50 protein-coding genes, 1 pseudogene and 2 riboswitches (2 of these 53 only partly in view) are annotated in these 55833 nt (G+C 74.3%); of the genes and pseudogenes, 27 read left to right on the top strand and 24 right to left on the bottom strand.

Annotated features, from left to right (window positions below):
• Positions 1–1545 carry the 3' portion of an NAD-binding protein gene (locus tag O7622_RS02325; RefSeq protein WP_282311650.1) on the top strand. It extends 240 nt beyond the left edge of the window, so 1545 of the gene's 1785 nt are visible here — the last part of the coding sequence; its start codon lies beyond the left edge, outside the window; the stop codon is at positions 1543–1545.
• Between the two features lie 168 nt (positions 1546–1713).
• On the opposite strand, the gene O7622_RS02320 is transcribed toward O7622_RS02325, so the two are convergent.
• Positions 1714–2496, bottom strand: a complete 783-nt coding sequence (locus O7622_RS02320; protein ID WP_282311649.1) for a phosphatase PAP2 family protein — start codon at positions 2494–2496, stop codon at positions 1714–1716.
• Between the two features lie 111 nt (positions 2497–2607).
• Here O7622_RS02320 and O7622_RS02315 point away from each other — a divergent pair, with 111 nt between their 5' ends.
• A complete protein-coding gene (locus tag O7622_RS02315) occupies positions 2608–3816 on the top strand; it encodes a DUF4032 domain-containing protein (protein ID WP_282311648.1) in 1209 nt (402 codons plus the stop codon).
• A gap of 13 nt (positions 3817–3829) precedes the next feature.
• Here the strand turns inward: O7622_RS02315 and nagA are convergent, their stop codons facing one another.
• From nagA to O7622_RS02295, 4 genes are read right to left on the bottom strand one after another with little or no spacing between them, the layout of a single operon-like run.
• Positions 3830–4939 (bottom strand): N-acetylglucosamine-6-phosphate deacetylase, encoded by a 1110-nt coding sequence (gene nagA, locus O7622_RS02310; protein ID WP_282311647.1) that lies wholly within the window; start codon positions 4937–4939, stop codon positions 3830–3832.
• Positions 4936–5868, bottom strand: a complete 933-nt coding sequence (locus O7622_RS02305) for an ROK family protein (protein ID WP_282311646.1) — start codon at positions 5866–5868, stop codon at positions 4936–4938. Before O7622_RS02305 ends, nagA begins: the two co-directional genes overlap by 4 nt.
• Positions 5865–6065 (bottom strand): hypothetical protein, encoded by a 201-nt coding sequence (locus O7622_RS02300; protein WP_282311645.1) that lies wholly within the window; start codon positions 6063–6065, stop codon positions 5865–5867. The genes O7622_RS02305 and O7622_RS02300 overlap by 4 nt, the downstream gene beginning before the upstream one ends.
• Positions 6062–6991 (bottom strand): sugar isomerase, encoded by a 930-nt coding sequence (locus O7622_RS02295; protein WP_282311644.1) that lies wholly within the window; start codon positions 6989–6991, stop codon positions 6062–6064. The genes O7622_RS02300 and O7622_RS02295 overlap by 4 nt, the downstream gene beginning before the upstream one ends.
• 199 nt (positions 6992–7190) lie before the next feature.
• Here O7622_RS02295 and O7622_RS02290 point away from each other — a divergent pair, with 199 nt between their 5' ends.
• From O7622_RS02290 to O7622_RS02275, 4 genes are all read left to right on the top strand, one after another.
• Positions 7191–7976, top strand: coding sequence for a DeoR/GlpR family DNA-binding transcription regulator (locus O7622_RS02290; protein ID WP_282311643.1), 786 nt, complete (start codon positions 7191–7193; stop codon positions 7974–7976).
• 99 nt (positions 7977–8075) lie between these two features.
• The gene (locus O7622_RS02285; RefSeq protein WP_282311642.1) at positions 8076–9074 is read left to right on the top strand and encodes an ATP-binding cassette domain-containing protein; all 999 of its coding nucleotides are present in this window, start codon (positions 8076–8078) and stop codon (positions 9072–9074) included.
• A complete protein-coding gene (locus O7622_RS02280) occupies positions 9071–10084 on the top strand; it encodes an ABC transporter permease subunit (RefSeq protein WP_282311641.1) in 1014 nt (337 codons plus the stop codon). Before O7622_RS02285 ends, O7622_RS02280 begins: the two co-directional genes overlap by 4 nt.
• Positions 10085–10220: 136 nt before the next feature.
• Positions 10221–10706, top strand: a complete 486-nt coding sequence (locus O7622_RS02275) for a DUF3263 domain-containing protein (protein ID WP_282311640.1) — start codon at positions 10221–10223, stop codon at positions 10704–10706.
• Between the two features lie 6 nt (positions 10707–10712).
• Here the strand turns inward: O7622_RS02275 and O7622_RS02270 are convergent, their stop codons facing one another.
• Positions 10713–10925, bottom strand: a complete 213-nt coding sequence (locus O7622_RS02270; protein ID WP_013288875.1) for a hypothetical protein — start codon at positions 10923–10925, stop codon at positions 10713–10715.
• 152 nt (positions 10926–11077) lie between these two features.
• Here O7622_RS02270 and O7622_RS02265 point away from each other — a divergent pair, with 152 nt between their 5' ends.
• From O7622_RS02265 to O7622_RS02250, 4 genes are all read left to right on the top strand, one after another.
• A complete protein-coding gene (locus O7622_RS02265) occupies positions 11078–11980 on the top strand; it encodes a hypothetical protein (protein WP_282311639.1) in 903 nt (300 codons plus the stop codon).
• Between the two features lie 150 nt (positions 11981–12130).
• Positions 12131–12640, top strand: coding sequence for a GNAT family N-acetyltransferase (locus O7622_RS02260; protein ID WP_282311637.1), 510 nt, complete (start codon positions 12131–12133; stop codon positions 12638–12640).
• 150 nt (positions 12641–12790) lie between these two features.
• A complete protein-coding gene (locus O7622_RS02255) occupies positions 12791–13246 on the top strand; it encodes a hypothetical protein (protein WP_282311635.1) in 456 nt (151 codons plus the stop codon).
• 3 nt (positions 13247–13249) lie between these two features.
• The gene (locus O7622_RS02250; RefSeq protein ID WP_282311634.1) at positions 13250–14218 is read left to right on the top strand and encodes an SRPBCC family protein; all 969 of its coding nucleotides are present in this window, start codon (positions 13250–13252) and stop codon (positions 14216–14218) included.
• 19 nt (positions 14219–14237) lie between these two features.
• Here the strand turns inward: O7622_RS02250 and O7622_RS02245 are convergent, their stop codons facing one another.
• From O7622_RS02245 to O7622_RS02215, 7 genes are read right to left on the bottom strand one after another with little or no spacing between them, the layout of a single operon-like run.
• Positions 14238–16478 carry an AAA family ATPase gene (locus O7622_RS02245; protein WP_282311633.1) on the bottom strand — a complete coding sequence of 747 codons (2241 nt, stop codon included), beginning with the start codon at positions 16476–16478 and terminating at the stop codon, positions 14238–14240.
• Between the two features lie 37 nt (positions 16479–16515).
• Complete coding sequence (locus tag O7622_RS02240) at positions 16516–17010, bottom strand: hypothetical protein (protein WP_282311632.1); 495 nt, start codon at positions 17008–17010, stop codon at positions 16516–16518.
• A gap of 45 nt (positions 17011–17055) precedes the next feature.
• The gene (locus O7622_RS02235; protein WP_013288868.1) at positions 17056–17817 is read right to left on the bottom strand and encodes an ATP/GTP-binding protein; all 762 of its coding nucleotides are present in this window, start codon (positions 17815–17817) and stop codon (positions 17056–17058) included.
• Complete coding sequence (locus O7622_RS02230; protein WP_282311631.1) at positions 17795–18244, bottom strand: DUF742 domain-containing protein; 450 nt, start codon at positions 18242–18244, stop codon at positions 17795–17797. Before O7622_RS02230 ends, O7622_RS02235 begins: the two co-directional genes overlap by 23 nt.
• The gene (locus tag O7622_RS02225) at positions 18241–18705 is read right to left on the bottom strand and encodes a roadblock/LC7 domain-containing protein (RefSeq protein ID WP_013288866.1); all 465 of its coding nucleotides are present in this window, start codon (positions 18703–18705) and stop codon (positions 18241–18243) included. Before O7622_RS02225 ends, O7622_RS02230 begins: the two co-directional genes overlap by 4 nt.
• Positions 18702–21545 carry a nitrate- and nitrite sensing domain-containing protein gene (locus O7622_RS02220; RefSeq protein WP_282311630.1) on the bottom strand — a complete coding sequence of 948 codons (2844 nt, stop codon included), beginning with the start codon at positions 21543–21545 and terminating at the stop codon, positions 18702–18704. Before O7622_RS02220 ends, O7622_RS02225 begins: the two co-directional genes overlap by 4 nt.
• On the bottom strand, positions 21532–22710 hold the full coding sequence (locus tag O7622_RS02215; protein WP_282311629.1) for a hypothetical protein: 1179 nt from the start codon (positions 22708–22710) through the stop codon (positions 21532–21534). The genes O7622_RS02220 and O7622_RS02215 overlap by 14 nt, the downstream gene beginning before the upstream one ends.
• A 374-nt stretch (positions 22711–23084) precedes the next feature.
• On the opposite strand from O7622_RS02215, the gene O7622_RS02210 reads away from it, so the two are divergent.
• The 6 genes and pseudogenes from O7622_RS02210 to paaN all read left to right on the top strand — a co-directional run bounded on the left by O7622_RS02210 (position 23085) and on the right by paaN (position 31902).
• Positions 23085–25949: an alpha/beta fold hydrolase gene (locus O7622_RS02210; RefSeq protein ID WP_282311628.1), complete on the top strand. Its 2865-nt coding sequence runs from the start codon at positions 23085–23087 to the stop codon at positions 25947–25949.
• Positions 25949–26863 carry an ABC transporter permease subunit gene (locus O7622_RS02205; RefSeq protein WP_282311627.1) on the top strand — a complete coding sequence of 305 codons (915 nt, stop codon included), beginning with the start codon at positions 25949–25951 and terminating at the stop codon, positions 26861–26863. The genes O7622_RS02210 and O7622_RS02205 overlap by 1 nt, the downstream gene beginning before the upstream one ends.
• Before the next feature lie 151 nt (positions 26864–27014).
• Positions 27015–27461, top strand: a complete 447-nt coding sequence (locus tag O7622_RS02200; RefSeq protein WP_282311626.1) for a DoxX family protein — start codon at positions 27015–27017, stop codon at positions 27459–27461.
• Positions 27462–27643: 182 nt separating this feature from the next.
• A riboswitch (SAM riboswitch) is annotated at positions 27644–27776 on the top strand.
• A 12-nt stretch (positions 27777–27788) separates the two neighbouring features.
• Positions 27789–29078 (top strand): threonine synthase, encoded by a 1290-nt coding sequence (gene thrC, locus O7622_RS02195; protein ID WP_282311625.1) that lies wholly within the window; start codon positions 27789–27791, stop codon positions 29076–29078.
• Positions 29079–29601: 523 nt separating this feature from the next.
• Positions 29602–30176 (top strand): annotated as a pseudogene (locus O7622_RS29170) (GNAT family N-acetyltransferase); the annotation flags it as partial.
• Between the two features lie 52 nt (positions 30177–30228).
• Complete coding sequence (gene paaN, locus O7622_RS02185; protein ID WP_282311623.1) at positions 30229–31902, top strand: phenylacetic acid degradation protein PaaN; 1674 nt, start codon at positions 30229–30231, stop codon at positions 31900–31902.
• 63 nt (positions 31903–31965) lie between these two features.
• Here the strand turns inward: paaN and O7622_RS02180 are convergent, their stop codons facing one another.
• Positions 31966–32481, bottom strand: a complete 516-nt coding sequence (locus O7622_RS02180) for a GNAT family N-acetyltransferase (RefSeq protein ID WP_282311622.1) — start codon at positions 32479–32481, stop codon at positions 31966–31968.
• 218 nt (positions 32482–32699) lie between these two features.
• On the opposite strand from O7622_RS02180, the gene O7622_RS02175 reads away from it, so the two are divergent.
• The 3 genes from O7622_RS02175 to groL all read left to right on the top strand — a co-directional run bounded on the left by O7622_RS02175 (position 32700) and on the right by groL (position 36353).
• Positions 32700–32903, top strand: a complete 204-nt coding sequence (locus O7622_RS02175; protein WP_013288855.1) for a cold-shock protein — start codon at positions 32700–32702, stop codon at positions 32901–32903.
• Positions 32904–33013: 110 nt separating this feature from the next.
• Positions 33014–34456 carry a hypothetical protein gene (locus O7622_RS02170; protein ID WP_282311621.1) on the top strand — a complete coding sequence of 481 codons (1443 nt, stop codon included), beginning with the start codon at positions 33014–33016 and terminating at the stop codon, positions 34454–34456.
• Between the two features lie 274 nt (positions 34457–34730).
• Positions 34731–36353 carry a chaperonin GroEL gene (gene groL / locus O7622_RS02165; RefSeq protein ID WP_013288853.1) on the top strand — a complete coding sequence of 541 codons (1623 nt, stop codon included), beginning with the start codon at positions 34731–34733 and terminating at the stop codon, positions 36351–36353.
• Between the two features lie 69 nt (positions 36354–36422).
• Here groL and O7622_RS02160 read toward each other — a convergent pair whose 3' ends face one another.
• The 3 genes from O7622_RS02160 to O7622_RS02150 form a co-directional block, all read right to left on the bottom strand.
• Positions 36423–36665, bottom strand: coding sequence for a hypothetical protein (locus tag O7622_RS02160; RefSeq protein WP_262013250.1), 243 nt, complete (start codon positions 36663–36665; stop codon positions 36423–36425).
• Between the two features lie 70 nt (positions 36666–36735).
• Complete coding sequence (locus O7622_RS02155) at positions 36736–37662, bottom strand: GNAT family N-acetyltransferase (protein ID WP_282311619.1); 927 nt, start codon at positions 37660–37662, stop codon at positions 36736–36738.
• Positions 37663–37705: 43 nt separating this feature from the next.
• Positions 37706–40111 carry a S8 family serine peptidase gene (locus O7622_RS02150; RefSeq protein WP_282311618.1) on the bottom strand — a complete coding sequence of 802 codons (2406 nt, stop codon included), beginning with the start codon at positions 40109–40111 and terminating at the stop codon, positions 37706–37708.
• Positions 40112–40179: 68 nt separating this feature from the next.
• On the opposite strand from O7622_RS02150, the gene O7622_RS02145 reads away from it, so the two are divergent.
• Entirely contained in the window at positions 40180–41997 is a 1818-nt protein-coding gene (locus O7622_RS02145; RefSeq protein WP_282314006.1) for a glycerol-3-phosphate dehydrogenase/oxidase, read from the top strand.
• A gap of 66 nt (positions 41998–42063) precedes the next feature.
• Positions 42064–42561: a hypothetical protein gene (locus tag O7622_RS02140; protein ID WP_184974480.1), complete on the top strand. Its 498-nt coding sequence runs from the start codon at positions 42064–42066 to the stop codon at positions 42559–42561.
• Here O7622_RS02140 and O7622_RS02135 read toward each other — a convergent pair.
• Positions 42558–43958 (bottom strand): FAD-linked oxidase C-terminal domain-containing protein, encoded by a 1401-nt coding sequence (locus tag O7622_RS02135; RefSeq protein WP_282311617.1) that lies wholly within the window; start codon positions 43956–43958, stop codon positions 42558–42560. The two genes, O7622_RS02140 and O7622_RS02135, sit on opposite strands and share 4 nt — an antisense overlap.
• A gap of 33 nt (positions 43959–43991) precedes the next feature.
• On the opposite strand from O7622_RS02135, the gene O7622_RS02130 reads away from it, so the two are divergent.
• A complete protein-coding gene (locus tag O7622_RS02130) occupies positions 43992–44324 on the top strand; it encodes a DUF4031 domain-containing protein (RefSeq protein WP_282311616.1) in 333 nt (110 codons plus the stop codon).
• Here O7622_RS02130 and O7622_RS02125 read toward each other — a convergent pair.
• Positions 44250–44885: a metal-dependent phosphohydrolase gene (locus O7622_RS02125; RefSeq protein ID WP_151013905.1), complete on the bottom strand. Its 636-nt coding sequence runs from the start codon at positions 44883–44885 to the stop codon at positions 44250–44252. The genes O7622_RS02130 and O7622_RS02125 overlap by 75 nt on opposite strands.
• Before the next feature lie 69 nt (positions 44886–44954).
• On the opposite strand from O7622_RS02125, the gene O7622_RS02120 reads away from it, so the two are divergent.
• Positions 44955–46208, top strand: coding sequence for an FUSC family protein (locus tag O7622_RS02120; protein WP_282311615.1), 1254 nt, complete (start codon positions 44955–44957; stop codon positions 46206–46208).
• Between the two features lie 41 nt (positions 46209–46249).
• Here O7622_RS02120 and O7622_RS02115 read toward each other — a convergent pair whose 3' ends face one another.
• A complete protein-coding gene (locus O7622_RS02115; protein WP_282311614.1) occupies positions 46250–47512 on the bottom strand; it encodes an aminotransferase class V-fold PLP-dependent enzyme in 1263 nt (420 codons plus the stop codon).
• Positions 47513–47557: 45 nt separating this feature from the next.
• Positions 47558–47680, bottom strand: a riboswitch (SAM riboswitch).
• A 23-nt stretch (positions 47681–47703) separates the two neighbouring features.
• Between O7622_RS02115 and O7622_RS02110 the strand changes: the two genes are divergently transcribed.
• Positions 47704–49179: a PrsW family intramembrane metalloprotease gene (locus O7622_RS02110; RefSeq protein ID WP_282311613.1), complete on the top strand. Its 1476-nt coding sequence runs from the start codon at positions 47704–47706 to the stop codon at positions 49177–49179.
• Positions 49180–49203: 24 nt separating this feature from the next.
• Here the strand turns inward: O7622_RS02110 and O7622_RS02105 are convergent, their stop codons facing one another.
• Positions 49204–49362, bottom strand: a complete 159-nt coding sequence (locus O7622_RS02105) for a hypothetical protein (protein WP_162881441.1) — start codon at positions 49360–49362, stop codon at positions 49204–49206.
• A gap of 118 nt (positions 49363–49480) precedes the next feature.
• Positions 49481–49828 (bottom strand): co-chaperone GroES, encoded by a 348-nt coding sequence (locus O7622_RS02100; protein WP_013288840.1) that lies wholly within the window; start codon positions 49826–49828, stop codon positions 49481–49483.
• A 172-nt stretch (positions 49829–50000) separates the two neighbouring features.
• On the opposite strand from O7622_RS02100, the gene O7622_RS02095 reads away from it, so the two are divergent.
• Complete coding sequence (locus O7622_RS02095) at positions 50001–51278, top strand: AI-2E family transporter (protein WP_348774066.1); 1278 nt, start codon at positions 50001–50003, stop codon at positions 51276–51278.
• Positions 51279–51328: 50 nt separating this feature from the next.
• On the opposite strand, the gene O7622_RS02090 is transcribed toward O7622_RS02095, so the two are convergent.
• Positions 51329–53470, bottom strand: a complete 2142-nt coding sequence (locus O7622_RS02090) for an ATP-dependent DNA helicase (protein ID WP_282311611.1) — start codon at positions 53468–53470, stop codon at positions 51329–51331.
• 124 nt (positions 53471–53594) lie between these two features.
• On the opposite strand from O7622_RS02090, the gene O7622_RS02085 reads away from it, so the two are divergent.
• Positions 53595–54101, top strand: a complete 507-nt coding sequence (locus O7622_RS02085) for a DUF402 domain-containing protein (RefSeq protein WP_013288837.1) — start codon at positions 53595–53597, stop codon at positions 54099–54101.
• Between the two features lie 6 nt (positions 54102–54107).
• On the opposite strand, the gene sigJ is transcribed toward O7622_RS02085, so the two are convergent.
• Complete coding sequence (gene sigJ / locus O7622_RS02080) at positions 54108–55061, bottom strand: RNA polymerase sigma factor SigJ (protein ID WP_282311610.1); 954 nt, start codon at positions 55059–55061, stop codon at positions 54108–54110.
• Between the two features lie 167 nt (positions 55062–55228).
• On the opposite strand from sigJ, the gene O7622_RS02075 reads away from it, so the two are divergent.
• Positions 55229–55833: the 5' portion of a PPK2 family polyphosphate kinase gene (locus O7622_RS02075; RefSeq protein WP_282311609.1), read on the top strand. It continues 346 nt past the right edge of the window; only the first 605 of its 951 coding nucleotides appear in the window; its start codon is at positions 55229–55231; its stop codon lies off the right edge, out of view.

The raw sequence follows: 55833 nt of genomic DNA, 5'->3' as shown, positions 1-55833 counted from the left end.
GCGGAGCGCCTCGACGAGGCCGCGTTCCGCCGGGCCGGGCTGGCCGGCGCGGCCGGGCTGGCCCTGCTGCACCAGGACGACGTGGGCAACATGCACGCCGCGCTCTGCGCGCAGGAGGTCGAGTCGCGGCTGCGCCTGGTGGTGCGGATGTTCAACACCAACCTGGCGGACGGGCTGCGGCAGCTCTTCCCCGACTCGGCTGTGCTGTCCGACGCCTCGATCGCCGCCCCCGCCTTCGTCGCCGCCGCGCTGGGTGAGGTGGCGCCGACCCACTTCCGGCACGCCGGGCGCACGCTCTACGTGGCCCGCCGCGACGACGTACGCCAGCAGGACGTGGTCTGCGGCCTTGCCGTCACCACCGATCCGGACCTGGTCCGGGTGCTGCCCGCGGACGAGGCGGCGGCCGACGTGGTGCTGGCCGAGGCGACCGGGCGGCCGGCGGGCACCGAGGTCGCCGCGCGGCGGCTGGTGCGGGCGCGGCGGCGCCGGCAGCCGGTCGCCGTCCTGTTGCGCGCGGTCCGCCACTTCGCCACCCGCAAGATCGGCATCGCGGTGCTGGTGCTGCTCGGGGTGATCGCGGCGCTGGGCTGGCTCAACGCGCGGGCCGCCGACGTGAGCTGGAGCGAGGCGGTCTACCTGACGCTGGTCACCACGCTCACCGGCCAGGATCCGGACGTCAACAAGCCGGTCGCGGCCCAGGTGATGCAGGTGGTCCTCAACCTGGCCGGGCTGGCGCTGATCCCGCTGATCACGGCCGCGGTGGTCGACGGCATCGTCAACGCCCGGCTGGCGTTGCACGCGGGCCGGGTCCAGCCGGACCGTTCGGGGCACGTGGTGATGGTCGGGCTGGGCAACATCGGCACCCGGGTGATGGCGCAGTTGCACGACTTCGGCGTCGAGGTGGTGGCGATCGACAAGAACCCGGACGCGCGCGGCGCCGCGCTGGCGCGACGCCTGGGGGTGCCGCTGATCGTGGGCGACGCCGGCCGGGAGGAGACGCTCCGGTCCGCCTCGGTGGACACCTGCCAGGCGCTCGTGGTGGTGTCCACCGACGACGGGACGAACCTGCGGGCCGCGCTGATCGCCCGGTCCCTCGACCCGGACCTGCGCGTGGTGCTGCGGCTGTTCGACGGCGACTTCGCCGAGCGGATCCAGCAGGCGTTCGGCATCGGCATCTCGCGCAGCGTGTCCTATCTGGCCGCGCCGGCGTTCGCGGCGGCCCTGCTGGATCGCGCTGTGGTCGCCACCATCCCGGTCGACCGGCACGCGCTGCTGGTCACCGAGGTGCCGGTGGTGGCCGGTTCGCCGCTGGACGGGAGTCCGCTGAGCGCGGTGGCCCGGCCCGGCGAGGTACGCCTGCTCGCGCACACCCGGCCGAACCAGAAGGCCGACTGGTCGGCCGACCCCCGCATGGTGATCCAGGCCGGTGACCGGCTCACCGTGGTGGCCCGGCGGGCCGGGCTCACCGCGCTGCTCCGGGAGACTACGCCCGCGCCGCCGCCGGCACCGACCGGCCCGCCCGCCGCGCGCCGCCCGCAGGAGTGACGCCCCGTCGCTGCGGCAGGGGCGGGTGCCGATCGGCCCGGAGAGCACCGGCGGCGTGTTCGTGGCGGCCGGCGGACGACGACCACCGCCGGAGGCTGACCTGCGGCACCCGTACCCGGATCGGCATCGTGGAGATCCGGACGGTGGGCTGAGAGTCGGGCCCGCCCGTCACCGCGTCGCGGAGGTGGCGGACCAGGCGACCGGGCGCCCCCGGTCGCCGAGGCGGCGCGGCAGCGGCAGGTCGTCCCAGGGCACCCGGTGCAGCAGGCGGTCCAGCAGCAGGCCGAGCAGCAGCCCGGCGACCGAGTCGGTCAGCCAGTGCCAGCCCAGGTAGACGGTGGTGCAGAAGACCACCGCCGGGGGCACCGCCCGGACCACCGTGACCAGCCGGGGCGGCACGGTACGGCCGAGCGTGCGCACGAGCGGGGCCAGCAGCAGGGCCAGGACGCCGTACCAGACGATCGAGTTGGCGACGTGCCCGGACGGATACGACTGCGCGAAACGCACCGGCAGGTCGTGCTGGAACAGCGGCAGCGTCTGCTCGGGCGACAGGAACGGCTCCTTGACCGAGGCGCTCGGAGCCGGGCGGGCCGTCCACACCTTCAGCGGGCCGATCGTGAAGAACGTGAGCACGAACCCGGCCACCGGCGGCAGCAGCGGCCGCACCGAGCGCAGCCGCCACGCCAGCAGCACGCCCAGCCCGGCCGCGAGCAGTGTCAGCGGCGTGCCCTGACCGAGCAGGTTCAGCGTCGTCGCCACCCAGCGGGCGGCGGCCGGGCGGTTCTCGTCGGACCAGTCGGCGACCGCCCGGTCGAGGCCGAACAGGTGACCCGAGGCGAGCGCGACGGTCAGTGCCACCACTGCCGCGAGCAGCAGCCCGTCGAACCACCACCCGGCCGGCCGGACCGGCCGCAGCCGCAGGTCACCGCGTACCCCCGAGGTCTGACGCACGCGACCACGCTACCGGCCGCCGGCGGCGGCCGGGCGGCGCGGGCATCGGCGGCTGTGTGCCCAACCACGAAGGGAAGCGCGGCGCGGGGGTCAGCGGTCACACTGGTTGCCGTGCGGATCACCTCGGCTCTCGTCGACCCGGCGCTGCTCGACCTCCCCTGGTCGACACCGCTGGAGCAGTGGCCTGCCGAGCATCTGGTCGCACTGCCGCAGGGCATCTCCCGGCACATCGTGCGGTTCGTCCGGCTCGGCGGGTACGTCTACGCGGTGAAGGAGACCGGCGAGCGGGTCGCCGAGCGCGAGTACGACCTGCTGCGGGCGCTGGAGCGGATCGACTTCCCGTCGGTCGAGGCCATCGCGATCGTGGCCGACCGGCAGACCGACGACGGCGAGCCGCTGGATCCGGTGCTGATCACCCGCCACCTCCAGTTCTCGCTGCCCTACCGGGCGCTGTTCTCCCGCACGCTGCGGCCGGAGACCATGAACCGGCTGCTCGACGCGCTGGCGGTGCTGCTGGTCCGGATGCACCTGACCGGCTTCTTCTGGGGCGACTGCTCGCTGTCGAACACGCTGTTCCGGCGGGACGCGGGCGCGTTCGCCGCGTACCTGGTCGACGCCGAGACCGGTGCCCTGCACCCGTCGCTGTCGAACGGCCAGCGCGGCGAGGACCTGGAGATCGCCCGGGTGAACATCTTCGGCGAGGCGCTCGACCTGCAGGCCGCCGGGCTGCTCCACGAGTCGATCGACCCGGAGGTGGTCTGCGAGGAGGTCGTGCAGCGCTACGAGCGGCTCTGGTACGAGATCACCTACGAGCAGCAGGTCGAGCGCGCCGCCCGGCACGACATCGAGGGGCGCATCCGCCGCCTCAACGAGCTGGGCTTCGACGTGGCCGAGGTGGCCATGTCGACTGTCGACAACGGGCGCTACCTGGTCCGGCCGAAGGTGGTCGACGCCGGCTACCACACTCGGCGGCTGCTGCGCCTGACCGGCCTGGACGCGGAGGAGAACCAGGCCCGCAGGCTCCTCAACGACCTGGACGCCTACCGGCTGGAGAGCGACCTGACCGACGAGCAGCAGGCGGCGCACCGCTGGCTGACCGAGGTCTTCGAGCCGGTGGTCCGGGCCGTCCCCGGGCACCTGCGGAACAAGCTGGAGCCGCAGGAACTGTTCGCCCAGATCATCGAGCACAAGTGGCTGCTCTCCGAGCAGGCCGGCCGGGACGTCGGGATGCGTCGGGCGGTGCAGTCGTACCTGGCCGACGTGCTGGTGCACCGGCCGGACGAGCAGGCGGTGCTCGGCGTCGAGGTGCCGACCACCTGACGCCGGGGGCGGATCACTCCACCCAGTCGCCGCCGCGCATCACCCGCACGACGTTCAGGTCGTCGTCCAGCATCACCAGGTCGGCGCGCAGCCCAGCGACCAGCGCGCCCACCCGGTCGCCCAGGCCGATCGCACGGGCCGGGGTGGTGGCGACCATCCGGCAGGCGTCCGGCAGGGCCACACCCGCGCCGACCGCGTGCCGCAGCGCCGCGTCCATGGTGAGCGTGCTGCCGGCGATCGCGCCGTCGCGGCTGAGCCGGGCCACCCCGCCGGACACGGTGACCGCCTGGCCGCCCAGCTCGTACTCGCCGTCCGGCATCCCGGCGGCGGCCATCGCGTCGGTGATCAGCGCGGCCCGCTCCGGGCCGGCCACCGAGGTGGCGAAGCCGAGCATGCCGTCGTGCAGGTGCACCCCGTCGGCGACCAGCTCGCACACCACGTTCGGGGCCTCCAGCAGCGCCACCACCGGGCCCGGCTCGCGGTGGTGCACCGGGCGCATCCCGTTGAACAGGTGGGTGCCGACGCTCGCGCCCGCAGCCACCGCCGCCCGCGTCTGCTCCCAGGTGGCGTCGGTGTGCCCGACCGCCGCGACCACGCCGTGCGACACCAGCAGCTCGACCGCCTTGGTGGCGCCGTCCCGCTCGGGAGCGATAGTGACCATGCGTACGGCGCCGCCGCCCAGCTCGATCAGCTCGGTCAGCTCCGCGGTGGACGGGTCGCGCAGGAACTCCGGGTTCTGCGCGCCGCAGCGGTCCGCGGACAGGTACGGGCCCTCGAAGTGGACGCCCGCGAGCACGCCCTCCTCGACCAGCGGCCGGTAGGCGGCGGTGGCGTCGCGCATCAGCTCGAACGGGGAACTGACCAGGCTCGCCAGCAGCGTGGTGGTGCCGTGCCCGAGGTGGAACGCGGCTGCGTGCCGGGCCGACTCCGGGTCGCCGGTGGTGAACGTGTGCCCGCCGCCGCCGTGGGTGTGCATGTCCACGAAGCCCGGCACGATCCAGTGGCCGTCGCGCACCGACGGATACTCGGCGACAGCGGTGATCCGCCCGCCGGCGATCTCCACGCAACCCTGCCGGATGACGCCGGTCGGGGTCACCACCTTGCCGGTCACGCGCCGGGTCATCGACTCTCCTTCGCCATGGTGTCCAGGGCCAGCAGGGCGGCGCCCAGGCAGCCGGCCTCGTCACCGAGGCCGGCCGCCACCAGGCGCGGCTCGCGGTGGAACGTCAGCCGCGCGCGCAACGCCGTCCGCAGCGGGTCGAACAGCCGGGGACCGGCCTGGGCCAGCCCGCCGCCGAGCACCACTGTCGAGACATCGTAGAGCGCCTGCCCGGTGGCGAGTCCGTCGGCGAGCGCCTCGACCGCCTCCTGCCACACCTCGACGGCGAGCGGTTCACCGGCCGCCGCCCGGTCGGCCACCTGGGCGGCGGTGGCGGGCGCGCCGGACAGCTCGGCGTACCGGCGTCCGATCGCCGAGGCCGACGACACCGCCTCCAGACAGCCGATCCGCCCGCATCCGCAGCGCGGTCCGCCGGGGCGTACCAGGATGTGGCCGATCTCCCCGGCGGCACCGTGCGCGCCGGTGGCGGCCGACCCGTCGACCACGTGGGCGGCGGCGATGCCGGTGCCGATCGCGACGAACAGCACGTGGCCGGCGTCCCGTCCGGCGCCGAGCCGGGCCTCGGCCAGGCCGCCGACACGTACGTCGTGGCCGAGCGCCGCCGGCAGTCCCAGCCGCGTGCGCGCCAGCTCCCGCAGGGGTACGTCCCGGAAGCCCACGTTCGCCGACCAGACGGCCGTGCCGCGCGCCTCGTCGACCACACCGGGTACGGCGATGCCGCAGGCCACCGGCGTACGGCCGTCGGCGCGGGCCTTGCCGGCGAGCCCTTCGGCCACGTCGAGGATCGTGCCGACCACGGCCTCCGGGCCGCGCTGCGCGCCGGTGGCGTGCCGTTCGGTGTGCACAGTCGTGCCGTCCGGCCGGACCAGGGCGCACTTCATCCCGGTGCCGCCCACGTCCAGCGCGACGACGACCTCGTCGCCTGCGCTCACGCCGTCGGCCCGCTTCGCTCGCCGCCGCCGATCCGGCCGGTTCGGTAGCTGAGCCGGCCGATCCGCTCGGTGCGTTCGCTCATGCTGTGCCGGCTGGGCATGCGCTCACGGCCCTCGCTGCGCTCGGTGCGTTCGCTCATGCTGTGTCGGCTGGGCATGCGCTCACGGCCCTCGCTGCGCTCGGTGCGTTCGCTCATGCCAGGACCACGGAGCGGGTGAGGTGCCGGGGCGCGTCCGGGTCGAGGCCGCGGCTGGTGGCGAGCGCGACAGCGAACCGCTGGGCCAGGATCAGGTCGGCCATCGGGTCGACCGGGTTGCGGCCGGCCGACCAGCTCGTCAGCACCGTGCGCCAGCCGTGCGTGCGGCTGTGCACGAACGCGGCGCCGGTCGCGGCCACGTCCTCGGGCAGGCCGTCCGGGATCTCGCCGAGCGCCCAGACCAGCCGGCCGGGCGCGGCGACCGAGATCGGGCCGTGCCGGTAGTCCATGGCCGGGTACGCCTCGGCCCAGAACGTGGCCGCCTCGCGGCACTTCAGCGCGGCCTCCTGCGCCAGCCCGACGGTCCAGCCGCGACCGAGGAAGGTGACCTGCTCGATGCCGGCCGGGTCGATCGGCAGCGGGGCGCGTACGGCCACCTCGGCGTCGGCGGCCAGGCGGCCGAGGTCCTCGCCGAGGTGGGCACGCAGCAACGCGAGCGCGGTGGTGGCGAAGCGGGTCTGCACCACCGACCGCTCGTCGGCGAAGGGCAGCGCGACTGTGGCGCCGGCGAGCGTGACGGCGGCCGAGCCCGGATCGCCGACCAGGACCGTGGCGGGGATCCGCCCGCGCAGCGCGGTGAGCAGGTCGAGCACCTCGGTGGTGGTGCCGGAGCGGGTGATCGCGATGAGCCGGTCGTAGTGGCGGCCGGCCGGGAACTCGCTGGCCTGGAAGGCGTCGGTCTCGCCCTGGCCGGCGGCCTCGCGCAGCCCGGCGTACGCCATCGCCATGAACCACGACGTGCCGCAACCGACCACGGCGACCCGCTCGCCGGGGCGCGGCAGGTGTGTGGCGACGGTCGGGGCGAGTCGCGCCGCCTCCCGCCAGCAGTCGGGCTGGCTCGCGATCTCCGCGTGCACGTACGCCATGACAACTCCTCGCCGAGGGAGACCTTGCGCAATACGGCGCGATACGGCCGCCTTTCGCGCGTCATTCTGCGTGAAACGGGGCGGCCGTGGCAACCGTCTCCCTGTTCGCGCAGCGCAGGGTTTTGCGCGGACCGCGTTTCGCGCACTAGTGTGCACGCAACCGATCACCGTTCACGCACAGTCTGGGGAGGGCCCCGCGGTGGACCGCTACGCGCGCTGGAACGCGCTGCTGGAGATGCTGACCGACAGCGGCCGGGTCAGCGTCGAGGAGGCGGCCGGGCGGCTCGACGTCTCCCAGGCCACCATCCGGCGCGACTTCGACCAGCTCGCCCAGCAGCAGATGATCACCCGTACCCGGGGTGGCGCGGTCGCCAACGGTGTCTCCTACGACCTGCCGCTGCGCTACAAGACCGCGAAGCACTCGGCCGAGAAGCAGCGGATCGGCGCGGCGGCCGCCGCGCTCGTGTCGCCGGGCACGGTCGTCGGTCTCAACGGCGGCACCACGAGCACCGAGGTGGCGCGGGCGCTCGCCGTCCGCCCGGATCTCAACACCAGTGCCGAGGGTGCCCAGCTCACAGTGGTCACGAACGCGCTGAACATCGCCAACGAGCTGCTGGTGCGCTCGCGGATGAAGGTGGTGGTGGCCGGCGGCGTGGTCCGGCCGAAGTCGTTCGAGCTGGTCGGCCCGCTCGGCGGGGCGCTGCTGCGCGAGGTCACGCTCGACGTGGCGCTGCTCGGCGTGGACGCGATCGACCCGCAGCTCGGCGCCGCCGCGCACCACGAGGGCGAGGCGGCCATGAACAGCCTCATGGTGGCCCGGGCCAAGCGGGTCGTCGTGATAGCCGACTCGTCGAAGCTCGGCGGGCACGCGTTCGCCCGGATCTGCCCGGTGGACCGGGTCGAGACGCTGGTGACCGACTCCGGCGCGTCCCCCGACGTGGTGGCGGCGTTCCGCGACGCGGGCGTGCACGTCGTCTGCGCCTGACCTCCGCGCGCGACACGCCGACACTGCATACCGGGTATCGCCTTCGCGTGCATACCGCGTATGGTGTCGCTGACGCCTACTTATCGGGGGAGGTCAGCTGTGTCGGCTGTCCTGGAGATCGAAGGTCTCCGCAAGACGTACCGGAGCCGGAAACGCGGGGTCCGCCACGCGCTCGACGGCTTCGACATGCGAGTCGAGGCCGGCCAGGTGCACGGCTTCCTCGGCCCGAACGGCTCGGGCAAGACCACCACGCTGCGCACGCTGCTGGGCCTGATCCGGCCCAACGGCGGCCGGATGGCCATTCTCGGCCAGGAACTGCCGCACGCGCTGCCGGCCGTCGCCGGGCAGGTCGGCGCCATCGTGGAGAGTCCGCAGTTCTTCCCGCACTTCTCCGCCCGCGACACGCTGGGCCTGCTCGCCCAGGCCGGTGAGCTGCCCAAGCAGCGCGTGGACGAGGTGCTGGAGCTGGTCGGGCTGCGCGACCGGGCCGGCGAGCGGGTGAAGACCTACTCGCTCGGCATGAAGCAGCGCCTCGCGGTCGCCTCCGCGCTGCTCAAGAATCCCGAGCTGCTGATCCTCGACGAGCCCGCGAACGGCCTCGACCCGGGCGGCATCCGGGAGATTCGCGGGCTGATGCGCGAGCTGTCCGAGAGCGGCATGACAGTGGTGCTCTCCAGCCACATCCTGGGCGAGATCCAACTCATCTGCGACTCGGTCACCATCATCTCGCTCGGCCGCCGGGTCGCTTTCGGACCGGTCGAGCAGGTGCTCGCGGCCCACTCCCAGGGCTCCGTGCGGGTACGCCTGGAGGCGGTCAGCGACCTGCCCCAGGCCGCCGACGCGCTCACCCGCGCCGGGGTCCGCGTCGCCGCCGAGCCGGACCACCTGATGCTGTCCGGCGTGGACAAGCCGGCCACTGTCAGCCGGCTCCTCGCCGAGCAGGGCCTGTACGTCAGCGAGCTCACACCGGTCGCTGTCGACCTGGAGAGCGTCTTCCTCGAACTGACCGCCACCGCGCCGGTCCCCGGCCAGCACCGTCAGGTCGATCAGTCCGCCAAGGTCGACCAGACCGGCACCGCAGGAGGTTGGGGCGCATGAGCCTGTTCGTCACCGAGCTGCGCCGGCTCGGCAAGCGCCGGGTGACCCGGCTGATGCTCGTGCTGCTGGTGCTCGGCCTGGCCACCGTCGCCACCGCGTTCAGCTTCTCCAGCGAGAAGCTGTCGCCCGCCGCCGTGGCCGCGGCCGAGGCCAAGGCGAACGGCGAATACCAGATCGCGATGACGGAGTGGAAGCGCTCCATCGGGGAGTGCGAGGCCGCCGCGGCCCGGGGCGAGAACACCGAGGAACGGTACGGCCCCAACTGCGGCAAGGACTACCAGCCGCAGCCCGACATGTTCGAGGCGAAGTGGTACCTGCCGTACCAGTTCGACTTCCGGGCCGAGTTCCCCCTGTTCATCGCCGTGTTCGCCGCCTCCGTGGCGCTGTTCGGCTTCATCGTCGGCGCCTCCTTCGTGGGTGCCGAGTGGAACACCGGCGGGATGATGAACCTGCTGCTCTGGCGACCGAAACGGCTCACCGTGCTGGGCACGAAGCTGGCCGCCCTGCTCACCACCGTGTTCGGCCTGACCGTGGTGCTCGGCGCCCTCTGGACGGCGGCGTTCTGGCTGATCGCCAGTCAGCGCGGCAGCACCGCGAAGATGACCTCGGGAGTGTGGCAGTCGATCGGGCTGGACGGGCTGCGCGCGCTGGCGATGACGCTGCTCGTGGCGGCGATCGGGTTCGCGCTGGCCTCGCTGGGCCGGCACACGGCGATGGCGCTCGGCGCGGCGGTGGGCATCTTCGCGGTGAGCGAGATCGGCATCCGGATCGCGGTCGCCGTGCTCGGGGTCCAGTTCGGTGACCGGTACGTGCTGTCCACGTACGCCCAGTCGTGGTTCCTGAAGCAGGCGGAACTGTTCGACTACGACACCTGCCAGTTCTCCCAGGGCGCCTGCGAGCCCGCCACGTACATGGTCACCTGGCAGCAGTCGGCCGTGGTGTTCGGCGTGGCCCTGGTGGGCGCGGTCGTGGCCGCGTTCTGGACGATGCGGCGGCGGGACATCTCCTGACCTCGTCCGCGCCGCCGGCACCGGCCGGCGGCGCGGACCCCGCGTCCGATGCGGCCGGGGGCGGCCCTGGTTACGCTGGGGCTCCCCCGGCCGGCGCGTTCCGCGTGCCGGTCACCTGCCGTCGGAGAGGAGCGCCATGTCCGCCGACGCCTCGCAGCGGGCCGCCGTCGACCGGTCCGGCCCGACAGCGGATACGCGCCACGCGGGTGGGACCGTTCCGCCACCGCGCACCGCTCCGCCCGTCGAGTCCACTCCGTCGGAGCCGTCGGAGTCCGCTCGACCCGCCGAGCACGCCACGGCCGGGCCAGGGTCGCCGCCCGCCGAGTCCGTCGAGCCGGTCGAGCAGGCCGGTCCGGATGCGGGAGATGCGGCCGGTGCAGGCACGACGCCCGCCGGCCTCACCGAGCGGGAACGGCGGATCCTCGCGTTCGAGGCGCAGTGGTGGAAGCACGCCGGCGCCAAGGAGCAAGCCATCCGGGACACGTTCGGGCTCTCCGCGACCCGCTACTACCAGCTGCTCAACGCTCTGCTCGACCAGCCGGCCGCGCTCGCCGCCGAGCCGGTGCTGATCGGCCGGCTGCGTCGGCTGCGCTCGTCGCGTGCCCGTAACCGGCGCCGCTGACCGGCGTCACTTCTCGTACGTGCGCAACCCGTTGCCGATGGCGAAGAACGTCGGGGCCCACTCGCCGATGAAGATGCCCCAGCGGTCCGCCCGCGCCACCCCGGCGCGCTCCATGTGCTTGGAGAGGAACCAGCTGGTCACCGAGAGGCCGATGCTGACGAACCCGGCGAGGTAGGCGTGCTCCGCCCGGATGCCGCCCTCGTGCAACCGCTCCAACATCTCGAACCCCCTGTCGCCGGGACCGACCCGGTCGCGTCCGACGCTACCGAAAGTCCGGAGAAGATGACGCACGGTTACTTCGATCGGGGTGGCTGGCGGATGACCGGCCGCGGTCCGGGTAGGCGGCCCGCGACAACGGACGGAGGCCGACGATGGGGGCACCAGACCGCCGGTACGCGATCGGCAGCAGGCCGGCCCGCCCGGTCGCGGAGGCGCCGGTGATGCGGGTCCGTTCCGCCTCCGACCCGGCGCCCGGCCGACCGGAGAACGAGGACGTGGTCTTCCGGTTCGGCCCGCTCGTCGGCGTCCTCGACGGCGCGACGGTGCCCGAGGGCTTCGACACCGGCTGCGCGCACGGTCCCGCCTGGTACGTCCGGCACCTGGCCGCCCGGATCGGCCTGGCCATCGCGGCCCGCCCCGCCGCCACGCTGATGAGCAGCCTCGCGGCGGCGATCCTCGCGGTGCGGGCCGATCACGGCGGAACGTGTGACCTCGACCATCCCGGCACCCCGTCCTCAACCGTCTGCCTGCTCCGGCACAGCGGCGACCGGGTCGACTACCTGGTGCTCTGCGACAGCCCGCTGGTGCTCGACACCGACCAGGGGATCGAGGTAATCACCGACGACCGGCTCGCCGACGCGGTGGCGGACCTGCGCCGCAGCGTCGCCGCACTGCCGGACGGCGAGACCGACCCGGTGACCCGGTTCCGGCGCGCGACGACCGTGCAGCGGACCCGGATGAACCGCACCCACGGCTACTGGGCGGCGGCGAGCGACCCGGACGCCGCGTACCACGCGCTCGCCGGGACGCTTCCGCTGCGCGGTCCGGGGGCGCTGCGCCGGGCCGCGCTGCTCAGTGACGGCGCTTCCTGCGCTGTCGACCAGTTCGGCCTGTTCGACTGGGCCGGGCTGCTGGAGGTGCTGACCGTGGAGGGCCCGGAAGGGCTGATCGACCGGGTGCGCGCTGCCGAGCGGGACCACCCGGACCGGCTGCGGCGGCACAAGCGCACCGACGACGCCTCGGCTGTCCTCTGCGAGTTCGGTCCTTCGGCGTGAGCACGCTCACGTCGGAACGACCGGTCGGATGACAACGCAGCGTGAGGCGGGAACACCCCGGGGGTACGACCGGACGAGGCGGTCGACCATAGCGGCAATCCCTCCCCAAAGGGGTGGACGACCCGGGCCACGCGCGGCAGACTGCGCGACGTGACGGGTGCTGTACGGCTGGAGCCGGTGGACGAACGGAACCTGGAACCGTTGCTCTCCGTAGCGGCGGCCGAGGCGGAACCGGAGGACGTCATGCCTCCGGTGGACGCCCCCGCGGGCTGGTCGCTGGCCCGCCGCGACGCGTTCCGCGAGTTCCACCGCGCCAGCCTCGGCGGGCTGAACGGCCCGACCGGCACCGCCATGTACGCGATCGTCTCCGGCGGTGAGGTCGTCGGCATGGTGCGGATGACCCGCCGGGACGAGCCGGGAACAGTGGAGACCGGCATGTGGCTCGGCCGGTCGGCGCGGGGCCGGGGCCTGGGTGCCGCGGCGCTGCGGCAGTTGCTGCACGTCGCCGCCGGGGCCGGAATGCACACGGTGGTCGCGAACACCACGCCGGACAACGCGGGCGCGATCTCGGTGCTGCGTAAGTGCGGCGCGGAACTGCGTGCGCAAGACGGAGTGCTGCACGCCCGGATGTCCCTGGATTCGGCCCTGCCGATCCGCTGACCCGTTTCGTTCCCCGATCACGTTTCTCCTGCTCAGGGCTGCCTCGGTGGGTGGTTTCGTGCTTGCACGGAAGTGTTTTCCCGAGGGGGTGACGGGTAACTGCCCGCGTCTCCGGGACCCGACGTTCCCGGAAAGCGCGGAGGAGAGCGGATGAGGAGCGGAACACGGGTGGCGTTCGCCGTCGGCTTCGGCTACCTGCTGGGTCGCCGGAAGAAGATGCGTACCGCGCTGACGCTCGCCGCGGCGGTCGCCGCCGGGCGGGCCAGCCGGCGCCCGGGCGGCCTGAAGCAGCTCGGCGCGGACCTGATGGCCGCGAACCCGCAGCTGCGCAACCTCGGCGGGCTGGCACCGCCGCTGGTGGCCGCGGGCCGGGCGGCCGCGACCGCCGCCGCCGGCAACGGCATCGACGCCATCGGCGGACGGCTGCGTGAGGGCACCGGCGCGTTGCGCCGCAAGGCGGGTACGGGCCGGCCGGACGCCGGGCGTTCCGCGCCGGACGAGGACCGTTCCGGACCGGGCGCCGGGCGTTCCGCGCCGGACGAGGAGCAGGAACTGGACGACCAGCCCGGCGCGCCGGTGCCGGCCCGAGCCGATCGGGGACGGTGAGCCGTGGCGGCGGGCAGCCTGGCCGACCGGGCCCGCGACCAGATCGGCGGCGAGCTGCACGACCTCGCCTCCGCGCTCGGTGAGCGGGCCGTGCAGGTGGTCACCGAACGGGTCACCGGCGCCACCGGGCGGCTGAGCGAGTACGCGAAGCGGGGCGGCGACCCTGGCCTGGTCGCCGCCGCCACCGGCGCGCAACGGCTCGCCACCGGTACCTCCCCGGTGAAGGCGATGTTCCATGCCGGCCTGGCCGGCGGTAAGGAGAAGCTGATGGCGGCGTTCGGCCGCAGGGGTGGCCGGGACGGCGGCCGGAAGCTCAAGGTCACCAACATCGTCGAGACCATCGAGGTCGGCGTGCCGGTCCGGGTCGCCTACAACCAGTGGACGACGTTCGGCGACTTCCCGAGCTTCACGAAGAAGGTCGAGCAGGCCGACTGCGACGCCGACGAGAAGATGACCTGGAAGGCGCAGGTGCTCTGGTCGCACCGGAGCTGGGATTCGACGATCGTCCGGCAGATCCCGGACCGGCTCGTCCACTGGCGGTCGAAGGGTGAGAAGGGCTCGGTCGACGGCACCGTCAGCTTCCACGGGGTCGCCCCGGAGCTGACCCGGATCCTGGTCGTGCTGGAGTACCACCCGCAGGGCTTCTTCGAGCACACCGGCAACCTGTGGCGAGCGCAGGGCCGCCGGGTCCGGCTGGAGCTGAAGCACTTCGTCCGGCACGTGATGACCCGGACCGTGCTCGACCCGGACGCGGTCGAGGGCTGGCGCGGCGAGATCGAGGACTCCCAGGTCGTCAAGGACCACGAGACCGCGCTCCGGGAGGAGCGGGGAGACAGCGGGCCTGCCGACGACGAGTACGCCGCCTACGACGAGGGCAACGACTTCGACGACACCGAGTACGCCGACGAGCCGGTCCTCACCGTCCCGGAGCGTTCCCGCCGCCCGGCCGCCCGCCGCCGCGAGGAGAGCTGACCGGAGGCGGGCCGGTTCGTCAGGACCGGTCGGTGGCGTACGACTCCAGGTGCGCGAGCTGCACCGGGTCCAGGGAGGGGCGGACGCGGGTCCGGGCCGCCTCGACGTGCGCGGCGGTCACGGTGCTCGCCTCCAGCGACTCCCGCATGGCGGCGAGCGCCGCCTCCCGGATCAGCGCGGCGCAGTCGGCGGCGGAGAAGCCGCCCAGCTCGGCGCCGAGCGCGTCGAGGTCCACATCCGGGGCGAGCGGGACGTCCCGGGCCGAGGCGCGGAGGATCTCCGTACGCGCCGGGCCGTCCGGCGGCGGCACGTAGACCAGCCGTTCCAGCCGGCCGGGACGCAGCAGCGCCGGGTCGACCAGCTCGGGGCGGTTGGTCGCGCCGATCACCACCACGTTGCGCAGCGCCTCCACCCCGTCCAGTTCGGTCAGCAGCGCCGCCACCACCCGGTCGGTCGTACCGCCGTCGGTGGCCTGCCCGCGTACCGGGGCCAGCGCGTCCACCTCGTCCAGGAACACCAGCGTGGGCGCGGCCTGGCGGGCGCGGCGGAACAGCTCCCGGACCGCCCGCTCGCTCTCACCCACCCACTTCGAGAGCAGTTCCGCGCCCTTCACCGACAGCACGTTCGCCCGCCCGGACCCGGCCAGCGCGGTCACCAGGTACGTCTTGCCGCAGCCGGGCGGGCCGTAGAGCAGCACCCCGCGCGGCGGCGTCACGCCCAGCCGGGCGAACGTGTCCGGATAGGTGAGCGGCCAGAGCACCGACTCGGTGAGCGTCTGCTTGACCTCGTGCAGCCCGCCCACGTCGTCCAGCGTCACCGACGCCAGCTCCAGCGTGGACGCGGACATCGTGGTCGGCCGGACCACCTCCAGCGCGGCTGTGAAGTCGGCCATCGCCACAGTCGGCGTCTCCGCCGTCTTCTGCCGCAGCGCCGCGCGTACCCCTGCCTCGCGTACCAGCGCCGCCAGGTCCGCCGCGACGAACCCGGGGGTACGGGCGGCCACCTCGTCCAGCCGCACGTCACCTGCGAGCGGCACCTCACGGGTCAGCACCGTTAACTGCTCCCGGCGCAGCGCCGCGTCGGGCAGCGGCACGGTGATCCGCAGCGCGAGCAGGTCCGGGCCGCGCAGCGCCGGATCGACCGCCTCGGGGCGTCCGCTGGTGCACACCACTGCGGCACCGGCCCGCAGCGTCTCGGCCACCACCTGGCGGAACACGGTGGCCAGCGGGCCCGGCTCGTCGGCCGGGGCGATCGACTCCACGTCGGTGACCAGCAGCACGGCGGGGCCACCGGCGCGTACCGCCGAGGCCGCCTCGCGCAGCCGGCGGGCCGCCGCGTCGTTGCCGAGCGCGGCCAGCTCCGGCGCCCAGAGCGGCCGGACACCCGCGCCGACCCGGGCGGCGACGGCACGCACCAGCGCGGACTTGCCCGAGCCCGCCGGGCCCTCCACCAGCACACCGAGCGAGACGGTGGTGCCGAGCCGGCCCAGCACCTCACGGTGGTGGAAGCCCAGATCCAGCAGCTCGGTCAGCTCCTCGGCCTGGGCGCGCAGGCCGGGCAGCTCGTCCACGTCGGGCGCGTCCTCCGGACCGAGCAGGTCCCCGTCGGGTTCCGTCCCGGGCGGCGTGGCGGGGGTGGGGAACCGTGCGGGGGAGGCCGAGGACGCCGGGCCGGAGCCGCGGGTGGCGGCGCCGTGCTCCCAGCCCACCACCGTGTCCATGGTGACGAGCGCGCCGACCGCAGGTTCGGCCGAGACGACCGTGAGCAGCGTGCTCGTCCAGGCGTACCCGACGGAACTCGCGAGACTGCGCCGCGCGGCCTCGATCAGGCCGCGCACGGCGGCGTCCGGCAGCACGTCCTGCGGCAGCAGCGAGACGTCGTCCCCGGCGGTGACCACCTTGCCCAGCAGCGCGAGCCGCAGCATCTCCGGCGGGACCGCGGCGACCACAGCGGCCGGGCCGGAGAGCGTGAGCCGGCGTGCCGGGGTCGCCGGCAGCGGGCTCACCGTGACCTGGCCGCCGGCCCGCAGGCCGAGGTTGCCCAGCAGCAGGTCGTCGGCGTGCAGCAGGGCGCCGCTGGTGCTCGGCTCGGCGGCGGCCGCGATGCCGGCGGTGACCCGGCGGCCGGTCAGGCGGACCGGGTCGCCGGGGCGCAGCGCCAGCGCGGTGAGCACCTCGGGATGCAGGCGCACCACGCCGCGGCGGGCGTCGAGCGCGGCCGGCCGCAGCGTCGCGGTCAGGGTCAGGTCGGGTTCGGCCACCCGCCGACAGTAGCCGCCCCGATCATCGGGTGCCGGGTCAGCGCGGGCCCGGGTCGTCCAGGAGCGACGGGTCGCGCCGGATCATCTCGGCCAGCCGGGCCGCCGGGTCGGACTCCAGCGGGTCGTGGCCGGGCGCGGGCACGGTCTTCACCGACATGGGCCACGCCGGCGGCGGCGCGGGCGGCGCCGCCGGGCCCACCGTCACCGCCGCGCCGGACCAGGAGATCCGCAGCGGGTACGCCTGCCCGCCCAGTTCCACGCGCAGCGTCACGGCCAGCCCGGGGTGCTCCGCCACCACCCGCCGGACCGCCTCGGCGACCTCCTCGACCGGGTCACGCCGAACCGGCGCCTCGCCACCGCGCAGCCGGTACGCGCCCCGCCCCGCCCGGTCGTCGCCCGGCTCGTCCGCCGCCTCCAGGGGTACGTCCCGCTCGGGCGTTCCGGCCGGCTCGCCGGGCATCGGCGCCCGGCGACGCAGCGCCTCCTCGCGCCGTGCCATCCGGGCCAGTGTCTCGTCCAGATCACCTCTCATGGCGTCCACCCCTTCGCCAGACAACGGATCGAAACGACTGCGAGTTCAGCCTGCCCGGGATCGGGTGGCCCGGTCCAGCGCCCGGTCCAGGACGACGAGCAGGGCGTCCCGCACCGAGAGGCGGTCCCGAGCGTCGAACTGCACCAGCGGCACGTGCTCCCCGATCGCCAGCGCCCAGCGGATCGACGGCAGATCCAGGGCCAGCCGGCCGTCGAAGGCGTTGACGCCCACCGCGAACGGCAGACCGGACCGCTCGAAGAAGTCGATCGCCGGGTAGCAGTCGTCGAGCCGGGCGCTGTCCACCACGACGAGCGCGCCGAGCGCGCCCCGGGCCAGGTCGTCCCACATGAACCCGAAGCGCGCCTGACCGGGCGTACCGAAGAGGTAGAGCTTCAGGCTGCGGTCGATTGTCACGCAGCCGAAGTCCATGGCGACGGTGGTGGTGGTCTTGCCGGCGACCCCGCCCGGGTCGTCGATGCCGATGCCGGCGGTGGTCATCTCCGCCTCGGTGGTCAGCGGCGCGATCTCGGAGATCGCGCCGACGGTGGTGGTCTTGCCGACCCCGAACCCGCCGGCTATGAGGATCTTGACCGGGATCGGCGGCCGGGGCGCCGGTACCCGGCTGACGATCGGGGCCGGTTCGGCCGGCGGCACACCCGGCGGCAGGTACGGCAGCGGCGGCGTGGGCGGGGGTGGCGTGGCCCGGCCGATCAGCGGCGCCGGGCCGCCGTAGCGGCTCGGGGCGCTGTTGGCGGCCGGTCCACCCGTGGCGGCCGCCGGCCATTCAGGAGATCGCACGAAGTCCATCAATCACTCGCAGGATGATGTCGGGATCGAGGGCGTCGTCGACGTCCGCGACGTGCACGTCGAGATGGCCGGCGGCGCAGAGGTCGCCGACCAGCACCCGGGTCACCCCGAAGTGCATCCGGGTCCGGGCGGAGATCTCGGCCACCGAGACGGGCTCGGCGCAGATCGCGACGATCGCCGCCAGCTCCGGGGCCAACCGGGCGGTCACCGCCCACGAGGTGCTGCCCGGACGAGCGGTGACCTGGGTCTCCAGGCCGATCGCCGGGTCGCCGTCCACCCGTCCGGAGGTCAGCACGAAGGGGCGTGGGCCGGTCGGCTCCCCGTCGCCCGCGTCCGGCCCCGGCACCGGAGCGGACGCGTGCAGGAAGGGGCGGATCCGGACGCCGGGTTCCGGCTCCGGGTCCGCGCCGGCGGCCCCTGGGATCATTGCTGTACGGCGTTCTTCAGCTCGGCGATCAGACGCGGACTCAGGGCGCCGCCGGCGCGGCCGGCGAACAGCGTCATCTCGTACGCCACGGTGCCCAGGTTCGCCGTGCGGTCGGCGACGACGCCGAGCACCGAGCCGCTGCTGATCGCGCTGATCAGCAGGTACCCCTCGGCCATGTCGACGATCACCCGGTTGAGCGCGCCGAGCGCGTACCAGCTCGCCGCGCCCCCGGCGAGACTGGTCATGCCGGAGACCACGGCGGCGAGCCGTTCCGCGTTGGACCGGTCCTTGATCGCGGACATGGCCATCAGCAGCCCGTCCGAGGAGACCGCGATCGCCTCCATCACCCCGGCGGTGCTGGAGGTGAACGAGTCGAGCAGCCAGTTGAAGGTGCGCGCCTCGGGACTGAGGTCGCCGGTGGTGCTCTGTTCGACGTTCTCGTGGAGGAAGGGGCTGGTCACCGTGATGGGTCCTCTTCGTAGCGGCGGTCGGTACTGACTTCGCGCAGAGCACGGGCGACGCCCGCCTCGAACTCGCTGATCCGGTTGCGTACCTCGACGGGGTCGCCGGGGTCGGAGCTGGTGGGGGGCACGGACTGCGCCGGGGAGACGGACAGGTTCGCGCCGGGCACCCGGCGGCTGAGCCGGGGCCGTTCCGCAGCCCGGGGCGCGTGGTCGGCGTCGCCCTCGGCCCGCCGTACCCCGTCCTGGAACGCCTCGACCAGGGCCCGGACGCTCGACGGGTCCGCCGGTACGCCGATCAGCGGTCCGTCGGTGGCCGGTCCGGCGGGGCCGGCCGGGTCGGCGGGCGGGGCGGCCGGCAGGTTCGCGCCGGGCACCCGCTGCCGGATCGGCGAGCGGGTACCGGGCCGCCCGGCGGGCGGCCCGACCGGGTTCGGCCCGGTCGGCGCCGGCATGACCGGGGGTGACCCGGCGGGCGCCACCGGCCGGGCGCCGCCGGGCGGCGGCGCGAGCCCCGGACCGTGCGGCCAGTGCTGCGGCGCGACGGCCGGGCGGTGCGGCGGCGCGACGGCCGGACCGGCGGGTGGTGGTGCCACCGTCGGGCCGATGGACGGCGCCGGGCGGGTGGCCGGCGGCGTCAGGGTCGGGCCGGTCGCCGGCCCGGCGGCCGGGGGAGCGGCCGGGGCCGGGCCGACGACCGGTGTCGGCGGGGAGACGTGCCCGGGACGCGCCACCGGTCCGGCCGGCCGGGTGCCCGGCGGTACGGCCGACGGCGGCCACGCCGACGGCGGACCGCCGGTGGCCTGACCCTGGTCCTCGATCGGCTCCGTGGTGTCGGCCTGGTGGCCGAACGCGTTCCACGGGTCGCCGCTGGACATGCTGCGCGTGGCCCGGGTCAGCAGCTCGGCGTCGAAGCCGGACGGCGCCTCGACGGCCGGTGGCTCCGGCTCGCGGGTGCCTGGTACGGCGGCCCGGCCGGCGCCGACCGGCTCGGGGCGGCGGATCACGAGCGAGGCGCCCGGGATCTCCAGGGCGGCGGTGACGCCGCTGCCGGGGGTGTGGCCCAGCCGGACGCTCCAGCCGTGCCGGCGGGCCAGCCGGCCGACCACGAACAGGCCGAGCACCTCGGTCGGGGCGAGGTCGAGGCGTTCCCGCCGGGTGAACCGGGCGTTCTCCTCGGCCATCCGGTCGCCGGTCAGGCCGATGCCGTGGTCGACCACCGCCAGCCGGGCTCCGCCGTCGGTCAGCTCGCCGGTCACCACCACGCGGGTGTGCGGCGGCGAGAACGAGGTGGCGTTCTCCATCAGCTCGGCGAGCGTCAGCACCAGGTCGCCGGCGATGGCGGGGGCCGCCGCCACGCCGGGCGGTACCTCCACGTCGACGCGGGTGTAGTCCTCGATCTCACCGAGCGCGAGCCGGACCACGTCGGCCAGCGGGACCGGCGCCACGTGGCCGTCCGAGCCGGTGGCGCCGGAGAGCACCACCAGGCTGCCCGCGTTGCGGCGCAACCGGCTGGAGATGTGGTCGAGCCGGTACAGGTGCTCCAGACGGCCCGGGTCGGTCTCCTGCCGTTCCAGCCAGTCGATGAGCGCGATCTGGCGGCCGACGAGGTTCTGCGTACGGCGGCCGACGTGGCCGAACATCTGCGCCACGTTGCGCCGGCCGGCGACCTGCCGCTCGACCAGCCGGGCGGCGGTGTGCTGCACCCGGTCGAACGCGCGGGCCAGGTCGCCGATCTCGTCCCGGGCGCTGACCTCCACCGGGTCGAGGCGTACCGGGGGGACCGACTCGGACTCGTCGTCGGCGACCCGGGTCAGTTCGGCCTCGGTGACCCGGGCGACCCGTTCGGCGGAGCGGGTGAGCCGGCTCAGCGGCCGGGCCACCGTACGCGCCACGGTCATGCTCAGCAGCACCACGACGAGCAGGATCGCCGCCGCCGCGAGGCTGACCAGCCAGGCCGCGGTCAGCGCCTCCCGTTCCCGGGCGCGGGTCTCCGCGATGACGTCCGCGACGACCTTCTTCTCCACGAACTGGCCGAGCGTGATCATCGACCGGGCCGAGGGGAACAGCACGTCCAGCGGCACCGGCGCGATCGCGCCGTCCGGGTCGCGGAGACTGTCCACCAGGAACGTCGGGCTGGTCCGGGCCGCCACCGCGGCGTCGTCCAGCCGGGCCACCTTGAGCTGCTCGGGCGTGATCAGCTTGCGGAACCGCCGGTTGTCGACGTTGAGCGCCGCCATGCAGGCCACGAACGCCCGGGAGACCTGCGGATCGCCTGTGGCCTTGACCAGCACGATCTGGGTGGTGCACGAGCTGAGGGCCTCGTCGACGCGCAGCAGCGCGTCCAGGGCGAGCACCTGCCGCCCGGCCGCGGTGTCGGTGTCCACCCGGAAGGGCAGCCGCAGCGCGTCGATCAGGGCGGTGTCGACCTCGCCGAACACGGTCAGGATCTGCTGCGGCGTGGCCCGGCCGCCGAGCGTGGCGTTGCGGACGTCCTCCAGCCGGCGTACCCCGTCGAGGCTCTCGCGGACCGCCGTCGGCAGCGTCTCGGCGCGCAGGTCGGCGACCCGGTCGTCGACGGTGGCCGACTTCTGGATCAGCTCGGTACGGCTCACCCGCCCGAGCAGCAGCCCGACCGACAGCAGGCGTTCCTGCTGGAGGTCCTGGACCAGGCTGCCGACCCGGCTGGCGACGCGGACGGTCTCGGCGGTGTCGGCTGCCTCCCGGGCCGCGGTCACCCGGTCGATGACGACCGGTACGGCGAGTCCGACCATGCTGAGCAGCGGAATGATGACCAGCAGGGCGAGCTTGCCCCGGATGCGTAACCTACCGAGCAGCATCGAACGGCCTCCACCGGTCGGCGTCGTCACCGTGGCCCACCGCGACCGGCTGGCGGTCGGCCCCGGGCACGGTGAGCTGTGGGTCCGGGTGGACAGTCGGCACCGGCCCGGCCTCGGCCGGTTCCCGGCGTGCCGGGGTGGTCCGGGACCGGTCCCGGCGCAGCGCGGCCACCTGCAGCGCGACGATCCCGGCGATCAGCACCACCGCCGCCCCGGCGGCGATCCGGCCCAGCAGCCGGTCCCGCTCCAGGGCGTCGAGTCGTTCCCGCAGCAGCGTGTCGAGCTGGTCGAGGATGACCGTGCGGAGCTGCTTGGCGGCGTTCTGCGCGGTGATCCCCGCGCGGGTGAGCTGGTCGGTGCTCGGTGCGGAGCGGCCGGCGCCGGGCGCCGAGTAGACGGCGAACGTCTCCAGTGAGCGCTGGTAGGTGTCCAGCGGCGTGAGCACGTTGGCGCCCAGGTCGGTGCTCTCCGAGCTGTCGACCGCCGAGCGCAGGTCGGCGACCAGGTCGGTGGCGGGACCGAGCGCGGAGACGCGCAGCTCGGCCAGCTCCGCGCCGACCCGCGCGCCGTCGGCGGCGGGGCGCTTGGCGGACAGCCGGGCCAGGTCGACGAGCCGCCCGGCCAGCACCGTCGCGGTGGGCAGGTCCCCGCCGATGCCGTCCTGGAGGAAGAACGAGTCGGAGCGGGGGTCGCGGATCAGGCCGGAGCTCTCCCGTACCTTCCGGTAGAGGGCCAGGAGCAGGTCGGACGCCTCGCCGTAGGCCCGGTACGCGGCCTCGGGGTCACCGATCCCGCGGTCCGGCAGCGCCTCCAGCTTGGCCCGCAGCCCGGCCCAGCGTTCGTGGGTGCGCAGCTCGTCGCCGACGGCGTTGTCCACCTCCGCGACGCCCTCGATGGCGGCGGCGAGCGGGGCCCGGGAGACGGCCCCCTCGGCGACGGCGATGGCCTGGGCCTCCACCAGCGTGTCGGTGACCGGCCCGAGGGCGCGCAGGTAGCGGACGCCGAGCCGTTCCCGGCTCGCCAGGTCGTGGTCGTCGGCGAAGTCGCGTTCGGCCTGGACGAAGATCAGCCCGAGCGGGGCCAGCAGCGCCAGCGCCAGCACCAGGGCGAGCGTGCGGCCCGGTACGGCGGGCCGCCGGCGAACCCGCGACGCGGGGACTGTCATGGTGTGTCTCCTCCGGCGACGGCGGGGCGATCGGTGCCCCGGGAGGTCGTCGTACGCAGTCCCGTGCACCGGACCGGAAAAGTAGCCGAACCGGACGCACGTGCGACCTCGGTCGATGAGTCGACTTCACGTCAGTCCACTGTGGGTGACCCTGCGTCAGAGCGAAAGGTACGTAGCGTGTGATCGTGTCGCCGAGAAATGACATCGACGATGGTTTGCGCCCGTAAATGTGAATTCACATGATCCGAATACGTCCCGCTGGGATGCTCTGGACCTTTGGCGGATGACTGACGCTTCGCGACGATCGGCGCAACCGGACAGACGTACGGCGGATCTCAGGGAATGCTCAGCCGCAGGCCCGTACCGTGTGCCGCATGAGATCAACCGCCGCGCGGCTCCGGCGCGCCCTGGCCGGCCATCCGCGCCGCACCGCCGCCGCAGTGGTGGTGGTCGTCCTCGTCGCCGCCGCGCTGGTCTGGGTGGCCCGGCCGCAGGGCGCGGACTTCCGGACCGAGCCGGCGCTGGTGACAGTGCGTTCCGGGCCCTCCGGCGACGAGCCGGTCGACCTGGACACCACGCTCTACCTGCCGGCGGACGCCTCGTCGTCGAACCGGGTGCCGGCGGTGCTGCTGGCGCACGGCTTCGGCGGGACCAAGGACTCGGTCCGCTCCGACGCCGAGGACCTGGTCGCCCGCGGGTACGCGGTGCTCACCTGGACCGCCCGCGGGTTCGGGCGCAGCGGCGGTCAGATCCACCTGGACAACCCCGACTACGAGGTGCGGGACGCGCAGCGGCTGCTCGACCGGCTCGCGCAGCGGCCGGACATCCGCCTCGACGCGGCCGGCGACCCCCGGGTCGGTGTGGTCGGGGGCTCGTACGGCGGCGGCCTGGCCCTGCTGCTCGCCGCGCAGGACCGGCGGATCGACGCGATCGTCCCGATGATCACCTGGAACGACCTGTCCCGCGCCTTCCTGCCGGAGAGCAGCGGCCGCCAGCCCACCGACGGCGTGTTCAAGAAGGGCTGGGCCGGCATCTTCTTCGGCGGCGGCGGGAACGCCGGATCCGGCCCGGCCGGGCTCTCCGGGGCCACCGCCGCGGCACCGGAGGGCGCACCCGAGTCGGCCGGCCCGCCGAGCCCGCAGCCGGGCGCCGGGCCGGGCACCGGTTCCGGTCGCGCGCCGGCCGGTGCCGCCGACCCGTCCTGCGGGCGCTTCGCGGCCGACGTCTGCGCCGCGTACCTGCGCATCGCGACCACGGGCCGGGCCGACGCGGCGGCGGTCGAGCTGCTGCGACGGTCGTCGCCAGGCGGCGTGCTGGACCGGATCGAGTCGCCGACGCTGCTGGTGCAGGGCGAGGCGGACACGCTCTTCCCGCTGGCCGAGGCGGACGCCAACGCCCGCGGCATCGCGGCCGCCGGCACGCCGGTCCGGGTCGCCTGGTTCACCGGCGGCCACGACGGCGGCTCCGGGCCCACCTCCGACTCCGACCGGGTGAAGTTCCTGACCGCGCAGTGGCTCGACCACTACGTCAAGGGCGACGGTGCGGCGCCCGGCGACACGTTCACGTTCTCCCGGATCGCCGGTTTCGACGCGCTCGACCGGGGCCTGGTGGCGACCAGTTTCCGCACCGTCGACTATCCGGGCCTGGCCGGGCAGGACCGCCGCGAGGTGACGCTCGCCGGTCCGCCGCAGCCGGTCGCCGTACCGCCGAACGGCAACCCGGCGGCGATCTCCTCGGTGCCGTTCGCGGGCGCGCTCGGCTCGCTGCTGGACGGCGTCGCCGGTGACATCCCCGGTCAGCACGCCCGCTTCGAGTCGGCGCCGCTGGACGAGCCGGTCGACGTGGTGGGCGCGCCCACGGTGCGGATCAGGGCCGCCTCCCCGACCGGCGAGGCGGTGCTGTTCGTGAAGCTCTACGACGTCGACCCGCAGGGCGCGGCCACGCTGCCGTCCGGCCTGGTCGCGCCGGTGCGCCTGACCGGCCTGCCGGCCACCGTCGACGCGGCCACGCCGGTCACCGTGACGCTGCCGGGGATCGTCCGGCGGGTCGAGGCCGGGCACCGGCTGCGGCTCGTGGTGGCGACGTCGGACCAGGCGTACGCCTCGCCCGCCGAACCGGCCGTGCACACGGTGGCGCTCGCCGACGGGCCGCTGACGCTGCCCACAGTCGACGCCACGCCGATCCCCACCACCGCCACGATCTGGCGCTGGGCACTGGCCGGCCTGCTCGCCGCGATCGTGGCCGGGCTCGTCGTGGTCGTGCTGCTCACCCGCCGCCGGCACCGTCGCCAGGACGACTCGGTGCACCCGGAGTACGCGGGCGTCCCGCTCGCCGTGCGCAACCTGCGCAAGGAGTACGCGGACGGCTTCGTCGCGGTCTCCGACGTGGACTTCGAGGTGCACCCCGGTCAGGTGGTCGGCCTGCTCGGGCCCAACGGCGCGGGCAAGACCACCACGCTGCGGGTGCTGATGGGACTGACCCAGCCCACAGCCGGGGAGATCTACGTCTTCGGTCACCGGCTGGTGCCGGGCTCGCCGGTGCTGTCCCGGATCGGCGCGCTGGTCGAGGGGCCGGGCTTCCTACCGCACCTGTCCGGGCTGGACAACCTTGAGGCGTACTGGCGGGCCACCGGGCGGCCGTGGGAGGACGCGCACTTCGACGAGGCGCTGGAGATCGCCGGACTGGGCGACTCGGTGCACCGGCGGACGAAGAAGTACAGCCACGGCATGCGGCAGCGGCTGGCCATCGCCCAGGCCATGCTCGGCCTGCCCGAGCTGCTGGTGCTGGACGAGCCGACGGACGGGCTGGACCCGCCGCAGATCGCCGAGATGCGCCGGGTGCTCCGGCGCTACGCCACCGACGGCCGGGCGGTGCTGGTCTCCAGCCACCTGCTGGCGGAGGTGGAGCAGACCTGCACGCACGCGGTGGTGGTGAACAAGGGGCGGATCGTGGCGTCCGGCCCGGTGGAGGAGATCGTCGGCGAGTCGCCGAGCGTGCTGTTCGAGGTGAGCGACCCTGATGCGGCGCGGACGGTGCTCGACCGGCTCGACGGCGTGCGGGTGCTGCCCGACGCCGACGGCGGGCTGGTCGTCGACACCAACGGCACCGCCCGCAGCGAGGTGGTGGCCGAACTGGTCCGCGCCGGCATCGGGGTGGACCGGGTGGTGCCCCGGCGCCGCCTGGAGGACGCGTTCCTCGCCCTGGTGGGCGAGAACTCTCGGGGAAGCGGGGACCGGTGATGGCGGGTTCGTCTGTGGCATCGTCGCCTGGTGGCGGCACGTCCGGTACGGCGGCGCCGGGCGCGGGCGGCGCGGCGGCCGGTTACCGGCCCTCGGCCACGCTCCCGTTCGCCGCAGAGTTCCGGCGGCAGGCATCGCGGCGGCGTACCCAGCTCGCGCTGGGGTTCATGGTGCTGCTGCCGCTGATCATCCTGGTGGCGTTCCAGTTCGACGCCGGGGACGACGACGGCGGGCGGGGCGAGTTCTCCAGCCTGGCCGACCTGGCCACGTCGGGCGGGCTCAACTTCACCCTGTTCTCGATCCTGGTGTCCGCGTCGTTCCTGCTGGTCGTGGTGGTGGCGCTGTTCTGCGGCGACACGGTGGCGAGCGAGGCGAGCTGGGGCAGCCTGCGCTATCTGCTGGCGGTGCCGGTGCCCCGGGCCCGGCTGCTCGCGGTGAAGCTGGTCGTCGCGCTCGCGTACTCCGGGCTGGCTCTGCTGTTGCTGGCCGGCACCGCGCTGCTCGCCGGCACGCTCCGGTACGGCTGGAAGCCGCTGGGCAGCCAGGTCTCGGCCGAGTTGGCGCCGGGGGACGGGTTGCTGCGGCTGCTCGGTGTGCTCGGCTATCTCGCGGTCGTGCTGCTGGTGGTGGCCGGGCTGGCGTTCCTGCTGTCGGTGACCACCGATGCCGCGCTCGGTGCGGTCGGCGGGGCGGTGCTGCTGTGGATCCTGTCCAGCATCCTGGACCAGATCACCGCGCTGGGCGGGCTGCGGAACCTGCTGCCGACCCACTACAGCAGCGCCTGGCTGGGGTTGCTGTCGACGCCGATGCAGACCGACGACGTGGTCAAGGGCGCGTTCTCGGCGGTCGTCTACGCCACGCTCTTCTGGGGCCTGGCCTTCTGGCGCTTCACCCGCAAGGACGTCACGAGCTGAGGTGACCGGACGGGGTCACCACAGGAGCGCCGCGGCCCATATCATGGGAGCGTTCCCATGAGATTGTCCCGCCTGCAAAGATATCGATTAACATCGATCAATACTCCCGCCATCCTGGACGGCGTCCGGCACCCGTACCAGGAGGTTCCCTATGATCCCGGCGCAGCTGAAAGACCCCGTGCTGTCCCTGTTCCGCATCGTCACCGGCGTGCTCTTCCTCTGCCACGGCGCCGCCTCGATCTTCGGCCTGTTCGGCGGCAACCCGGCCACCGGCGGTGCCGTCCCGTTCGCCACCTGGCCCGGCTGGTGGGCGGCGCTGATCCAGCTCGTGTGCGGCGCGCTGGTCCTCGTCGGCCTGTTCACCCGGCCGGCCGCGCTGCTGGCCTCCGGCTCGATGGCGTACGCGTACTTCGTGGTGCACCAGCCGCACCACCTGATGCCGATGCAGAACGGCGGCGAGCTGGCCGCGCTCTTCTGCTGGTCGTTCCTGCTGGTCGCGGTGCTCGGCCCGGGAAACTGGGCGCTCGACGCGCTGCTGGCCCGCCGCCGGTCCACCGCGACCGAGCCGACCGCGGCCCCGGCCTCGATCCCGGTCTGAGCGTTCGCGCCGAACCAGATCCCGGTCGGGGCGACCCCGTGCCGGGCTCTGGTTCCACAGCTTCCACAGCGGATCGACCGGTGGAGCCGGTCGCGGTGGCCGGACGCCGAGCCGGCCCACAGCGTGGGATCCCGAGGTGGCGCGGCAGTGAGCAGCGCCTAGACTCGGCGGCACAACTGAATACCTCATCCAGAGGGGCTGAGGGATACGGCCCGACGACGCCCCGGCAACCACCCGCACGCTCGACGACGAGCGACAGCGGGCAGGTGCCAATTCCGTCCCCGCCGCACCCGGCGATGCGGGGAAAGATGAGAGGAACTCCTCGACATGACGTCGACGCTTCCCGTCGCCACCGGTATCGACACCACCCTCAGCCCGGCCCGCGCCCTGGTCTGCCGTGCCTGTTCGGCGCGGTATCCGCTCGCCGCGCAGCACGCCTGTCACGAGTGTTTCGGGCCGCTGGAGGTCGACTACGACACCGCCGCGCTCGCCGCCGTCACCCGTGAGCAGATCGAGGCCGGTCCGGACAACATCTGGCGGTACGCGGCACTGCTGCCCGCCGGTCAGGCCCCGGCCACCCGGGTCACGCTCGACCCGGGGCTGACCCCGCTGGTCGCCGCCCCGCACCTCGCGGCCGAGCTGGGGCTCACCGCGCCGCTCTGGGTCAAGGACGACAGCGCGAACCCCACCCACTCGTTCAAGGACCGGGTCGTCTCGGTGGCGCTCACCGCGGCCCGCGCGCTCGGCTTCACCCGCTACGCCTGCGCCTCCACCGGCAACCTCGCCAACTCCGTCGCCGCGCACGCGGCCCGGGCCGGCGTGCCGTCGATCGTCTTCATCCCCGGCGACCTGGAGCAGGGCAAGGTCGTCACCACAGCGGTCTACGGCGGCGACCTGGTCGCCATCGACGGCTCGTACGACGACGTGAACCGGCTCTGCGGCGAGCTGGTGGAGACCGACGAGTTCGAGGACACCGCGTTCGTCAACGTGAACGTCCGGCCCTACTACGCGGAGGGCTCCAAGACGCTCGGCTACGAGGTGGCCGAGCAGCTCGGCTGGCGGATCCCGGCCCAGGTGGTCATCCCGATGGCCAGCGGCGAGCTGCTCACCAAGATCGACAAAGCGTTCGCAGAGCTGGTCGAGATCGGGCTGGTCGAGGCGCCCGCCGGCGGCTGGAAGGTGTTCGGCGCGCAGTCGGCCGGCTGCAACCCGATCGCCACCGCGCTGCACGGTGACACCGACACGATCGTGCCGGTCAAGCCGGCCGGCATCGCCAAGTCGCTGAACATCGGCGACCCGGCGGCCGGGCTGTACGCGCTGGAGGCGGTGCGGCGTACCGGCGGCTGGATGGACTACGCCGACGACGACGAGATCCGCGCGGGCATCCGGCTGCTCGCCCGTACCACGGGGGTGTTCGCCGAGACGGCCGGCGGCGTGACGGTCGCGGTGCTGCGCAAGCTGGTCGAGTCGGGCCGGCTCGACCCGGCCGCCGAGACGGTGGTGTTCAACACCGGCGAGGGTCTGAAGACGCTCGACGCGGTGGCCCCCCAGGTCGGCCCCACCCACCGCATCAAGCCCAGTCTCCGCGCCGCCCGCGACGCCGGCCTCCTCGCCTGACCTCTCCGGTCCTCCGCCACCCGCGGTGATCAAGGAGTATGTGTCGCCGGCCGGGCCGTTTCGGGACACGAACTCCTTGATCACCGCCGCCGGCGGGGTCGGCCGGGTGGGGGAGGTGGGCTCGCCCGGGTGGGGGATCGGGTGAGACCGGTGGGTAACCGGTGATGTGCGGTGAGTGCCAGAAAACCGCCCTCAAGGACTTGACGGCAGGAACCGGACGGCGCAAGATGCTTCGTGCGGGAGGGCATCCGCCGGAGACTTTTCAAGTTCTTGCGACCCAACGCCGGAGGCGTTGTGCGGACGTCCCTCCCGACCAACGTTCGAAGAGGCCAGCGGAAAACCGCTGGCCTCTTCGCTGTGCCCGGCACACCCTCGGTGGCATGACGCTCACTGTGACGCCGCTGGATCCGACCGACCGGCAGACGCTCGACGCGGTCTACCGGATCGCCTGTGGCGCGCAGTCCGTCGACGAGCCGGACCTGCCCGACCTCTGCCGGCGGCGGTTCGAGGCGCGGCGCGCACGCTGGCCGACGTCCGCCGCCGCCTCGACGTGGCCGGGCTCGACCGTGACCGGCTCGCCGCGCTGCTGGCCGACACGCACGCCGCGGCGACCGGCTACCGGCTGGTGCGGTGGCGCGACCACACGCCCGAGGAGTACGTCGCGGACGTCGCCTACCTGGAGGGCCGGCTACTGCTCGACGCGCCGATGGGCGAGCTGGACTGGAGCCGGAGCAGGTGGACGCGGCGCGGGTGCGGGACGCGGAGCGGGCGCTGGACGCCCGGGGCGTACGCCGGTACAACACCGGCGCGGTGCACGAGGCGACCGGCCGCCTGGTCGGGTGGACCCAGCTCAGCCTGGACGCGAGCAGCACCGGCCACGCCTGGCAGCAGATCACCATCGTCGACCCCGGCCACCGCGGCCACCGGCTCGGGCTGCTCGGCAAGACCGGGAACCTGGTGTACGCGCTGGCGAACGAACCGGCGTTGCGGGCCGTCGACACCTGGAACGCGGCCGTGAACCGCCACATGATCGAGATCAACGAGCAACTCGGGTTCCGCCCCGCCGCCGGTTCGGTCGACTGGCAGCTGACGATCTGAGTTGTGACACGCCCCTACTGATCTGGTGCCTTTCTGTTGCATGATGGCGGGCATGACGGAGACCCCGCACCCCCTGTACGACAGGCACCGCGAGACCCTCGACCGGGCGCTGACCGCCATCGCGGAGCGCGGGTACTGGTCGGCCTATCCCGAGTCGCCCAGCCCCCGGGTGTACGGCGAGACCGCCGCTGCCGACGGCAAGGCCGCCTTCGAGGCGTACCTGGGCGGGGACTTCCCGCTCGACCAGGCCGGTGACGGCACCACGGTGGCCACCGAGGCCAGCCCGTTCGGGGTGGCGCTGGACGTGCGCTACCCGCACGCGGGCGCCGACCAGCTGGTGTCTGCGGCGAGCGCCGCGCTGCCCGCCTGGCGCGACGCGGGCCCGCAGGCCCGGGCCGGTGTCTGCCTGGAGATCCTGGACCGGCTGCACCGCAACGTGTTCGAGCTGGCGAACGCGGTGCAGTTCACCAGCGGCCAGGCGTTCGTGATGGCGTTCCAGGCCGGTGGCGCGCACGCGCTGGACCGCGCGCTGGAGGCGGTCGCCTACGCGTACGCCGAGATGACCCGCCACCCGGGGACCGCCGGGTGGGAGAAGGCCGCAGGCAAGGGCGACCCGCTGCGGATGACCAAGACGTTCCACGTGGTGCCGCGCGGGGTCGCGCTGGTCATCGGCTGCAACACGTTCCCGACCTGGAACTCGTACCCCGGTCTGTTCGCCTCGCTCGCCACCGGCAACCCGGTGGTGGTGAAGCCGCACCCGCGCGCGGTGCTGCCGCTGGCGATCACCGTCAGGTACGCCCGGCAGGTGCTCGCCGAGGCCGGCTTCGACCCGAACCTGGTGCAGCTCGCCCCCGAGACGGACGGCGAGAAGCTCGCCACCACGCTGGCCCTGCACCCGGCCGTGAAGATCGTCGACTTCACCGGCTCCACTGAGTACGGCGACTGGCTGGAGGCGAACGCCCGGCAGGCCGCCGTCTACACCGAGAAGGCCGGCCTGAACACGGTGGTGATCGACTCCACCGACGACTTCGCCGGGCTCTGCCGCAACCTCGGCTTCACGCTGACGCTGTACAGCGGCCAGATGTGCACCACCTCGCAGAACCTGCTGATCCCGCGCGACGGCATCGAGACCGACCAGGGGCACAAGAGCTTCGACGAGGTGGCGGCGGGAATCGCCGGCGCGGTCGCCAAGCTGACCGCCGACCCGGCCCGGGGCGTCGAGCTGACCGGCGCGATCGTCAACGACGGCGTGCTGGAGCGGCTGGAGGAGGTCACCAAGGTCGGCGAGCCGGTGCTGGAGTCGCGCACCGTCGAGCACCCGTCCTTCCCCGGCGCGGTGGTGCGTACGCCGGCTGTGGTGAAGCTGGACGCGTCCGACACCGCCACCTACTCGCGGGAGTGGTTCGGGCCGATCTCGTTCGCCGTCGCCACCGACTCCACCGAGCACAGCCTGCGCATCCTGCGCGAGACGGTGGGGGAGAAGGGCGCGCTGACCGCGGGCGTCTACTCCACGAACGAGGCGGTGCTGGACGCGGCCGAGGCGGCGGCGATCGACGCCGGGGTGCACCTGTCCTGCAACCTGACCGGCGGGGTGTTCGTCAACCAGTCGGCGGCGTTCTCCGACTTCCACGGTTCGGGCGCGAACGCGGCGGCCAACTCGGCGCTGACCGACGGCGCGTACGTGGCCAACCGGTTCCGCATCGTGCAGAGCCGCCGGCACGCCTGAAAGGAGGGGCCCCTTCTTAACGCCTCCGGTAGAGGAGGGGCCCCTTGTTAACGCCGCGCCGGGTCAGGCCGGGCGGCGCATCTGCAGCTCGTACAGGCCAGTGATCCGGGGGTGCGGCACCCGTACCCCGGTGTCCACGAAGCCCAGCTTCTGGTAGGCCCGGTAGGCGCGGTCGTTGCCGACCACCACCTCCATCATCAGCTCGGGCCGTCCGCAGGCGCGCGACCAGGCCGCCACCTCGTCGACGAGCGCCGCCAGCAGGCCGCTGCCCCGCCGGGCCGGCGTCACGTAGACCGCGTAGACGAGCGTCAGGCCCGGCTCGTCCGGCGCGGCGATGCCGCCGGCGTGGCCGACCAGACGGCCGCCCGGGTCGGCCACGAACTGCGCGGTGTGGTCGCCCCGGGAGACGGCCGCGACCCGGGCCGCGAACTCCGCGTGCGGCCGGGCGGCGGCCTCGGCCACCGTCTCCAGGAAGGCCAGCGGGGAGTCGGCCAGCATCTCCAGCCGGAGCGCCCGCATCCGGGCGGCGTCCTCCGGCCGGACCCGGCGGACGGTCGTCGTGGTGCTCGCGCTGGTCATCCCGCATGCATACCGGACGGCCCGCAGCGAGTGTGCGACAGGCCCGGGTACGCCCCGGAATATGCCCGATTTGTGGTCGTGCGCCGTCGTCACGCCTCGTGTAGCGTGCGATTTCGGTCACCGAATTCAGCGTCGCCGATCGCTGGACCGGTGCGCCACCGGTGCCGGTCCGCCGGTTTCCGGGTGTTGGAACGCCGCGCAGAGTGAGGAAGTGCACCGTGGCACAGGGCACCGTGAAGTGGTTCAACGCCGAAAAGGGCTACGGCTTCATCGCCGTCGACGGCGGGCAGGACGTCTTCGTCCACTTCTCCGCGATCGAGATGGACGGCTACAAGGCGCTCGACGACGGCCAGCGCGTCGAGTTCGAGATCGCGCAGGGGCAGAAGGGTCCGCAGGCCGAGCGGGTCCGCGTCATCGCCTGACCTGCGGCGGGCGGTGCTCCCGCGACCGGACCCCGGACCGGGGGCTGCGCCGCGGCCTGCCACCGTGGAAGATCATGAGCCGTTCCAGCCGTAGTCGCTGAGGAGGGCCCATGTCCGATCTGCCCCCGTCGGGTTCCACCGAGCCGGCGGCGTCCGGCCCTCCGGCCGACCCGACCGCGCCCCCGCCGCCCGCTGCCAAGCCGGCACCGGGACCGGCGGGGTCCACCGGAGGGGCCACGCCCGCCTCCGGCGCGTCCGGCGCCGACCCGTGGGCCGGTCATACCGGCCCCGTGCCGATCGTCCCGGCCCAGCCGGGGTACGACAGCCCGCAGCCCGACCCTCCGTTCCCGGCCACCCCGCCCGGATGGACGGCGCCGGGTGACGCCTCACCCGGCCACACCTCGCCGGGCTGGACCGTGCCGCCGGGCACCCCGCCGCCGGGCGGGAACGCGCCGGGCACTCCTCCGCCGGGCTGGAACGCGCCGGGCACTCCGCCGCCGGGCTGGAACGCACCGGGCACTCCGCCGCACGGTTGGAGCGCACCAAGCACTCCTCCGCACGGTTGGAACGCGCCGCCGGGCACCCCGCCGCCGGGCTGGGGTGGTCCCGCGTACCCGGGCTATCCGATGCCCGGTGCGGCCTACCCGGTCCCCGGTGCGGCGTATCCGGTGCCGGCCGGTCCCGGGGCGTACGCCGGCTGGTTCCCCGGCATCGACCCGCAGGATCCGCTCGTCAACCCGCCGCACGCGGGGATCGGTCCCTGGTTCGCCCGCTGCACCGCCGCGCTGCGGCGCGGCTGGCGGCAACTGCTGCCCATCGTGCTGCTCACCCAGGTCGCCCCGGCGGCGGTGATCGGCGTCCTCACGCTCGTCTTCAGCCCCGAGGGTGAGATGGCGACCGCCCCGGACGGCGCGCCGGTGCTGCCGGCCGGCTTCTGGGGGCAGATGCTCGCCTTCTACGGCGTGCTCCTGTCCGCCGGGCTGATCTTCGGCCTGCTCCAGGCGGCGGGCTGGGCCGCCGGCACCTGGGTGGTCGCCCGCCAGGCGGCCGGCGAACCGGCCGGACTCGGCGCAGCCTTCCGGTACGGGCTGAGCCGTGCCCTCGGCCTGTGGGGCTGGACGCTCCTGGTCTCGCTGCTGGTCATGATCGGCAGTTGCTTCTGCCTGCTGCCCGGCCTCTACGCCGCGTTCGCGCTGGCCCTGTTCGGCCCGGTCTACCTGTTCGAGCGGCGGGAGCCGATCGGGCGGGCGTGGCGGATGTTCCACAGCCGGTTCGGGATGGTGCTGGGCCGGGTCGCGCTGGTGATCGCGGTCCTCGTCGCGGCGACTGTGCTCGACGCCGTGGTGGGCGGGATCAGCGGGGCGGTGTTCGGCGTCGAGCCGATGAAGGCCGTCGGCACCGCGATCGGCGCCGCGGCGCTCGCCGTGTTCGGCGCCCTGCTGGCTGCCCCGGCCTACCTGGCGCAGCAGGTCGGGCTGGTCGTCACGTACGCCGAACAGCGGGCTCACGAAGGCCCGGTGAACGCGGCCCGGCTGGCGGCGGAACTCGGCTGAGCGGGGCTGTCGTGCTTGCACTCGGCTAGGGAGAGTGCTAAACAAGTCATTGGCACTCGCGTACGGTGAGTGCCAGAAGGTCGGGGCGGTAGGGCCACGGTCGCGCCGGTGTCCGCAGGGGCGCCGGAGCGGTACGAGGCCGGTCGTCGCGGGCTGTCCGGCCCGACCGAGGAGACGTCGTCGTCGCCAGGTGGCGACGTCCCCAAGGTGCGTACACCAGACGGCCCATCCGGGCATCCGGGTGGCCCGTGAGTGTCCAGGAGGACAACGCCGTATGGCCAAGATGATCGCGTTCGACGAAGAGGCGCGCCGCGGCCTCGAGCGGGGCATGAACCAGCTCGCCGACGCCGTGAAGGTGACCCTCGGCCCCAAGGGCCGCAACGTCGTGCTCGAGAAGAAGTGGGGTGCCCCCACCATCACCAACGATGGTGTGAGCATCGCCAAGGAGATCGAGCTCGAGGACCCGTACGAGAAGATCGGCGCCGAGCTGGTCAAGGAGGTCGCGAAGAAGACCGACGACGTCGCCGGTGACGGCACGACGACGGCGACCGTCCTGGCCCAGGCCCTGGTCCGTGAGGGTCTGCGCAACGTGGCCGCCGGCGCCAACCCGATGGCCCTGAAGCGGGGCATCGAGGCCGCCGTGGCCAGCGTCTCGGAGGAGCTGCTCAAGCTCGCCAAGGACGTGGAGACCAAGGAGCAGATCGCCTCCACCGCCTCCATCTCCGCCGCCGACCCCAGCGTCGGCGAGATCATCGCCGAGGCGATGGACAAGGTGGGCAAGGAAGGCGTCATCACCGTCGAGGAGAGCAACACCTTCGGCCTGGAGCTCGAGCTCACCGAGGGCATGCGCTTCGACAAGGGCTACATCTCCGCCTACTTCATGACCGACCCGGAGCGTATGGAGGCCGTCTTCGACGACCCGTACATCCTGATCGTCAACAGCAAGATCTCGTCGGTGAAGGACCTGCTCCCGATCCTGGAGAAGGTCATGCAGTCGGGCAAGCCGCTGCTGATCATCGCCGAGGACCTGGAGGGCGAGGCCCTCGCCACCCTGGTGGTCAACAAGGTCCGTGGCACCTTCAAGTCGGTCGCCGTCAAGGCGCCGGGCTTCGGTGACCGCCGCAAGGCCATGCTGACCGACATCGCCATCCTCACCGGTGGCCAGGTCATCAGCGAGGAGGTCGGCCTCAAGCTGGACGCGACCGGCCTCGAGATGCTGGGCCGCGCCCGCAAGGTCGTGGTGACCAAGGACGAGACCACCATCGTCGACGGTGCCGGTGACGCCGAGCAGATCCAGGGCCGGGTGAACCAGATCCGGGCCGAGATCGACAAGAGCGACTCCGACTACGACCGGGAGAAGCTGCAGGAGCGTCTGGCCAAGCTGGCCGGCGGTGTTGCGGTGATCAAGGTCGGCGCGGCCACCGAGGTCGAGCTGAAGGAGCGCAAGCACCGTATCGAGGACGCCGTCCGCAACGCGAAGGCCGCCGTCGAGGAGGGCATCGTCCCGGGTGGTGGCGTCGCGCTGGTGCAGGCCGGCAAGACCGCCTTCGACAAGCTGGACCTGGCCGGCGACGAGGCGACCGGCGCGCAGATCGTCAAGATCGCGCTGGACGCCCCGCTGCGGCAGATCGCCGTCAACGCCGGCATGGAGGGTGGCGTCGTCGTCGAGCGGGTTCGCAACCTCGACCCGGGTCACGGCCTCAACGCCGCGACCGGCGAGTACGTGGACCTGCTGGCCGCGGGCATCATCGACCCGGCCAAGGTGACGCGTTCCGCGCTGCAGAACGCCGCCTCGATCGCCGCGCTGTTCCTCACCACCGAGGCCGTCGTGGCGGACAAGCCGGAGAAGACCCCGGCCGCCCCGGCGGGCCCGGGTGGCGGGGAGATGGACTTCTGAGTCCAGCTCCATCCAGTACGCCGAAGGGGGCGGGCCGCGTCAGCGGTCCGCCCCCTTTCCGTATCCGGCTCAGGTGGGCAGTGGGCGCTGGTTGCGCCGCTTGTGCGCCCTGTCGTACGGCGGCGGCAGCCGCCTCGGCTCGTCCACCGGCTGCCGTGACTCCTCCACCGGTGGCCCGTCGCCGCCGGTCAGCTCGGCGAGCTGTTCGGCGTCGCCGACGTCGAGCCGGTCGAACGGAAGCTGGCCGGGAAGCTCGTCGGACGGGCGCCGGCCCGCCGCCGGATCCTCGGCCCGTTCGTCATTCGTGGTCATGCACCGCCTCCTCTGCTCCGACCGTAGAGCCCGGTCGATGGCGAAGGAGGCTGAATGGCGCTATTGACGTCTATGCCCCTTTGACGGCTTTCCGGTAGAGGAAGAACACCCGCTCGATCCGGGCACCGGCCGCGTTCGAGTAGAACGGCACCGGCCCCACCCAGCCGATCTGTGCCGCGGCGATCCCGGCGGCCGCCTGGTCGCGCAGACAGCGACGCAGCAGCACACCGCCGATCCCGGAGCCCTCCGCCGCCGGAGCGGTGCCCATCGGCCCGAACCAGCTCGGCCGAGCCGACCCGTACGCGGCGAACCCGAGGATCTCGCCGCTGCGCTCGGCGAGGTGCACACCCGCGTCCGGCCGCCCGACCGAACCGGCCAGCTCACCGTCCCAGGCACCGCCGAACGTGGACCGGGCGAACGCGGCGAGCGCCGGCAGGTCGTCGGAGGTGGCACGGCGTACCGTCACGCCCCGCCCGGCCAGCCGCTGCTCGGCGGCCTCGGTGGAGCGCAACGCCGCCGACCCCTCGGTCAGCGCGGCGGTCATGTTCCAGGCGGTACGGTCCTGCCGGTAGCCGAGCCGCTGCGCCGCGCAGACCGCCGGTGTGTAGCGCACGTCGACGCCCGGCCAGGCGTAGTACGGCGGGTTGCCGGCGAGCAGCACCTCGGCCGCGCCGAGCGCGGCGAGCCGGCTCTCCGCCCCGGCCAGCAGCGTCCCGCCCACGCCCTGGCGGCGCTCCTTCGGCGCGACAGCGACCAGGTCGACGTGGCCGAGGCGCGGATCGGCCGCCGACAACGACCCGACGAGTACGCCCACCAGCGCGCCGTCGCGTACCGCACCGAGGCGCAGCACCGGACGGTCGGCCGCGGCCCGCTCCGCCACGGTGACCACCACAGCTGACGCCTCGGCCGCGTCGTCCGCCAGATCGAACGACAGCCGGCACAGCTCGACCACCTCGGGCAGCCGGTCCCGGCCCAGCTCGATGATCTCCACGTCCATGGATGCCGACAGTAGGGCATCGGCAGACCAATGGACAGGGTTGTTAACCGGTGGTCACCGACCGGGCCGCGCGCACCGCCGCGTACGCGTCCACCAGCCCGGCGCCGGAGACGTCCTGCGGTCCACCGCAGGCGTCGGCGGGCGACGCGACCGGTTGCGCGGTGTCGCGCAGAACCGCCCGGGTCCGCTCCAGGTCTCCGACCAGCGCCGGGTTCGCCGACCACATCAGCGCCACCACGCCCGCGACCTGCGGCGTGGCCATCGAGGTGCCGTCCAGGGTGGCGTACCCGCCGCCCGGCATCGCGGACAGCACCGCGGCGCCCGGGGCGACCAGGTCCGGCTTGGCCCGGCCGTCCGGTGCCGGGCCCCGGCTGGAGAACTCGGTGACGCGCCGCTGCCGGTCCACCGCCCCGACGGTCAGCACGTCCGGGTACGGCGCGGGCGCATCGGTGATCGAGCCGCACGACGGGCCGGTGTTCCCGGCCGCGGCCACCACCAGGATGCCGGCCGCGGTCAGCGCGGCGGTCGCCGGTCGCAGTGCCCCCGGGTCGCACCCCTCCACCGGCGGGCAGCCCCACGAGTTGGTGAGCACGTCCGGGGCGCGGGAGGGACGGCCGTCGGTCAGCGGGTTCCCGCCCGGCGGGAACGGGGCCAGCATGAACTGGAGACAGTCGAGGTAGCGGGCCGGGCTGCCCATGTTGCGGTCCAGGTTGACGCAGCCGACCCAGCTCGCGCCGGGCGCGACGCCGATCCCGTCCCGGCCCACCGCGCTGCCCAGCGTGTGCGTGCCGTGGCCGCCCCGGTCGGCCGGTGCCGGGCGGCCCTCCCACGGGTCGTACCACGAGTCGTCGCCGCCCCGGAAGCCGCCCGCGAGCGCCGGGTGCCGGCCGTCCACCCCGGAGTCGGAGCTGCCGACCACCACACCGGACCCGGTGACGCCCAGGTCCGACCAGACCCGGTCCGCGCCGATCAGCGAGATGTTCCAGGCCGGGCCGCCCGGCGCCGGGGAGTCGCCGCGCGCCTGCGGGGCGAGCGCGGGCAGCGGACGCAGCCGCTGGCTCACCAGCACCCGGGCCACCTCGGGACGGCTGGACAACCAGGTCCGCACCGCCGGCCCGCCGTCCGTCTCGATCGCGTTCACCAGGTAGTACGGCGTCGGGTTCAGCCGCATCCGGGTGAGCGTGCGGCGCAGGTCGCCCTGCGTGCGGTCGGCTGCCGCCACCAGCCGCCGGTAGACCTCGCCGGCCCGGGCGTCCCGTCCGGCCCGGCCCGGCGTACCGGCCGGCAGGCCGGTCAGGTCGGCCTGCTCGCGCAGCACCACGAGTAGCCGCTCGCCGTACAGTCCCGGCCGGCCGGGGACCACGTACACCACGGCGACGGCGGCGAGCAGCGCGGCGGCGGCCAGCGCGGCCGGACCGCGCCGGGGCGCGCGGGCGCGGGACCGGGCGAGCAGCACGCCGTACCCGACGGCCAGCAGGACCGCGACGGCGAACGCCACGCCGGTGCCCACCGCGACCCAGAACGGCGCGTCGCGAGTGGCGGAGAGCAGGAGACTGATCTCCTCCGGGTCGGTGAACGCCAGCGGCCCCAGCAGGGCGAGCCCGACCAGCCGGCGCACCGGCGCGGGCCCGGCCGGACGGCCCGCGTGGCGGGCCGCCGCCTCCAGCGCGGCCAGCACGAAACCGAGCGGCGGCAGCAGAAGCAGCGCCGGCAGCTGCACGCCCGACTGCCCGGCGCCGGCCGCGAGCGGCGTCAGCGTGACACCCGCGACCAGGCCGCCGACGAGCACCAGCCGGACCGGACCCGGCCCGAACGCGGCCCAGAAACCAGCGCCGAGCAGCGCCCCGGCGAGCGCGCCCAGTGCGGCGGCGGCCAGGCCGGCCAGCAACGTCTCCAGCGCTCCGCCCAGCGCGCCCACCCAGGCCCACGGCAGCAGCACGGCCAGCCCGGCCGCGATCGCCAGCAGCGACACCGGCCCGAACCGGCCCTCCGGGGCCGCGTCCACCACCACCGGTGGCCGGACCCGGCCGAGACGGACGGCGACGAGCGCGAGCACCGCGGCGGTCACCGCGAGCGCGGCCAGGTACGCCTCGTGGTGCACCGGCGGCACCGTCCGCAGCAGCGTGGTCGCGCCGAGCGCCACCACGGCGGCGGTCCAGGCCCGGCCGGTCGCCCGCAGCGCGGGGGAGCGGGGCGCGAGCGCCAGCGCCAGCGCCGGAGCGCCGGCCAGCAGCACGGCGGTCACCGCGACCACCGGCCAGGCCGCCACCGGCCGGTCCGCGCCGATGACCAGCGCCACCTGGTCGACCAGCCAGCCGGTGATCTGGCCCGGCACGGTGACCAGCACGATCCACACCCCGGTCGCCACCGCCGCGACGACCGGCCACGGACCGGTCTCGCGCGGTGGCGGCGGTACGGGAGCGAGCGGCGGACCGGTCAGCATGGTCATCACGGTACGGCCGGGCCGTGTCGCCGCGCGCCCGGGACGGTTACCGTTGACTGGTGCGTGACCCGAGTGTGTCCCGATCCACGGCCGGCCGGCTGTCCGCCGAGCGCCGCGCCGACGACCTGCGCCGCCTCCGGGCCGAGCGGTTCGACGTGCTGGTCATCGGCGGTGGCGTGACCGGAGCGGGCGCCGCGCTCGACGCCGCGTCCCGAGGGCTCAAGGTCGCCCTGGTGGAGGCGCGCGACTACGCCGCCGGCACGTCCAGCCGGTCCAGCAAGCTGATCCACGGCGGCCTGCGCTACCTGGAGCAGCTGGAGTTCCACCTGGTCCACGAGGCGCTGACCGAGCGCGGCCTGCTCGCCACGCGGCTCGCGCCGCACCTGGTCCGGCCGGTGCCGATCCTGGTGCCGCTGCCCGCCGAGGGCGGCGCGGGCGACCTGCCCCGGCGGTTCTTCCGCCGCTCCTACTACGGCCTCGGCGTGGCCGCGTACGACGCGTTCGCCGGGGTGTTCGGCGGCGGTCGCGGCATGCCGCTGCACCGGCACCTCACCCGCGAGGGCACCCGCCGGATCTTCCCCAGCCTCCGCCCGGACAAGCTGGCCGGAGCGATCCGCTACTACGACGGCCAGGTCGACGACGCCCGCCTGGTGGTGACGCTGGCGCGTACCGCGGCGAGCCTCGGCGCGACCGTGGTGACGAGCGCCCGCGCGGTCGGCCTGATCCGCCAGGCCCGGGAGGTCACCGGCGTGCGGGTCCGCGACCTGGAGGCGCCCGCCGGTTCGCCGGACGCCGAGTTCGAGGTACGCGCCCGCACCGTGATCGCCGCCACCGGCGTGTGGAGCGACGACATGTCGCGGATGCTCAACGACGTCGGGCTGCGCCCGAAGCTGCGGGTCCGGGCCTCGAAGGGGGTGCACCTGGTGGTGCCCCGCTCGGCGATCGTCGGCGAGACCGGCCTGATCCTGCGTACCGCGACGAGCGTGCTGTTCGTGATCCCCTGGGGCGGGCACTGGATCATCGGCACCACCGACACGGACTGGCAACTCGACAGGTCCCACCCGGCCGCGACCGCGAGCGACATCGATTACCTGTTGTCGCAGGTGAACACGGTGCTGGACCGGCCGCTGACCACCGCCGACATCGAGGGCGTCTACGCCGGGCTGCGCCCGCTGCTGGCCGGCGAGGCGGACTCCACCTCCAAGCTCTCCCGCGAGCACGCCGTGGTGGAGCCGATGCTCGGCCTGCTGCTGGTCGCGGGCGGCAAATACACCACCTACCGGGTGATGGCCTCCGACGTGGTCGACCGCGCGATGCACCGGCTCGGCCGGGTCCGCCCCTCGCGTACCGCCGACCTGCCGCTGCTCGGCGCCGACGGGTACACCGCCATGTGGCGGGACCGGGCCGACCTGGCCCGCCGTCACGGGGTGGCGGTCGGTGTGGTCGAGCACCTGCTGGAGCGCTACGGCACCCTCACCCTGGACCTGCTCGCCCTGGTCGACGCCGATCCGCTGCTCGGCTCGCCGCTGGCGGGCGCGCCGGAATACCTCGCCGCGGAGGTGACGTACGCCGCCCGCGCCGAGGGCGCGCTGCACCTGGAGGACGTGCTCACCCGGCGTACCCGGATCTCGATCGAGACCAGCCACCGCGGCCTGGAGTCGGCGGAGCACACCGCGGAGCTGATGGGTGCGGTGCTCGGCTGGGACGCGGCGACCCGGGACCGGGAGGTCGCCCACTACCGGGCGCGGGTGCTGGCCGAGCGGGAGTCGCAGCTCATGCCCGACGACATCGCTGCCGACGCGGCCCGCCTCGGCGCGCCCGACGTACGCGGATTCGCGGCAGACCGAGGGACCGACGGCCCGGGCGTTGAACTTCCGGCCTCCCCCAGGTAGGGGATCCCCGACCCGGACCGCTCGGCCGCTGGTGCGCGCTACCTACGGAAGTGTAGGTTTCCCCGCGTGGTTCGCCCATCCTGGTTGCGCGTCCCCGCCCTGTCCGCCGTCGTCCTGCTGGCTCTGACCGGTTGCTCCTTCGGCCGGGCCGAGGGCGCCACCACATCCGGGGCGGCGGGCACGGCCAGCCCGACACCGGAGGGCAGACGTGTCTCGCTGGTGCAGCGGCTCGGCGACGGCCCGGTCCGCAACCTCGACGTGGACCCGTCCGGCCGCTGGCAGTGCCGCGACTGCGCCGGCGACGGCGTGGACGCCACCGGCACGCTGAGCCCGGAGCAGACCACGCGCCTCCAGCGGATGCTCGCCGACCCGGCGATCGCGAAGGAGACCGACCAGGCCCGCAGCTACAAGCAGGGCTGCATCGGCGTGCTGACGTCGACGCTGCTCGTGCCGCCGGACCTGACAGTCACCATCCAGGACTGCCCGGGCGAGCCGAAGCCGAAGGTGGCCTACGACGTGCTGCTGCTCGTCACCCAGGCCACGCCCGCGGAGGACAGGGGCTAGAACACCTTGCCGGGGTTGAGCAGCCCGGCCGGGTCCAGCGCCGCCTTGATCGCCTGGTGCACGCGTACGCCCACCGGCCCGATCTCGCGGGCCAGCCAGTCCCGCTTGAGCAGCCCGACGCCGTGTTCCCCGGTGCAGGTCCCGCCAAGGTCCAGCCCCAGCCGCATGATCTCGTCGAAGGCCCGCCGCCCCCGGGCCAGGCTCGCCGGATCGGCCCGGTCGACCACGATGTTCGGGTGCATGTTGCCGTCGCCCGCGTGGCCGACCACCCCGATCGGCACCCGGCACGCCTCGGCGATCCGGGCCACCCCGTCGAGCAGCTCGGCGAGCCGGCCGCGCGGCACCGCCACGTCGTCGATGACCAGGCCGCCGTTGCCACCCGGGAACGTCTCCGCCGCGAACCGCTCCATCGCCGGATGGGCCAGCCGCCGCGCCTGGAGCAGGGCCGCCGCCTCGGTCGCGTCGGTGGCCGCGTAGACCTCGTCGGCACCCGCCGCCGTGCACACCTCGGCGAGCCGGGCCAGGTCGTCGGCGGCCCGGGCGCCGGTGTCCACTGCCGCGAGCAGGAGCGCCTCGGCATCAGTGCGCAGACCCATCGGCCGGTACGTCTCGATCGCCCGCAGATGGGTCCGGTCCAGCAGTTCCAGCAGGCTCGGGGTGAGTCCCCGCTCGGCGATCCCGGCGACCGCGCCACCGGCAGTCGCCACAGTGGGAAAGACCGCGACCAGGGTCAGTGACTCCTCCGGGGCCGGGCGCAACGCCACAGTCACCTCGGTGATCACGCCGAGTGTGCCCTCCGAGCCGACGAAGAGGCGGGTCAGGTCGTACCCGGCGACCCCCTTGGCGGTACGCCGCCCGGTGCGCAGCACCTCGCCGGAGGCGAGCACCACCTCCAGGCCCAGCACGTACTCGCTGGTCACGCCGTACTTCACGCAGCACATGCCGCCGGCGTTGGTGGCCACGTTGCCGCCGATCGTGGACGACTCCCACGAGCCCGGGTCCGGCGGATACCAGAGGCCGTGCTCCCGTACCGCGCGGGCCAGCGCCGCGTTCACCACGCCCGGCTGCACCACGGCGATCCGGCCGACCGGGTCGATCTCCCGCACCGCGTCCATCGCCACCGTGCTCACCACCACCGCGCCGTCCACCGCGTTCGCCGCGCCGGCCAGCCCGGTCCGCGCCCCCTGCGGCACCACTGGTACGCCGTGCCGGGCCGCCACCCGGACCACCGCCGCCACCTCCTCGGTGTCGCGGGGACGCACCACCACCAGCGGGGTGCCCGAGTCGCACAGGTCGGCCTCGTCGCGCTCGTGCCCGGCCAGCAGATCCGGATCGGTCAGCACGGCGGCGTCGCCGAGCGCGGCCCGCAGGTCGTCGAGGAGGGGATGGGCGGCCATGCCGGGAAGGCTACCGGCGTACCGTCTGTGGCCGTGCTCTACCTGGACCCGCCCGCCGTGCCCTGGCGCGGCCGGCTCTGGTCGCACCTGATCAGCGACGTCTCGTACGCCGAACTGCACGCGTTCGCGGAGATGCTCGGCGCGCCCCGGCGCGGCTTCGACCGAGACCACTACGACGTGCCGGCCGAGCGGTTCCGGACCGCGGTCTGGCTGGGCGCCAGGGTCGTGCCGTCGCGGGAGATCGTCCGCCTGCTGCGGGACGCCGGTCTGCGCCGCCCGAAGCACCGCGTCTCAGGCGAGACCGGCCAGCTCCCGGGACAGGTTGGCCCGGGCCGGGGCCTCCCAGCGGGCGTGCGGCTCGGGTAGGCGGTAGAGCGCCGGCAGGGCGAGCAGGTGCCGCAGCACCGCGGCCCGGCCGGTGCGGAAGTCCGGTTCGGGCACGTGCGCGTACTCGGCACGGATCGCGGCGGCGTACCTGTCGTACCGCTCCGCCGGGGCGGCGAGCACCGCCAGGTCCGCGTCGCACAGCAGCGCGCCGTCCGGGTCGTCCGGCCCGACCACGTGGCCCGCGGTGAGCAGCACCAGGCGGCGTACCCCGGTCACCGTCGCGGCCGGGAGCCCGGCGGCGGCCAGCAGCTCGCCGGCCAAATCGGCGCTGGCCCGCTCGTTGGCGTCGCCCGCCGCGCGCGGGTCGTAGACCGCGTCGTGGCACCACGCCGCCAGCCGGACCAGGTCGGGGTCGCGGGCCAGACCGGCGTACGCGTCGACCACGTCGAGCACCGCCCGCAGGTGCTCCTCGTCGTGGTGGCGCCGGTGCGGCTCCCGCCAGCCCGCCAGCAGCCGCTCACCGGCCCGGTCGGCTCCCGCCGGATCGGTCGCGCCCGCCGCCAGTACCGTCGCCCGCCACCGTGCCGTCAGTTCGTCCATCGGGTGCAGTCTGCCCCAGTCCGGCCCGGTCGGAGGGATTCAGCCGGGGCGGTACGGGTAGTACCGGCCATGGCCCGGGACGGACGACTGCGGTTCCTGCGTCGTGGCAAGCTGCGTGAAGGGCTGGCGGACCGGGACGGGCAGCGGATCGCCTCCGCGATGGATGAACTGCGGCACCGGGGCAAGGCGACGCTGCACGACCGGCTGCACCGGGTCCGTACCGCGTTCGGCCTCGCCGTGCAGGCCGGGCTCGCCGCCGGCCTGGCGTATCTGGTCTCGCACCGCCTGCTGAAGAACCCGCAGCCGGTCTTCGCCCCGATCTCCGCCGTCGGCACGCTCGCCGCCTCGGTGGGGCAGCGGTTCCGGCGCACCGTCGAGCTGATCGTCGGGGTGGCGGTCGGCGTGCTCGTCGGCGACGCGCTCATCTACTTCGTCGGCACCGGCGCCTGGCAGCTCGCGCTCGTGGTGACCTCGGCGATCCTGCTGAGCATCTTCGCCGGTGCGAGCGTGGCCATCGTGATCCAGGCCGCGGCCACCGCGGTGCTGATCGTGACGCTCAGCCCGTCCACGGAGAACCTGGAGTTCCCCCGCTTCATCGACGCGTTCCTCGGCGGCGGCATCGCGTTGCTGGTCACCGCCGTGCTGTTGCCGCTCAACCCGCTACGGGTGATCAACCGGGCCGCCCGGCCCGCGCTGGACCTCCTGGCCGGCCAGCTCGACGCCTGCGCCGACGCGGTGCGCAGCCGGGACCGGGACGCGGCCCAGCAGGCGCTGTTCCGCCTGCGCGAGAACAAGGAGGAACTGGCCGCGCTCTCCGATGCGATCGAGGGCGCGAAGGAGACCAGCACGCTCTCCCCGGCCCGCTGGCACCGGCGCAGCGAGCTGACCCACTACGCCGAGGCGGCCGAACCGATCGACCGGGCCATGCGCAACACCGGCACGCTGATCCGCCGCGCGGTCACCATGATCGAGGACTCCGAACCGGTCCCCGAGCCGATGCCGGATGCGATCGGCCATCTGGCCGAGTCGGTGCGCCTGCTCCGCCAGGAGTTCGCCGCCGGTGAGGAGCCGCAGGAGGCCCGCGAACGGTCGCTGCGCGCGGTGAGCGAGGCCGGGCGGGCGTACGCCGAGGGGGTCGGCTTCTCCGGCAGCGTGGTGATCGCCCAGGTGCGTACCACGGCGAGCGACCTGATGGTGGCCTCCGGGATCGAACAGGAGGAGGCGAACCGGCTGGTCCGGCAGGCGTTCGGCGAGAACCGCCAGGGCGAACCCGCAGCCCGGAACCCCGCCGCCCACCCACCCACAGCCCCACCGGTCGGCTGACCCCCGCCCGGTCAACCTCATGATCGACGAGGTGGAGCAGGCTAGGGCAGGTGGGTCAGGGCGGTCAGGAGGGCGTCTACCTCGGCGGTGGTGGTGCCCAGGCCCAGGCTGGCTCGCAGGGCGGTCGGGGGCAGGTCGGTGCGGCCCGTACGGGCGGCGGCCTCGGCCAGCAGACGCCGGGCCAGCGGGTGCGCGCAGAACAGGCCGTCGCGTACCCCGATCCGGTGCCGGCTCGCCAGGTGGGCGGCCACCTCGGCCGAGTCCCGCCCGGCGACCACGAAGCTGACGATGCCCACCCGTGGCGCGTCCGGGCCGAACATGCGCAGCTCGGCCACGTCCGGCAGCGTGGCGAGGCCGGCGCGCAGCCGGGTCAGCAGCGCCTGTTCCCGGGCGTGCAGCGCGTCCCGGTCGGCCGCGCCGAGCGCCTCGCAGACAGCGGCGAGCGCCACCGCGCCGAGCAGGTTCGGGGTGCCGGCCTCGTGCCGGGCCGGGCCGGTCGTCCAGCGCACCTCGTGCGTCGCGGCGCCGACGTGGCTGGTGGCGCCGCCTCCGGCCAGGTACGGCGGGGCCGCGTCCAGCCAGTCCGCGCGCCCGGCCAGCACGCCCGCGCCGAACGGGGCGTACAGCTTGTGCCCGGACACTGCCACGTAGTCCACGTCCAGCGCGGTCAGGTCGACCGGGGCGTGCGGGGCGAGCTGCGCGGCGTCGACCAGGATGCGGGCGCCGTGCCGGTGGGCCACCCGGGCCAGCTCGGCGACCGGCCAGCACTCGCCGGTGACGTTGCCGGCTCCGGTGACCGCGACCAGCACGGGCAGGCCGGGCCGGGCGTCGCGGGCGAGTTCGCCGAGCGCCGCTGCGAGGGACCGGACCGCGCCGGCCGGGCTGTCCGGGACCGGCAGCCGTACCGAGCCGCGCGGCCAGGGCAGCAGGTTGGCGTGGTGCTCGGCGCCGAACGTGATCACGGTGGTGCCGGCGGGCAGCGCCCGGGCCAGCAGGTTCAGCGCGTCGGTGGTGTTCCGGGTGAAGATCACGTGATCGTCGGGGCGGGCGCCGAGGAAGTCGCCGACCGTCTGCCGGGCCCGCTCGTATGCCAGCGTGCAGCGCCGCGACAGCGCGCCGGCGCCCCGGTGCACACTCGCGTACCAGGGAAGAAGCCCGGCCACCGCGTCGGCCGCGGCCCGCGCGCACGGCGCGCTGGCGGCGTGGTCCAGGTTGATCTCCCCCGGTACGCCGAGCACGCCGAGCGGGTCGGGCCGGACCGGCACGGGCAGCACGGGTAGCGGGGGTACGAGGGTGACGGTCATGCCGGAGCCTCCCGGGTCACAGGACCCCAGGTGGTGCCGGGACGGGGTCCGCGCTTGCCCGGCGCGCGGAGCGGCACCGGGCCCGGTCATCACCCGGGGCACCCCACCGCGAACCTCGACGAGGGTTGCCGGCCAGCAAGCCGGGGCTTGACGCTGGCGCTCGTGACCTGTCCGGGAGCATAGCCCTCACGATGCGACCGGACCAGTGGGTCGCAGGTGACTACGCTGACCGCATGGCCGACACCCCACCCGGCGCAGCCCCGCCGCCACCGCATGCGCCCGCCGCCCCGCCGGGGGCGCCGACGCCCCGGATGCCGCTGCGCCGGCTCGGCTGGCGGCGCTTCCTGGTGCTGGCCGGTGTGGTGCTGCTGATCGCGGCCGGTGCGCTGTTCATGGTGTTCACGCTCGGCGAGAGCCTGGGCGCCGAGGCGCTGCTGGTGGGCGTGATCGCGGCGATCCTGCCGGTGCCGGTGCTGGTCTCCTGCTTCCTCTGGCTCGACCGCTACGAGCCGGAGCCGCTGAAGTATCTGATCTTCTGCTTCGCCTGGGGCGCCTTCGTCTCCACCGCGATCTCGCTGCTGGTGAACACGGCCAGCGCGGGGCTGTTCGAGGACCGGGGGCTGCCGGTCGCGCTGACCGCGGTGCTGGTCGCGCCGTTCATCGAGGAGCTGACCAAGGCGGCCGGTCCGCTCCTGGTGCTGATCTTCCGGCGGCGGGAGTTCTCCGGGATCACCGACGGCCTGGTCTACTGCGGGCTCTCCGCGGTCGGCTTCGCCATGGTGGAGAACATCCTCTACCTGGGCGGGCACGGCTACCGCGCCGGCGCCGACGAGTACGGCCCGGCCACCGGCGCGCAGCAGGTGATCGCGATCTTCATCGTCCGGATCCTGCTGTTCGGCTTCGCCCACCCACTGTTCACGTCGATGACCGGCGTCGGGCTGGGCGTCGCCGCGCGTACCGCCGACCGTCGGGTACGGGTGCTCGCGCCGCTCGCCGGGCTGCTGCTGGCGATGATCCTGCACGGCACCTGGAACCTGCTGCCCTCGCTGGCCCAGGCCACCGGGGAGGTGGTGATCGTGCTCTACGGCTACATCGGCGTGATGGTGCCGATCTTCTTCGCGATGGTCGGGCTGGCGGTCTGGCTGCGCGCCTGGGAGGGCCGGCTGACCGAGCGCACGCTGCCCGACTACGTCCGCGCGGGCTGGCTCACTCCGCCCGAGGTGGCGGCGCTGGGCAGCCTGGGCCGGCGGCACGCGGCGCGCACCTGGGCGCGGCGGGTCGCCGGTGACGGCGGGGTACGCGCGATGCGCGGCTACCAGTTCGCCGCGACCCGCCTGGCGCTGCTGCGCGACGGGATGCGCCGGGGACTGGACCGCAAGCCGGAGGAGCGGGAGCGGACGGCACGGGAGGAACAGGAGCTGCTGGACGCGATCACCGCGTACCGGTCGTTCTTCGTCGGTCGCGACCCGCAGGCGCCGGTCGGGGTCTGGGACGGTCAGCGCTACCACCTGCGGTTCCCGGACGGTTCGCAGCGCCCGGTCGAGGCGCCGGACGACCCGGTGGTGCCGATCCCGGTGGTGCTGGCCCAGCCGCCCGCCTTCCCGCAGGGCGGCTACGGCCCGGGCGGCTGGCACGACCCGGGCGCGCCCTGGCACCCCGGGCGCTGAGGCCGGCCGGCTCGTCGGCGCCGGTCAGCTCATCAGGCCGGTCAGGAAGTCGCCGAGCCCCTGGGCGATGGCCATCAGCGCGCCGCCGATGCCCTTGAACACCTGCGCCGCGCCGTCCGGCCGGAACGCCATGAAGTAGATCAGGAACGCGAGGAATCCCCAGGCGAGGATCTTTTTGATCACTACCGGCATGGTGTCCCTCCCCAGGGCGCGCTGAGGTGCCTGGGCTTCCCGCCGGGCAGCGCCGCAAACAGCACCGCCGCAGGGCGACCGGCACCGGAGCGCCGCAACAGGTAGGGACCTACAGGTAGAGACCGGTGGAGCCGGCGGCGGTGCTCTCCACCCGCTCGGCCGCCACGGCGTGCACGTCCCGCTCGCGCAGCAGCACGTACGCCCGTCCGTGCAACTCGACCTCGGAGCGGTCGTCCGGGTCGAACAGCACCCGGTCACCGGCCACGATCGCGCGGACGTTCGGCCCGACGCCGACCGCCGTGGCCCAGGCCAGCCGCTTGCCCACCGCTGCCGTCGCGGGGATCACGATGCCGGCGGTGGAGCGGCGTTCCCCCTCCGCACCCTCGGTACGCACCAGCACGCGGTCGTGCAGCAGACGGATCGGCAGCCCGGCGTCGAGACTCTGGTCGGCGGTCACGCGAAGACGCTACCGCGTGCCCGTCGGTCGATCCCGGCGTGGTTGGCGAGAGCGCCGGGCGGGCAATGTGTGGCCGAGTCGCCCTAGGGTGGGGCGTACGGACGTATCCTGTGCCCCCTGTGACCTGGTGGGGCTGATTTTGCCGGAGGTGCGCTTGAGCCGCTTCGAGCGGATGCGCGGACGGCTCCGCCGCGCGTACGAGTCGGGCCGGGAGGCGGCCCGGACCCGGCGAGCAGCAGCCGCGGAGGTGGCGGACGGGGGCGTGGCCTCTCCCGCCTCACCGGGGCCGGCCGCCTCGCCGGAGGCGACGGTGGTGGGCGCCGGGTCGCCTGCGGCGTTGCACTCCTCGACCGTGAGCCGGGACGACACGGAGGTGCCGCACGCGCTGCGCATCGCCGCCGCGTGGTGCTGGCGCCTGATCGTGATCGGCATCGTGACCTGGGCCCTGCTCAGGATCGTCGGCACGATCAGCATCGTGATCATCCCGTTGACCGTCGCGCTGCTGCTCTCCGCGCTGCTCGCCCCGGCAGTCGGCTGGCTGCTCCGGGCCCGGCTGCCCCGTTCGCTGGCGACCGCCGTGGTGCTGGTCGGCGGCCTGGCCGCTGTCGTCGGCACGCTCACGCTCGTGGTCAACGAGTTCATCAAGGGCGTGCCGGAGCTGAGCCAGAAGTCCTCCGAGGGCGTCCGGCAGATCCAGGACTGGTTCAAGACCGGCCCGCTGCACCTGTCCGACAGCCAGCTCAACCGCTACATCGACGAGGCGCAGAACTGGATCAACGGCAACACCGAGCGGTTCACCAGCGGTGCGTTGAGCACCGCCGCCACGCTCGCCGAGGTGCTCACCGGCACCGTCCTGGTCCTGTTCGCCACGTTCTTCTTCCTGCGCGACGGCAACAACATCTGGCGGTTCCTGGTCCGGCTGCTGCCGGTCGCCGCCCGCTGGAAGGTCGACGACGCCGGTCGCGCGTCCTGGGCGACGCTCGGCGCGTACGTGCGGGCCACGGTGCTGGTGGCCTTCATCGACGCGGTCGGCATCGGCATCTTCCTGGTCGCCTTCGACATCCCGTTCGCGTTCCCGCTGGCCGCGCTGGTCTTCCTGGGCGCGTTCATCCCGATCGTCGGTGCGTTCCTGTCCGGCGTGGTGGCCGTGCTGGTGGCGCTCGTCGACAGCGGCCCGGTGACCGCCCTGATCATCCTCGCCGCGGTGATCGGCGTACAGCAGGTCGAGGGCCACGTGCTCCAGCCGCTGATCATGGGCCGGGCGGTGGCCATCCACCCGCTCGCCGTGATCATCGGCATCGCTGCCGGAGTGGTGCTCGCCGGTATCGCCGGCGCGCTGGTCGCGGTGCCGCTGATCGCCGTACTCAACACCGCGGTGCGCCGGCTCGCCGCGCGTACCGTGCCGGACACCCCGCCGGACGCGGTCGTGGTCGCCTCCCAGGCACCCTGACCCGGCAAGACCGCCGACGCCCGCGTCGCCCCAGCGGGGAGGCGCGGGCGTCAGCTCTTGGCGAGCCGTTCCAGCGCGCCCCGGGCCACCTCCGGCCGGGTGGTGTACCAGAACGGCGGCAGCGAGCGGCGCAGGAACGGGCCGTACCCGCGTGCCGTCTCCAGCCGCGAGTCGAGCACCGCCACCACGCCCCGGTCGCCGGTGGCCCGGATCAGCCGGCCGACACCCTGGGCCAGCCGGACCGCTGCGATCGGTACGCTCACCGCCGCGAAACCGGACCCGCCACCGGCGTCCACCGCCGCCGCCCGCGCCGCCGCGAGCGGCTCGTCCGGACGGGGGAACGGCAACCTGTCGATCACCACGAGCTGGCAGGCGTCGCCCGGCACGTCCACCCCCTGCCAGAGCGACATCACCCCGAACAGGCAGCTCTCCCGCACCTCGCGGAACCGGCGCACCAGCAGCGGCAGCGCCTCCTCGCCCTGGAGCAGCACGGGCAGGTCGGTCCGCGCGCGGACCAGCTCCGCGGCCTGCTGCGCGGCCCGTCGCGACGAGAAGAGCCCGAGGGTACGACCACCGAGCGCCTCGACCAGCGCCAGCAGCTCCTCACCTGCCGGCTCGGGCAGCCCGGAGACGCTGGGGCGGGGCAGGTGCGCTGCGACGTACAGGATGCCCTGCCGGGCGTAGTCGAACGGCGAGCCGACGTCGAGCGAGCTCCAGCCCGGCCCCTCGGTCGCCGGTACGGTGCCGATCGACGCCCGGCTGCCCTCGGTGGCCGCCACCGGCGGCGTGACCGGGGAACGGGCGGCGGCGGCAGCGGTCGCCAGCGCGGCGGCGGCCGGTGACGGTGGGGTGGGCGGCGGTGCGTCCAGCCCCAGCGCCCGGGCCACCGTGTCGAAGCGGCCGCCCAGCGCCAGCGTGGCCGAGGTGGCGACCACAGTGCGCTCGTCGTACAGGTGGGTGGCGAGCGTGCCCGCCACCGACAGCGGCGCGACGACGAGCGCGCGGCGACTGCCGTTGTCCGGCTTCTCGACCCAGGCGACGTCGTGGTCGGCCTCCTCCAGCAGCCGCTGGGCGGTGGCGGACAGCTCGTCCAGCACCGCCTTGGCCTGCTGCTTGCGTACCGGATCGGGGTCGTCGGCCTTCACGTCGCCGATCGCCTCCAGCGCGGCCCGGGTCGCCGAGTCCAGCAGCGTGCACGCCTCGCGCAGCGCGGGCGGCAGACCGGCGGTGAGCCGCCCGGCCGGCGCCTCGGCGAGCCCCACCGCGAGCGCGTCACCGGCCTCGGTGAGCCGCTCGGCCACGTCGGGGCGCAGCAGCGGCCGGGCCCGCCGGGTGGACCTGTCGATCAGCTCCGGCACCAGCTCGGCCTGGGCGGCCGACGAGACCCGGTCGGCCAGCTCGTGCGCCTCGTCCACCACGAGCAGCTTGTGCGGCGGCACGATGTGCCGCCCGGCGAGCATGTCGACGGCGAGCAGGCTGTGGTTGGTGACCACGATGTCGGCCTCGCGGGCGCGCGCCCGGGACGCCTCCGCGAAGCACTCCTGCCCGAACGGGCAGCGGCTCGCGCCGACGCACTCCCGGGCCGGCATGGAGACGCTGCGCCACACCTGGTCGTCCACGCCCGGATCCAGCTCGTCCCGGTCGCCGGTGGCGGTCTCCTCGGCCCAGTCGCGCAGCCGCTGCACCTGCTTGCCCAGGCGGCCCGCCTCACCGAGCCACTTGGTGCCCCCGCCGGAGCGTGGCGCGTCGAACAGCGCGTCGTCCGGCTCGTCCTCGACCGAGCTGTCCAGCCGGGCCAGGCAGAGATAGTGGTGACGTCCCTTGAGCACGGCGAACGTCGGGCGGCGGCCCAGCACCGGTTCGACCGCGTCGGCCAGCCTCGGCAGGTCGTGCTCGACGAGCTGGGACTGCAACGCCAGCGTGGCGGTGGAGACCACCACCGGCCCGTCCACGGTCAGCGCCGGGGCGAGGTACGCCAGGGACTTGCCGGTGCCCGTGCCGGCCTGCACCAGGAGATGCTCGCCGGAGGCGATGCTGCGCTCGATCGCCTCGGCCATCTGCTGCTGGCCCGGCCGGGCCGCGCCGCCCGGAACCGCGCCCACCGCCGCGGTCAGCAGCTCCCCGGCACCGGCGCGGCCACTGCGGCGCTTCTTCGGGACGGCCGGGCCGGTGGCGGTGCGCGACGGGGTCACCGTGCGACCGTACCCGCCGGCACCGACGGGGGTCCGGCGGCTCCGGCGGCGTGGCGGGACGGCGGGTCGCGTCCGGTTACCTCCCGATCGCGTGGCGTGGCCGGAATCGGTTAGGGTGCCAGGCATGCCGAGCGATGTGGTCCGCGTGATCTACCGCAAGTACGACGGCAGCGCCCACCGCGACTACCCCGCCCGCCGGCTCGCCGAGGACGACCTCGGCGTCTGGCTCGGCGTGCCCGCCGGCACCGAGTCCGTCTACCACGGCCGCCCGTCGGTCGAGCAGATCCCGTTCGTCCTGCTGGTGCCGCACCACGGGTGGTGGACCGGCATGTTCAACCCGCCGCCGCGCACCAGCGAGGTCTACTGCGACATCGCCACCCCGGCCCGCTGGGAGGGCGAGGAGACAGTCCACCTGATCGACCTCGACCTGGACGTGGTGCGCCGTCGTGAGACCGGCCTGGTCGAGCTGCGCGACGAGGACGAGTTCGCCGTGCACCGGGCCCGCTGGGGCTACCCGGACGACGTGGTCACCGAGGCCGAGGCCGCGTCCCGCTGGCTGCTCGGCGCGCTCGGCGACGGCACCGAGCCGTTCGCCACCTCGTACCGGAAGTGGCTCGCACTGGTGGTTTGAGCCGGCTCACCAGCGCGGCGGCCAGGCGGCGTCCGGCCCCAGCGGCGGCAGCTCGCCGACCTTGTCCGGGTTGAGCTGGTTGAACACGCCGGTGACCCGCCCCTCGTGAACGGCGAACGAGGTGACCATGCGGATGGTCCGCCCGTCCCGGTAGGGCACCTCCGCCTGCCAGCCCAGCGCGCCGTCCACCACCACCGGCCGGACCCGCAGCGCGCCCCACTTGCGGGCCTGGCCGAACAGGCCGAGAAGCAGGCGCCCGGCCGCCTCCGCGCCGACCACCGGCCGGCGGGCCGCCGGGAAGTGGCCCCCGGAGTCGCCGAACGTCACCACGTCCGGGGCGAGCACGCGGACCAGTTGGTCCAGCTCACCGGACTCCACAGCGGCGGCGAACGCGGCGAGCACCCGCCGCTGCTCGGCGATGCCGGCGCTGTGCCGGGGCACGTCCGGCCCGTGCACCGCCCGGCGGGCCCGGGACGCCAGCTGACGGGCTGCCTCCGGCGTCACCGCGAGCACGTCCGCCACGTCGGAGAACGGCACCGCGAACACGTCGTGCAGCACGAACGCCACCCGCTGCTCCGGCGTCAGCCGTTCCAGCACCACCAGCAGCGCGGTGCCGAGCTGGTCGGCCCGTACCGCCCGCTCGGCCGGGTCGGGCGCGAACCCGTCCGCCGCCGGCGCCGCTGTCACCACCGGCTCGGGGAGCCACTGACCCGGGTACGCCTCCCGGCGCACCCGGGCGGAGCGGAGCACGTCCAGGCAGATCCGGGAGCAGGTGGTGATGAGCCAGCCGCGCAGATCGCGTACGCGGGCACGCTGTTCCGGGACGCTCAGCGCGCCGGAGAAGCGCAACCAGGTCTCCTGCACCGCGTCCTCGGCCTCGCTGCGGCTGCCCAGCATCCGCTGCGCGACCGCCAGGAGACGCCCTCGTTCCGCCTCGAACTCCCCCGCAAGCTCGTCCACCCACTCATTCTCTCGCCCCACCCCTCGCCACGGCACCCCGCCCACCCCCGTCGATCTTGCGCTTGCTGCCCCGGCAAACAGTGCTTTCCGGGCGTATCGGGGCCCGCAACTGCAAGGTCGGCGGAGCGGGGCGGGCGGGGAAGGGCTCCGGGGGTGAGGATCGGGGGATGAGTGAGGTGGTGTGGCCCGTCGGCGGGCCTATGCGGGAACTGCTTCGGGTGGCGCCGGGAGCTGTGGATCTGGCGGCTGTCGATCCCCGGTCGACGCCGGGACTGCCTGTTGCGGCCGGGCACGGGGCCGCGCGCAAGGAGTGGGCGCGGGCCCAGGTCGAGCTGATCGGCGCGGAACTGGGACGGCAGCAGGAGATGCTGTACGCCTCGGCGCAGGGCGCCGCCGGGCCGGGGGGCGCCACCAGCGCGCCGGCGCAGGCGGACACGGGGCTGGACGGCGACCGGCCGCGCCGGGTGCTGCTGGTTCTCCAGGCGATGGACTGCGGCGGCAAGGACGGCACGGTCAAGCGGGTGGCGGGCGCGATGAACCCGCTCGGGCTGCACATCCGCTCGTTCGGGCCGCCGAGCGAGGAGGAGTTGCGGCACGACTTCCTGTGGCGGGTACGCCGGGCGCTGCCGCCGCCCGGGTACGTCGGCGTGTTCAACCGCTCCCACTACGAGGACGTGCTCATCGCCCGGGTCGAAGGGCTGGTCGACGAGGCGACCTGGCGGTCCCGGTACGCGATCATCAACGACTTCGAGCGGGAACTGACCGAGCAGGC

It is taken from the genome of Micromonospora sp. WMMD1076 (genome assembly GCF_029581475.1).
GTDB classification, from domain to species: Bacteria; Actinomycetota; Actinomycetes; order Mycobacteriales; family Micromonosporaceae; genus Micromonospora; species Micromonospora aurantiaca.
This window is presented reverse-complemented; position numbering and strand designations above follow the sequence as displayed.

Excerpts from the sequence above, each read along its gene's own strand:
- nagA (WP_282311647.1), bottom strand. The coding sequence starts at position 4,939 with ATGACCCGGCGCGTGACCGGCAAGGTGGTGACCCCGACCGGCGTCATC.
- O7622_RS02300 (WP_282311645.1), bottom strand. The coding sequence starts at position 6,065 with ATGAGCGAACGCACCGAGCGCAGCGAGGGCCGTGAGCGCATGCCCAGC.
- O7622_RS02295 (WP_282311644.1), bottom strand. The coding sequence starts at position 6,991 with ATGGCGTACGTGCACGCGGAGATCGCGAGCCAGCCCGACTGCTGGCGG.
- O7622_RS02280 (WP_282311641.1), top strand. The coding sequence starts at position 9,071 with ATGAGCCTGTTCGTCACCGAGCTGCGCCGGCTCGGCAAGCGCCGGGTG.
- O7622_RS02275 (WP_282311640.1), top strand. The coding sequence starts at position 10,221 with ATGTCCGCCGACGCCTCGCAGCGGGCCGCCGTCGACCGGTCCGGCCCG.
- O7622_RS02270 (WP_013288875.1), bottom strand. The coding sequence starts at position 10,925 with ATGTTGGAGCGGTTGCACGAGGGCGGCATCCGGGCGGAGCACGCCTAC.
- O7622_RS02265 (WP_282311639.1), top strand. The coding sequence starts at position 11,078 with ATGGGGGCACCAGACCGCCGGTACGCGATCGGCAGCAGGCCGGCCCGC.
- O7622_RS02255 (WP_282311635.1), top strand. The coding sequence starts at position 12,791 with ATGAGGAGCGGAACACGGGTGGCGTTCGCCGTCGGCTTCGGCTACCTG.
- O7622_RS02240 (WP_282311632.1), bottom strand. The coding sequence starts at position 17,010 with ATGAGAGGTGATCTGGACGAGACACTGGCCCGGATGGCACGGCGCGAG.
- O7622_RS02235 (WP_013288868.1), bottom strand. The coding sequence starts at position 17,817 with ATGGACTTCGTGCGATCTCCTGAATGGCCGGCGGCCGCCACGGGTGGA.
- O7622_RS02230 (WP_282311631.1), bottom strand. The coding sequence starts at position 18,244 with ATGATCCCAGGGGCCGCCGGCGCGGACCCGGAGCCGGAACCCGGCGTC.
- O7622_RS02220 (WP_282311630.1), bottom strand. The coding sequence starts at position 21,545 with ATGCTGCTCGGTAGGTTACGCATCCGGGGCAAGCTCGCCCTGCTGGTC.
- O7622_RS02215 (WP_282311629.1), bottom strand. The coding sequence starts at position 22,710 with ATGACAGTCCCCGCGTCGCGGGTTCGCCGGCGGCCCGCCGTACCGGGC.
- O7622_RS02210 (WP_282311628.1), top strand. The coding sequence starts at position 23,085 with ATGAGATCAACCGCCGCGCGGCTCCGGCGCGCCCTGGCCGGCCATCCG.
- O7622_RS02205 (WP_282311627.1), top strand. The coding sequence starts at position 25,949 with ATGGCGGGTTCGTCTGTGGCATCGTCGCCTGGTGGCGGCACGTCCGGT.
- O7622_RS02200 (WP_282311626.1), top strand. The coding sequence starts at position 27,015 with ATGATCCCGGCGCAGCTGAAAGACCCCGTGCTGTCCCTGTTCCGCATC.
- thrC (WP_282311625.1), top strand. The coding sequence starts at position 27,789 with ATGACGTCGACGCTTCCCGTCGCCACCGGTATCGACACCACCCTCAGC.
- paaN (WP_282311623.1), top strand. The coding sequence starts at position 30,229 with ATGACGGAGACCCCGCACCCCCTGTACGACAGGCACCGCGAGACCCTC.
- O7622_RS02180 (WP_282311622.1), bottom strand. The coding sequence starts at position 32,481 with ATGACCAGCGCGAGCACCACGACGACCGTCCGCCGGGTCCGGCCGGAG.
- O7622_RS02170 (WP_282311621.1), top strand. The coding sequence starts at position 33,014 with ATGTCCGATCTGCCCCCGTCGGGTTCCACCGAGCCGGCGGCGTCCGGC.
- groL (WP_013288853.1), top strand. The coding sequence starts at position 34,731 with ATGGCCAAGATGATCGCGTTCGACGAAGAGGCGCGCCGCGGCCTCGAG.
- O7622_RS02160 (WP_262013250.1), bottom strand. The coding sequence starts at position 36,665 with ATGACCACGAATGACGAACGGGCCGAGGATCCGGCGGCGGGCCGGCGC.
- O7622_RS02155 (WP_282311619.1), bottom strand. The coding sequence starts at position 37,662 with ATGGACGTGGAGATCATCGAGCTGGGCCGGGACCGGCTGCCCGAGGTG.
- O7622_RS02150 (WP_282311618.1), bottom strand. The coding sequence starts at position 40,111 with ATGACCATGCTGACCGGTCCGCCGCTCGCTCCCGTACCGCCGCCACCG.
- O7622_RS02135 (WP_282311617.1), bottom strand. The coding sequence starts at position 43,958 with ATGGCCGCCCATCCCCTCCTCGACGACCTGCGGGCCGCGCTCGGCGAC.
- O7622_RS02125 (WP_151013905.1), bottom strand. The coding sequence starts at position 44,885 with ATGGACGAACTGACGGCACGGTGGCGGGCGACGGTACTGGCGGCGGGC.
- O7622_RS02120 (WP_282311615.1), top strand. The coding sequence starts at position 44,955 with ATGGCCCGGGACGGACGACTGCGGTTCCTGCGTCGTGGCAAGCTGCGT.
- O7622_RS02115 (WP_282311614.1), bottom strand. The coding sequence starts at position 47,512 with ATGACCGTCACCCTCGTACCCCCGCTACCCGTGCTGCCCGTGCCGGTC.
- O7622_RS02110 (WP_282311613.1), top strand. The coding sequence starts at position 47,704 with ATGCGACCGGACCAGTGGGTCGCAGGTGACTACGCTGACCGCATGGCC.
- O7622_RS02095 (WP_348774066.1), top strand. The coding sequence starts at position 50,001 with ATGCGCGGACGGCTCCGCCGCGCGTACGAGTCGGGCCGGGAGGCGGCC.
- O7622_RS02085 (WP_013288837.1), top strand. The coding sequence starts at position 53,595 with ATGCCGAGCGATGTGGTCCGCGTGATCTACCGCAAGTACGACGGCAGC.